General features: G+C 28.6%; 57 protein-coding genes, 2 tRNA genes and 1 riboswitch (2 of these 60 only partly in view). Of the genes, 41 read left to right on the top strand and 18 right to left on the bottom strand.

Translation table 11 applies throughout. From position 1 onward, the window contains the following. Together BINT_RS08045 and BINT_RS08040 are read left to right on the top strand one after the other, a co-directional pair. Positions 1 to 389 carry the end of an ABC transporter ATP-binding protein gene (locus tag BINT_RS08045; protein ID WP_014488074.1) on the top strand. It extends 496 nt beyond the left edge of the window, so the window shows 389 of its 885 coding nt (coding positions 497-885); the start codon falls outside the window, past its left edge; its stop codon occupies positions 387 to 389. A 44-nt stretch (positions 390 to 433) separates the two neighbouring features. Further along, positions 434 to 1234, top strand: a complete 801-nt coding sequence (locus tag BINT_RS08040; RefSeq protein ID WP_014488073.1) for a hypothetical protein — start codon at positions 434 to 436, stop codon at positions 1232 to 1234. Positions 1235 to 1298: 64 nt separating this feature from the next. Here the strand turns inward: BINT_RS08040 and BINT_RS08035 are convergent, their stop codons facing one another. The 4 genes from BINT_RS08035 to argC form a co-directional block, all read right to left on the bottom strand. Next, a complete protein-coding gene (locus tag BINT_RS08035) occupies positions 1299 to 2531 on the bottom strand; it encodes an aspartate aminotransferase family protein (RefSeq protein WP_014488072.1) in 1233 nt (410 codons plus the stop codon). Between the two features lie 42 nt (positions 2532 to 2573). Next, entirely contained in the window at positions 2574 to 3440 is an 867-nt protein-coding gene (gene argB / locus BINT_RS08030) for an acetylglutamate kinase (RefSeq protein WP_014488071.1), read from the bottom strand. 35 nt (positions 3441 to 3475) lie between these two features. Beyond that, positions 3476 to 4705, bottom strand: a complete 1230-nt coding sequence (argJ, locus tag BINT_RS08025; protein ID WP_014488070.1) for a bifunctional glutamate N-acetyltransferase/amino-acid acetyltransferase ArgJ — start codon at positions 4703 to 4705, stop codon at positions 3476 to 3478. Between the two features lie 129 nt (positions 4706 to 4834). Continuing rightward, entirely contained in the window at positions 4835 to 5893 is a 1059-nt protein-coding gene (argC, locus tag BINT_RS08020; protein WP_014488069.1) for an N-acetyl-gamma-glutamyl-phosphate reductase, read from the bottom strand. 424 nt (positions 5894 to 6317) lie between these two features. On the opposite strand from argC, the gene BINT_RS08015 reads away from it, so the two are divergent. The 26 genes from BINT_RS08015 to BINT_RS07890 all read left to right on the top strand — a co-directional run bounded on the left by BINT_RS08015 (position 6318) and on the right by BINT_RS07890 (position 27815). Beyond that, positions 6318 to 8045 carry a hypothetical protein gene (locus BINT_RS08015; protein WP_014488068.1) on the top strand — a complete coding sequence of 576 codons (1728 nt, stop codon included), beginning with the start codon at positions 6318 to 6320 and terminating at the stop codon, positions 8043 to 8045. 120 nt (positions 8046 to 8165) lie between these two features. After that, positions 8166 to 8798, top strand: a complete 633-nt coding sequence (locus BINT_RS08010; RefSeq protein WP_014488067.1) for a MotA/TolQ/ExbB proton channel family protein — start codon at positions 8166 to 8168, stop codon at positions 8796 to 8798. A 72-nt stretch (positions 8799 to 8870) separates the two neighbouring features. After that, positions 8871 to 9809 (top strand): ABC transporter substrate-binding protein, encoded by a 939-nt coding sequence (locus tag BINT_RS08005; protein ID WP_014488066.1) that lies wholly within the window; start codon positions 8871 to 8873, stop codon positions 9807 to 9809. Between the two features lie 5 nt (positions 9810 to 9814). Then, a complete protein-coding gene (locus BINT_RS08000; protein ID WP_014488065.1) occupies positions 9815 to 10822 on the top strand; it encodes a FecCD family ABC transporter permease in 1008 nt (335 codons plus the stop codon). Positions 10823 to 10828: 6 nt separating this feature from the next. Further along, positions 10829 to 11614, top strand: a complete 786-nt coding sequence (locus BINT_RS07995; protein ID WP_014488064.1) for an ABC transporter ATP-binding protein — start codon at positions 10829 to 10831, stop codon at positions 11612 to 11614. Between the two features lie 63 nt (positions 11615 to 11677). After that, positions 11678 to 11858: riboswitch (cobalamin riboswitch) on the top strand. Positions 11859 to 12193: 335 nt separating this feature from the next. Next, positions 12194 to 12886 carry a propanediol utilization microcompartment protein PduB gene (pduB, locus tag BINT_RS07990; RefSeq protein ID WP_014488063.1) on the top strand — a complete coding sequence of 231 codons (693 nt, stop codon included), beginning with the start codon at positions 12194 to 12196 and terminating at the stop codon, positions 12884 to 12886. A 21-nt stretch (positions 12887 to 12907) separates the two neighbouring features. After that, positions 12908 to 14569 (top strand): propanediol/glycerol family dehydratase large subunit, encoded by a 1662-nt coding sequence (locus BINT_RS07985; protein ID WP_014488062.1) that lies wholly within the window; start codon positions 12908 to 12910, stop codon positions 14567 to 14569. A gap of 10 nt (positions 14570 to 14579) precedes the next feature. Continuing rightward, positions 14580 to 15266 carry a propanediol/glycerol family dehydratase medium subunit gene (locus BINT_RS07980; RefSeq protein WP_014488061.1) on the top strand — a complete coding sequence of 229 codons (687 nt, stop codon included), beginning with the start codon at positions 14580 to 14582 and terminating at the stop codon, positions 15264 to 15266. Between the two features lie 21 nt (positions 15267 to 15287). Beyond that, complete coding sequence (locus BINT_RS07975) at positions 15288 to 15791, top strand: diol dehydratase small subunit (protein WP_041177344.1); 504 nt, start codon at positions 15288 to 15290, stop codon at positions 15789 to 15791. A 247-nt stretch (positions 15792 to 16038) separates the two neighbouring features. Further along, on the top strand, positions 16039 to 17868 hold the full coding sequence (locus BINT_RS07970; protein ID WP_041177609.1) for a diol dehydratase reactivase subunit alpha: 1830 nt from the start codon (positions 16039 to 16041) through the stop codon (positions 17866 to 17868). Between the two features lies 1 nt (position 17869). Next, entirely contained in the window at positions 17870 to 18220 is a 351-nt protein-coding gene (locus BINT_RS07965) for a glycerol dehydratase reactivase beta/small subunit family protein (RefSeq protein WP_014488058.1), read from the top strand. A 15-nt stretch (positions 18221 to 18235) separates the two neighbouring features. Next, entirely contained in the window at positions 18236 to 18634 is a 399-nt protein-coding gene (locus BINT_RS07960; protein WP_014488057.1) for a GlcG/HbpS family heme-binding protein, read from the top strand. Between the two features lie 18 nt (positions 18635 to 18652). Next, positions 18653 to 20044, top strand: coding sequence for an aldehyde dehydrogenase family protein (locus tag BINT_RS07955; RefSeq protein ID WP_014488056.1), 1392 nt, complete (start codon positions 18653 to 18655; stop codon positions 20042 to 20044). A 46-nt stretch (positions 20045 to 20090) separates the two neighbouring features. Beyond that, entirely contained in the window at positions 20091 to 20672 is a 582-nt protein-coding gene (locus tag BINT_RS07950; protein ID WP_014488055.1) for a BMC domain-containing protein, read from the top strand. Between the two features lie 29 nt (positions 20673 to 20701). Continuing rightward, positions 20702 to 20974, top strand: coding sequence for a BMC domain-containing protein (locus tag BINT_RS07945; protein WP_014488054.1), 273 nt, complete (start codon positions 20702 to 20704; stop codon positions 20972 to 20974). A 24-nt stretch (positions 20975 to 20998) separates the two neighbouring features. After that, the gene (locus tag BINT_RS07940) at positions 20999 to 21271 is read left to right on the top strand and encodes a BMC domain-containing protein (RefSeq protein WP_014488053.1); all 273 of its coding nucleotides are present in this window, start codon (positions 20999 to 21001) and stop codon (positions 21269 to 21271) included. A gap of 25 nt (positions 21272 to 21296) precedes the next feature. Continuing rightward, positions 21297 to 21605 carry a BMC domain-containing protein gene (locus tag BINT_RS07935; RefSeq protein ID WP_014488052.1) on the top strand — a complete coding sequence of 103 codons (309 nt, stop codon included), beginning with the start codon at positions 21297 to 21299 and terminating at the stop codon, positions 21603 to 21605. 28 nt (positions 21606 to 21633) lie between these two features. Continuing rightward, on the top strand, positions 21634 to 22395 hold the full coding sequence (locus BINT_RS07930; RefSeq protein WP_014488051.1) for an ethanolamine utilization protein: 762 nt from the start codon (positions 21634 to 21636) through the stop codon (positions 22393 to 22395). Further along, positions 22392 to 23027, top strand: coding sequence for a phosphate propanoyltransferase (gene pduL / locus BINT_RS07925; RefSeq protein ID WP_014488050.1), 636 nt, complete (start codon positions 22392 to 22394; stop codon positions 23025 to 23027). Before BINT_RS07930 ends, pduL begins: the two co-directional genes overlap by 4 nt. Beyond that, positions 23024 to 23869 (top strand): ethanolamine utilization protein EutJ, encoded by an 846-nt coding sequence (gene eutJ / locus BINT_RS07920; RefSeq protein WP_014488049.1) that lies wholly within the window; start codon positions 23024 to 23026, stop codon positions 23867 to 23869. The genes pduL and eutJ overlap by 4 nt, the downstream gene beginning before the upstream one ends. 2 nt (positions 23870 to 23871) lie before the next feature. Continuing rightward, positions 23872 to 24516 carry a hypothetical protein gene (locus tag BINT_RS07915; protein WP_014488048.1) on the top strand — a complete coding sequence of 215 codons (645 nt, stop codon included), beginning with the start codon at positions 23872 to 23874 and terminating at the stop codon, positions 24514 to 24516. 23 nt (positions 24517 to 24539) lie between these two features. After that, a complete protein-coding gene (locus tag BINT_RS07910; protein ID WP_014488047.1) occupies positions 24540 to 26201 on the top strand; it encodes a EutN/CcmL family microcompartment protein in 1662 nt (553 codons plus the stop codon). Then, positions 26198 to 26743, top strand: coding sequence for a BMC domain-containing protein (locus BINT_RS07905; RefSeq protein WP_014488046.1), 546 nt, complete (start codon positions 26198 to 26200; stop codon positions 26741 to 26743). The genes BINT_RS07910 and BINT_RS07905 overlap by 4 nt, the downstream gene beginning before the upstream one ends. Before the next feature lie 18 nt (positions 26744 to 26761). Then, on the top strand, positions 26762 to 27046 hold the full coding sequence (locus BINT_RS07900; protein ID WP_014488045.1) for a hypothetical protein: 285 nt from the start codon (positions 26762 to 26764) through the stop codon (positions 27044 to 27046). A 38-nt stretch (positions 27047 to 27084) separates the two neighbouring features. Further along, positions 27085 to 27360, top strand: a complete 276-nt coding sequence (locus tag BINT_RS07895) for a BMC domain-containing protein (protein WP_014488044.1) — start codon at positions 27085 to 27087, stop codon at positions 27358 to 27360. A 23-nt stretch (positions 27361 to 27383) separates the two neighbouring features. Beyond that, positions 27384 to 27815 carry a cupin domain-containing protein gene (locus BINT_RS07890; RefSeq protein ID WP_014488043.1) on the top strand — a complete coding sequence of 144 codons (432 nt, stop codon included), beginning with the start codon at positions 27384 to 27386 and terminating at the stop codon, positions 27813 to 27815. A gap of 111 nt (positions 27816 to 27926) precedes the next feature. Here the strand turns inward: BINT_RS07890 and BINT_RS07885 are convergent, their stop codons facing one another. Beyond that, positions 27927 to 28451, bottom strand: coding sequence for an SRPBCC family protein (locus tag BINT_RS07885; RefSeq protein ID WP_041177343.1), 525 nt, complete (start codon positions 28449 to 28451; stop codon positions 27927 to 27929). Further along, on the bottom strand, positions 28452 to 29633 hold the full coding sequence (locus BINT_RS07880) for an AI-2E family transporter (protein ID WP_014488041.1): 1182 nt from the start codon (positions 29631 to 29633) through the stop codon (positions 28452 to 28454). 279 nt (positions 29634 to 29912) lie between these two features. Between BINT_RS07880 and BINT_RS07875 the strand changes: the two genes are divergently transcribed. The 3 genes from BINT_RS07875 (at position 29913) to BINT_RS07865 (ending at position 30535) form a co-directional block, all read left to right on the top strand. Beyond that, a tRNA-Ile gene (locus BINT_RS07875) sits at positions 29913 to 29986 on the top strand. Positions 29987 to 30016: 30 nt separating this feature from the next. Further along, positions 30017 to 30090, top strand: a tRNA-Ala gene (locus tag BINT_RS07870). 100 nt (positions 30091 to 30190) lie between these two features. Continuing rightward, a complete protein-coding gene (locus BINT_RS07865) occupies positions 30191 to 30535 on the top strand; it encodes an ankyrin repeat domain-containing protein (protein WP_014488040.1) in 345 nt (114 codons plus the stop codon). A gap of 20 nt (positions 30536 to 30555) precedes the next feature. On the opposite strand, the gene BINT_RS07860 is transcribed toward BINT_RS07865, so the two are convergent. The 6 genes from BINT_RS07860 to BINT_RS14805 form a co-directional block, all read right to left on the bottom strand. Beyond that, a complete protein-coding gene (locus BINT_RS07860; protein ID WP_014488039.1) occupies positions 30556 to 32325 on the bottom strand; it encodes a CASTOR/POLLUX-related putative ion channel in 1770 nt (589 codons plus the stop codon). A gap of 138 nt (positions 32326 to 32463) precedes the next feature. Continuing rightward, positions 32464 to 33597 (bottom strand): 1-propanol dehydrogenase PduQ, encoded by a 1134-nt coding sequence (locus tag BINT_RS07855; RefSeq protein WP_014488038.1) that lies wholly within the window; start codon positions 33595 to 33597, stop codon positions 32464 to 32466. A gap of 208 nt (positions 33598 to 33805) precedes the next feature. After that, complete coding sequence (locus BINT_RS07850) at positions 33806 to 35788, bottom strand: TonB-dependent receptor plug domain-containing protein (RefSeq protein ID WP_014488037.1); 1983 nt, start codon at positions 35786 to 35788, stop codon at positions 33806 to 33808. A gap of 82 nt (positions 35789 to 35870) precedes the next feature. After that, positions 35871 to 36428, bottom strand: coding sequence for a hypothetical protein (locus BINT_RS07845; protein WP_014488036.1), 558 nt, complete (start codon positions 36426 to 36428; stop codon positions 35871 to 35873). A 23-nt stretch (positions 36429 to 36451) separates the two neighbouring features. Further along, the gene (locus tag BINT_RS07840; RefSeq protein ID WP_041177341.1) at positions 36452 to 36967 is read right to left on the bottom strand and encodes a hypothetical protein; all 516 of its coding nucleotides are present in this window, start codon (positions 36965 to 36967) and stop codon (positions 36452 to 36454) included. A 407-nt stretch (positions 36968 to 37374) separates the two neighbouring features. Next, positions 37375 to 37521, bottom strand: coding sequence for a hypothetical protein (locus BINT_RS14805; RefSeq protein WP_014488034.1), 147 nt, complete (start codon positions 37519 to 37521; stop codon positions 37375 to 37377). A 379-nt stretch (positions 37522 to 37900) separates the two neighbouring features. Between BINT_RS14805 and BINT_RS07830 the strand changes: the two genes are divergently transcribed. The 3 genes from BINT_RS07830 (at position 37901) to BINT_RS07820 (ending at position 40710) form a co-directional block, all read left to right on the top strand. Continuing rightward, positions 37901 to 38872 carry an ABC transporter substrate-binding protein gene (locus BINT_RS07830; protein ID WP_014488033.1) on the top strand — a complete coding sequence of 324 codons (972 nt, stop codon included), beginning with the start codon at positions 37901 to 37903 and terminating at the stop codon, positions 38870 to 38872. A gap of 128 nt (positions 38873 to 39000) precedes the next feature. Next, the gene (locus tag BINT_RS07825) at positions 39001 to 39906 is read left to right on the top strand and encodes an ABC transporter permease (RefSeq protein ID WP_014488032.1); all 906 of its coding nucleotides are present in this window, start codon (positions 39001 to 39003) and stop codon (positions 39904 to 39906) included. Between the two features lie 15 nt (positions 39907 to 39921). Further along, entirely contained in the window at positions 39922 to 40710 is a 789-nt protein-coding gene (locus BINT_RS07820; RefSeq protein WP_014488031.1) for an ABC transporter ATP-binding protein, read from the top strand. An 81-nt stretch (positions 40711 to 40791) separates the two neighbouring features. On the opposite strand, the gene phoU is transcribed toward BINT_RS07820, so the two are convergent. From phoU to BINT_RS07790, 6 genes are all read right to left on the bottom strand, one after another. Continuing rightward, positions 40792 to 41436 (bottom strand): phosphate signaling complex protein PhoU, encoded by a 645-nt coding sequence (gene phoU, locus BINT_RS07815; RefSeq protein ID WP_041177340.1) that lies wholly within the window; start codon positions 41434 to 41436, stop codon positions 40792 to 40794. Positions 41437 to 41519: 83 nt separating this feature from the next. Then, positions 41520 to 42317, bottom strand: coding sequence for a phosphate ABC transporter ATP-binding protein PstB (pstB, locus tag BINT_RS07810; RefSeq protein ID WP_014488029.1), 798 nt, complete (start codon positions 42315 to 42317; stop codon positions 41520 to 41522). A gap of 13 nt (positions 42318 to 42330) precedes the next feature. After that, complete coding sequence (gene pstC / locus BINT_RS07805) at positions 42331 to 44136, bottom strand: phosphate ABC transporter permease subunit PstC (RefSeq protein WP_014488028.1); 1806 nt, start codon at positions 44134 to 44136, stop codon at positions 42331 to 42333. Positions 44137 to 44313: 177 nt separating this feature from the next. Further along, on the bottom strand, positions 44314 to 45057 hold the full coding sequence (locus BINT_RS07800) for a substrate-binding domain-containing protein (protein WP_234944306.1): 744 nt from the start codon (positions 45055 to 45057) through the stop codon (positions 44314 to 44316). Between the two features lie 219 nt (positions 45058 to 45276). Continuing rightward, positions 45277 to 47598 carry a ribonucleoside-diphosphate reductase subunit alpha gene (locus tag BINT_RS07795; protein ID WP_014488026.1) on the bottom strand — a complete coding sequence of 774 codons (2322 nt, stop codon included), beginning with the start codon at positions 47596 to 47598 and terminating at the stop codon, positions 45277 to 45279. Between the two features lie 46 nt (positions 47599 to 47644). Continuing rightward, complete coding sequence (locus BINT_RS07790; protein ID WP_014488025.1) at positions 47645 to 48715, bottom strand: ribonucleotide-diphosphate reductase subunit beta; 1071 nt, start codon at positions 48713 to 48715, stop codon at positions 47645 to 47647. A 283-nt stretch (positions 48716 to 48998) separates the two neighbouring features. Here BINT_RS07790 and BINT_RS07785 point away from each other — a divergent pair, with 283 nt between their 5' ends. The 7 genes from BINT_RS07785 to BINT_RS07755 all read left to right on the top strand — a co-directional run. Next, positions 48999 to 51605, top strand: a complete 2607-nt coding sequence (locus tag BINT_RS07785) for an ABC transporter substrate-binding protein (RefSeq protein ID WP_014488024.1) — start codon at positions 48999 to 49001, stop codon at positions 51603 to 51605. Positions 51606 to 51697: 92 nt separating this feature from the next. Next, positions 51698 to 53635: an ankyrin repeat domain-containing protein gene (locus tag BINT_RS07780; protein ID WP_014488023.1), complete on the top strand. Its 1938-nt coding sequence runs from the start codon at positions 51698 to 51700 to the stop codon at positions 53633 to 53635. A gap of 65 nt (positions 53636 to 53700) precedes the next feature. Next, positions 53701 to 54315 carry a hypothetical protein gene (locus BINT_RS07775; protein WP_014488022.1) on the top strand — a complete coding sequence of 205 codons (615 nt, stop codon included), beginning with the start codon at positions 53701 to 53703 and terminating at the stop codon, positions 54313 to 54315. A 36-nt stretch (positions 54316 to 54351) separates the two neighbouring features. Beyond that, a complete protein-coding gene (locus BINT_RS07770) occupies positions 54352 to 55800 on the top strand; it encodes a hypothetical protein (protein WP_049783501.1) in 1449 nt (482 codons plus the stop codon). Between the two features lie 63 nt (positions 55801 to 55863). Then, positions 55864 to 56802, top strand: coding sequence for a methionyl-tRNA formyltransferase (gene fmt / locus BINT_RS07765; RefSeq protein ID WP_049783500.1), 939 nt, complete (start codon positions 55864 to 55866; stop codon positions 56800 to 56802). Between the two features lie 22 nt (positions 56803 to 56824). Further along, on the top strand, positions 56825 to 57451 hold the full coding sequence (locus BINT_RS07760) for a PASTA domain-containing protein (protein WP_014488019.1): 627 nt from the start codon (positions 56825 to 56827) through the stop codon (positions 57449 to 57451). Between the two features lie 78 nt (positions 57452 to 57529). Beyond that, positions 57530 to 57671 carry the start of a class I SAM-dependent methyltransferase gene (locus tag BINT_RS07755; RefSeq protein WP_014488018.1) on the top strand. It continues 662 nt past the right edge of the window, so 142 of the gene's 804 nt are visible here — the first part of the coding sequence; the start codon lies at positions 57530 to 57532; the stop codon falls past the right edge of the window.

The raw sequence follows: 57671 nt of genomic DNA, 5'->3' as shown, positions 1-57671 counted from the left end.
AAAAGTTTATTGATTTAATTTTAGAAGAAAAGAAAAAAGGCACTACAATTTTCATGTCATCGCATATATTTGAAGAGATAGAAAAAACATGCGATAGAACTGCTATATTAAAAGATGGCAGGCTAATTGCTATAGAAAATATGGATGAATTAAAATCTAAAAAGAATAAGAATTTTGAAGTAGTATTTAAAAATGAAAAAGATGCTGAAAATTTTAAAAATAAAATTAGTTTTAAATCTGAATTGAATAATAATAATATTGTAAAAATTGTTATTGCTAATAATGAAGTTAATAGTTTTATAAAAGAACTTAGCAATTATGATATATTAGATATTAATTCTTCAAGTCAGACTTTGGAGGAGTTATTTTTGCATTTTTATAATAAATAAAAATTGTAAAGATATAATTTTTATTTTGAATAATGGAGATAAACATGATAAATTTCATTTTACTTAAAAAAGAATTCAAATCAAATTTAAAAATATTATTAATATTTGCTGCTGTATTAACTATGTATGGAGCAATTATAGTTTCTATGTTTGACCCTAAACTTGTTGATAGTTTAAATTCTATGGTTGAGAGTATGCCTCAAATGTTTGCATTGTTTGGAATGAATAATTTTTCAAATAATTTAACTGACTTTTTAATTGATTATTTATATTCATTTTTGCTTATTATTTTTCCATTAGTTTTCATTGTGTTATTGGTTAATAGACTAGTAATAAGATATATTGATAAAGGAAGCATCGCATATTTATTTGCTACACCAAATTCAAGAATAAAAATAATATCTACACAAATATTAAATGCTGTCATAGAAATATTTATATTAAATTTATATATAACTATGCTCATTATATTTACAAGCGAGATCATGTTTAAAAGCGAACTTGATATATCAAAACTTATAATTATTAATGTAGGTCTTTATGGTTTATGGCTTTCTTTTTTAGGGATATGTTTTTTGAGTTCTATTAGTTTTTCTTCTTCAGCGATTTCTCTTTGGGCTGGTGCCGGAGTATGTATATTATTTATGTTATTTCAGATGATATCAAGAGTAGGAGAGAAGGCAGAATTTTTTAAATATTTAAGTATTATAACTTTGTTTGAACCATCTAAATATAGTACAGATTTTAATATATTTTTAATTGGCACTATATGCTTATTTATTATTGGAATAGTAACTAATATACTTACTGTGATCATTTTTAATAAAAGAGATATATCAGCATAATATTTAATTTATATAAACCTGCTTTATAATACAAAAACACCATTATAAAGCAGGTCTATTATCTTTATCCTAAACACTCACAAAGTATCGAAACGGCTTTTTCTAATTCTTTATCACTTATTGTAAGAGGAGGTAATAGTCTTATTTTGTTTTTAGCAGTTAATGGAATAGCTCCTTTTGATATACATTTTTCTACTATTTCTCTTGCATTTAATCCTTCTTTCAAACCTATTCCAAGCATTAAACCTATTCCGTCTACACTTACAACATTATCAAGTTTCATTAATTTACTTTTTATATATTTGGATTTCTTTTCAACTTCTTTTAATAAGTTTTTATCTATTATATTTAATACTTCCAAAGCACCGGCAGCAACAACAGGATTAGCACCAAATGTAGAAGCATGATCTCCTGGAACAAATACATCAGAACATTTTTTACTCATAAGCATTGCCCCTATAGGAAGTCCTCCTCCTAAGCCTTTAGCCAATGTAGTTATATCAGGCTTAATTCCAAAATGCTCAGAACATAAGAATTTTCCTGTTCTTCCTGCACCAGTTTGTACTTCATCAACTATAAAAAGTATATCATTTTCTTCGCAGTATTTTTGCACTTTCTGTACATATTCTTTATCAAGAGGTATAACTCCGCCTTCACCTTGTATAAGCTCCATCATCATAGCACAGGCATTGTCTTTTAACTTTTCTATAGTGTCTTCATAATTGTTAGCCTCTGCAAATGAGAAACCTTCCAAAAATGGGAAAAAGTAATTATGAAAAACTTCCTGACCTGTAGCTGAAATTGTAGCCATAGTTCTGCCATGAAAAGAGTTTTTTAGAGTTACTATTTTATATCTTTTATAATCTTTATTATTATTAGCATATTTATTGAAAGAATATTTTCTTGCACATTTAATAGCCGCTTCATTTGCTTCAGCACCGGAGTTGCAGAAAAATACTTTATCATATTTAGTAATAGAGCATAATTTTTTTGCTAAATCTATATAAGGTTTTGTATAGTAAAGGTTTGATGTATGCTGAAGAGTTTTTAATTGACTAGTTACAGCATTTATATAATTTTTATTACCATACCCAATGCTATTAACTCCGATACCGCTTCCTAAATCAATATATTCTTTTCCTTCTATATCTTTTAATTTACAATCTTTTCCAGACTCTAAAACTATATCGAATCTAGCATAAGTATTTGCAACATATTTTTTACCATTATTTATATATTCTTTTTTTAATTTTGATTTTTCATTATCTTGATTATTATTTGTTTTCTTACAAGGCATTTTTTACTCCCAATCATAATTTTTTATTTTTATAAATTTTTATTAATCTTTATAAAACATAGTTCCTATACCTTCATCGGTGAACATTTCTATTAATAATGAATGGCATAATCTTCCATCTATTATAAATACTTTTGATACACCATTATCAACTGCATCTATACAATGCTTAACTTTAGGTATCATTCCTCCTGATATAGTGCCGTCTTTTATAAGGTTGTCTATATCTTTAATATTAATTTGACTTATTAAAGTATTTTCATCATCTTTATCTTTTAAAAGTCCCGGAGTATCAGTCATATATATTAAAGTTTCAGCTTTTAGGCTCTCTGCTATTTTTGCAGCAGCAGTATCAGCATTAATATTATAAACATTTCCTTCATCATCGCATCCTACAGTTGCAACTATTGGAATATATTTATTTGATATAATTGTATTAAGCAAATCTGTATCAACATCATCAACATCGCCTACAAATCCCAAATCATAATCACCTTTATATTTGCTTACTTTAAACATTTTTCCGTCAATACCGCATATACCAAGACATTTGCCTCCGCAGTTTTCAAGAGATGCTACCAACTCTTTATTAACTTTACCTGCAAGAACCATTTTTACTATTTCAGCAGTTTCGCTATCAGTGTATCTTAAACCATTTATAAATTTTGATTCTTTTCCTATTTTATTAAGCATAGCAGTAATATCTTTTCCTCCGCCATGCACAACTATGACTTTTATTCCCACAGTAGAAAGCAAAGCAACATCGCTCATGACTTTCTTTTTTAATTCAGGATTTTCCATAGCACTTCCGCCGTATTTTATTACAACGGTTTTTCCTGTGTATTTCTGTATATAAGGCAATGCCTGATTAAGTATAAATGCTTTATCTCTATTTGAAATATTATCCATTTTTATTTCCTTTTTTAATGTTATAAAATATAATTTTAACTTCTATAAGAGCCATTAATTTTTACATAATCATAAGTTAAATCACAACCCCAAGCTGTTGCTTTATAATTTCCACAGTTCATATCTATTGTAATTTTTATTTCATCTTCTTTTAATATTTTCAAAGCTTCATCTTCATCGAACTCTACACCGTATCCGTCTTTATAAACATTCATCTCACCATATTTTGAACCAACATTTATAGAAACTTTATTTATATCAAAATCAGCATCAGTATAGCCTATAGCACATGAAATTCTTCCCCAATTCATATCGCATCCATACATAGCAGCCTTTACCAAATTTGAAGTTATTACAGACTTAGCTATCTTTCTTGCCAATTTTAAACTTTCAGCATTAATAACTTCGCATTCAATTAATTTTGTAGCACCTTCTCCGTCTTTAGCCATTTGCTTTGATAAATAAGTATTAGTCATATTCAATGCTTTGCAAAATATTTTATAATTATCATCTTCTTTATCTATTAAAGTATTTTTTGCTTCTCCATTTGCAAGTACAACACACATATCATTTGTAGAAGTATCTCCGTCAACGCTAATCATATTGTATGTGTATTTAACATCTTCGCTTAAAGCCTTTTGAAGCATTTCGCTTGATATATTGCAGTCAGTAGTTACAAAAGCAAGCATTGTAGCCATATTAGGGTGAATCATACCGCTTCCTTTTGACATTCCGCCTATATGGATTTTCTTTCCGTCAATTTCAAATTCATAGGCTATTTCTTTCATAAATGTGTCAGTTGTCATTATTGCATTTGCTGCATTTTTAGCATGTTCTGCAGAATGATTTGCATTCTCTATAAGTGTCTTTATATTTTTTTGTATAGGCTCTATTGGTAATGGTACGCCTATAACACCAGTAGATGCAACAGCCACATCTTTTTCATCAATACCTAATACATCAGCAGTAAGTTTGCACATTTCTTTTGCTTTATCCACACCGTCTTTATTACAAGTATTAGCATTACCTGAATTGCATATAACAGCTTTTGCTTTTCCGTCTTTTAAATGTTCTTTGCTTACTGTTATATTTGCTCCGCATGCTTTGTTTTGAGTATATACTGCAGCAGCAGAACATAGACTTTTACTATAAATTATTGCTAAATCTTTTTTTTCGCTATTTTTCTTTATACCAGCATGTACTCCGTTTGCTAAAAAACCTTCAGATGCACATATTCCGCCTTCAATTTGTTTAATATCTGTCATTATAATCTCCTGTTTATTTATAAAATCAATTGTTGTTTAGTAAATCAATTTCTTATATTCTTTTTTAATTATTTTTAATAAAAATTGTTGACATTAAGTGTCTGCCAAACGTTCACAATTTTTATATTTTTAGAAAGCTGGAGGAATAAAATTCAATCCCTCATCTTCTTTAAAGCCTAAAGCTATATTCATATTTTGTATTGCCTGTCCTGCCGCTCCTTTTACCATATTATCTATTGTTGATACTATTATTAATTTATTAGTTCTTGCATCCATATGCAAAGATATATCACAATAGTTTGAGTATTTAACATATTTTAAATTTGCTATCTCTCCAATATTTAATACTCTTACAAATGCTGAATCTTTATAAAACTCTTTATAAGTATTATGTATATCTTCTAATTTAATATTTTTATTTTCTAATTTGCCATATATTGTTGAAACTATTCCTCTATTTAATGGAAGCAAATGAGGAACAAAAGTAACTTTTATATCTTCGCCGTATATATTTGATAATGTCTGTTCTATTTCAGGCGTATGTCTATGCTCTGCAATTTTATAAGGAGCAAAAGCTTCATTACATTCAGTATAATGAGTATTTAATTTCAATTCTCTTCCTGCACCTGTAGCTCCCGATTTAGAATCGATTATAATATCATCTTTGATTATCAATTTATTTACAAATGCCGGAGCTAATGCCAAACCTATAGAAGTAGGGTAGCAGCCGGGATTACCTATAATTTTTGCATTCTTTAATTCTTTTTTATTATATACATTATCATATTTGATTATTTCAGGTATTGAGTATATTGCCTCTTTATGAAGATTTTTGTATTTATATTCTTTACCGTACCAATTTTTATAATCTTCTTCATCGTCCAATCTAAAATCAGCACCTAAATCTATAAACAAAATATTTTTTTCAAAACATTTATTTGCAATATCATCGCTTAAACCAGCAGGCAATGATGCAAATACAACATCAGTATCTTCAAATATTTCATTTTCATCTAATAATAATTTATCTAAGTTTTTATTTAAATTAGGATATATCTCATTTATATTTTTTCCTACAAAACTTTTTGAAGAAAGATTTTTTAATTCTACTTTACTATGAGATAATAATAATCTTATTAATTCTGCACCTGCATATCCTGTTGCACCTATAACGGATACTTTTATCATATAAAACACTCCTGTAATAATTTAAAATAATATTAATAAAGACTAATATTTAATTGTTTTTATTTTTGAGAAATTTATTTTGAAATAAAATGGAGGCTTAACGCCTTGAAGAATTGTTGAAAAATAAATTGTAATTATTTAATTTGTACATTTTTATTTTTTCCTAAAAACATTTACTATTGACAATAATATTATTATAAATAATAAAAAATGTCAAGGATTTTAATAATATTTTCTTAATAAAAATTCTAAAAGTAAAGTTGAAAAATTTATATTAAGTATTATCATAAATATGAAATTTTAATTTTTTTAAAATATTTTGAATTTTACGTATTAATATATAAGTATAAATTTATTTTATAATTAAAAATAATGATTTAGTATAAATTATGCCTTAACTATTAATAGATAGTAGGATTATTGTATGATAAAGAACTTAATTAATAAAAACAAAAAATTATATTTTATACTTCTTTTATTGATTCTTATTATATTTTTGATGATATCTTGTAAGAAAATAAATATACTAGGTCCAAACAATATACCGCCTCCAACTGATTTTAGATTGCCTGAAGACACTATACCCGGACATATAGATGTAAACCCAGTTCCTGCTAAAGACGGCGAAGTATTTGGAAGTTTTCAGAGGAAGTTTAAATATCAAGGCAAATGGTATGTATTGGCTGACTATATGTATGACTATGACCCTAAAACCAAAACATTAAATAGAAAAGCTGAAGATATAATACTTCAAATAGATAATAATGGAAATATAGTAGTTTATGATAAAGACAGTAAGGGCTATCGTGATTTATTAAGAATGAATGTAATAGAAGAAAACAGAGTTTTATATGAAGATTCTTATTATGGAACTTATTCATATTCTTCAAGTTCTTATACTACTATAAACTGTAAAGGCACAGAACATTATCATCCATTTCGCACAGGCATAACTTTTAATAATGTTATATATACATCATCAGATTTAATAAATTGGACAACGGATGGATCTAGTGATAATGTTTATAAAACTTTTCCTTCAGTAAGTCCTAATCCAAATGAAAGTTTTCAGGGAACTTTTGGAGTTAGCAGTTATAAAATTGTAGAGTTTAAAGATTATATATATTTAATAGGTTTAGAAGAAGATTTTGATGAGCAAAATCCAAGCGGATGTCGAAATGAAAATGCAGGATCATTTACTGTAAGTAAGGACATTTATTACAGAATAGATAAAAATAAAGATACTTCTACAGGTGCTAATTGGGAAAAAATAACTACTCCTTGGGGACAAAGAAGCAGTCTTAGTATTCGCTATGATGAAAATAAAATATATGTTACAAAAGGTGAAAGAGGATATTATGAATTGGGTAATCCTTACTGGGATTATAAAACTCAGTCTTTTGAAAATGATAATACTATATGGTCAAGTACTGATGGCGTAAATTGGCAAGTAGAACCTAATTCCTCAGCTTATGATAATGCAAATGAAATATATTCTTATAGTTCGTCTGTTGGAGGAGATTTACCATATATTCAAAATAAGATAAAAACTCCTGAAGAACCTAATTGGATAAAACTTGATAATGGGAGATATTATAAATCTGATAACTCGCCTTATGCAACTTATACAATAAATAACAAAACTTATTATGTTCCAATACCTCCTTATGAAGAAATAAGAAAAGCTTATGACAGCGGGCAGGAATATTTTACTATTACAGAGGCTCATATAAAAAGTGCTGGGCTTAATCAATTTTTAACCAAAGATAAAGAGCCTAATAAAGATGAAGATTGGACAGTAATAACTCCTATAGACTATACAGATAAATTAATGGTATGGCAGAGCGGAGGCGAAAAAGTTATGCTTAATATTAATAATAAGGCAGTGCAGCTTGTGGACTATCAGCAAATAGAATATATGTATAATACTATTAAAGATTATTCTATTGTAATAAATGATTTAAGAAAAACAGCAAAAGAATTGAGAGATGGAACTTATTTTGATCCTTTTGTAGGAACATATGTAAAAAATGTACGTGTTGGTATGGAGTATGATGCTAGGGCTGATATGCTTGAGCTTTTGAAAAGCAACAGAGAATATATTATGCCTGATGAGGCTGTTACGCATTATACTGTGGAGTTTAAATATTAAAAATGGCTTATTATTAATATAAATTTAATTTTATATACAGAATATTTCTATTGATTTTTTATATTCTTACAATTATAATGTTTTAACAAATAATGACATTTAAATGAGGCATTTATATATATGAATAGTATATTCGGTTCTGAAAGTCTTTTAAACTCGGCTATGATTATTTGCTGGATAGGGCTTTTAATATCTTCAATATTGGGATTAACTATAATCGTTGATAGATTTATTTATTTTACTAGAATAAAATCTCAGGATAATTCATTAGCTCCTAAACTTATTTCTTTAATAAAAGATAAAGAATTAAAAGCTGCTATTGCATTATGCGAAACAGCAAAATCACCTTTGGCAAATATAGTAATGTCAGGACTTAAAAATTCAGATATGCCTAAAGAATCTATGCAAAGTGCTTCCAATAAAGAGCTTCCAAGACTTGAAAGATTTATTTCGGCTCTTTCCACAATATCAACAGTTGCCCCATTGCTTGGACTTTTAGGTACTATTCTTGGTATGATACAATCTTTTGCTGTAATATCAGTTGCAGGTAGCGGAAACCCATCTGCTTTAGCTTCAGGTATTGCTAATGCTCTTCTTACTACTGCAGCAGGACTTATTATTGCTATACCTACAGTTGTATTTTATAACTATTTTGTAAATACTCTTAATGAAAGAATTTTATTTATAGAAAATTTATCAAATGAAGTTTCAGATTATATAATAAATGACAGCAATACTAAAACAGAAAATTAATAATTGACAATAACAATTCTTTGATTTATACTTCTACAGTTAAAATATTTTTCTTAAATAAAGAATTTTTTTATGAAAACTGTTAGAGTATTTTTATTTATTTTTCTTAGTATATTTTTATTTTCATGCAGTAATGCAGGTACTAATAATAAAAACTTATCTATAAAAGATAGGGCAGGAAATGATATTGTTCTGCCTGAAAAAATAGAAAATATAGCATGTTTATCTCCTGCTGTTACAGATGTTATATTAGCATTAGGACTTGCAGATAAAATAATAGCTTTCGATTCTACTTCAAAAGAAATTTTACAGACTAATAATATTGATGTATCTAATATTGCAGTTTTTGATATGCTTAATCCTGATTCAGAAAAAATGATAGCTATGAAGCCGGATATTGTTTTTGTTAATACTTTCAGTGTATTTTCCGGAAAAAATTCATTGGATTCTATAAAGGCTTCAGATATATGTATTGTTGTAATACCAAACAGTGACACTATAAAATCTATAGAAGATGATATAACTTTTTTGGGTAATGTTTTGAATAAAAGTGGTGAATCTTCTAATATTATAAATGTTATGGATAAAAATATAGAAAATATTAGAGCTATAGGAGAAAGCATACAAAATAAAAAGAAAGTTTATTTTGAAATAGCCGCTTTACCAAATTTATATTCATTCGGAACTAATGTTTATTTAGATGATATGATAAATATTATAGGGGCATCTAATATATTTTCTGATAAAAATTCTTGGATAACTACCACAGAAGAAAATGTATTATTTGCTAATCCTGATATAATATTTACAAGCGTTCATTATATAGATAATCCTACTGAAGAAATATTGAGTCGTGCATCTTGGCAGAATGTAAATGCTTTAAAGAATAAAAATGTATATTATATCACTTCAGGTTCATTGCCTACGCATAATATTGTAAATGCTTTAATTATGATGGCTAAATATGCCTATCCTGATGAATACAAAGATATTGAAATAATTAGGAATTAATTATAATGATTAAAAAAGTTATAATAATTTTATTGTTGGTTATTATTTCTACTGTATTGTCAATATGTATAGGAAGCGTATTTATACATCCGAAAGAAGTATTTGCAATTTTATTATATAAGTTTTTTAATTTTGAGATTATGAATATAGATAAAATAAATGCTGATATTATAGGAATTAGACTTCAGCATTCTATATTATCATTATTTGTAGGTGCTTCATTATCTATAACAGGCGTTGTTATACAATCAATACTAAGAAATCCATTAGCTTCTGCATATAATTTGGGTATATCATCAGGTGCAGGACTTGGTGCCGCTTTGCTTATAATTATGCATATATCTTTTAATCAGTATTTCTTTATAGGCGTATCAATGCTGTTTGCTTCTATTACTATACTGTTTATATTATTCATATCAAATAGGATAGATAAGTATATGAGCAATAATTCTATAATACTTGCTGGTATAGTTATATCATTATTTCTAAGTTCTGTAATGAGTTTTTTGTCGTATATGTTTCCTAAATATTCAAATCAAATAATACTTTGGCAGCTTGGAAGTTTGTTTGTGAGAAATAAATTGGATATTTTTATAATTATATTGATGATTTTAATATCATTGTTATTGCTAATGAAATATTCAAGCGTATTAGATATAATGACATTTGGAGATGAAACTAGCTTATCTCTTGGTATAAATGTTAAGAATATGAGAATATTTTTTATATTGATTTCATCTTTTATAACAGCGGTTTTAGTGGCATTTACTGGCATCATTGGTTTTATAGATTTAGTATCTCCTCATGTAACAAGAAAAATATTCGGAGCTAAACATATAGTTGTACTTCCTATGTCTGCCTTGATGGGGGCATTAATATTAAATGTTTCTGATATATTTTCAAGAATCATAGTTCAAGGGGCTAATATTCCAATAGGTATTGTTACTGCAGTAATAGGTGCTCCTTTCTTTTTGTATGTATTTATATCAAGCAATAACATGAAAGGAATGTAATTTATTATGAATGATATAAATAAAGCAAACAAAATAAATAAAATGGTTGAAGTTAAAAATATATCTTTAAGCTATCCAAATAAAAAAGAAGTTTTAAAAAATATTTCTTTTGATGTTAATTCAAATGAAAGTTTATGTATTATTGGTCCTAATGGCTGCGGAAAAAGTACTTTGCTTAAATCTTTATGTAAGATAATAAATTTTGATGAAGGCGAAATACTTATTAATAATGAAAATATAAAAAAAGTAGATACATATAAAACTATAGCAATGATGAGTCAAATGTCTGCTATATATTTCGGATATACCGCATATGATACTATAATGATGGGAAGATATTCAAGTTATAAAGACAAATTATTATCAATACCAAGCAAAGAAGATAAAGAGTTTGTAATTTATTATATGGAAAAGTTGAAGATAGTTCATTTGAAGGATAAATTAATAACAGAACTTTCAGGTGGTGAATTGCAGAGGATATTTTTAGCTAGAACTTTGGTGCAAAATCCTAGTATAATACTTATGGACGAGCCTACTAATCATTTGGATTTGAATAGTCAAATAGAATTAATTTATAATTTAAAAGAGTGGGTTGGAAATGGTTTAAGATGTATTGTAGCTGTATTACATGATATAAATGCAGCTTTGAATTTTGCCAATAAATTATTAGTTTTGAAAAATGGCAGTTCTAAATATTTCGGAAGTATTGATGATTTTGATATGAGATTATTAAATGATATTTATGATATAAATGTAATTGAATATATGAAAAATTCTTTAAAAAGATGGTGATTTTGTTTCAAATTTTTTGTTTATATTAAGAACAAGTATAATTTGTTTCAATAAAAAACTTGATTTATTATAATTTTTTATTATAATATATATGTATATTGAAGGAAATAGGTCAGAATCCTATACTAGCCCGTAGCCGTATTCAGTAGCGAACCCTAGTTAACCATTGTTGCCTATAGAGGTGATGAGAAGGTAGGATGTAGAAAGCTGTAAGTCGGAATATTTCAATATATAGTTTATTTTCTGTCGAGGAGCATGGAATGGAATTCTTATTATAGCATTTTTCTTATATCTTAATTAATTCAAATATTATTCTGATTTTTGTTTAATTAAATAAATCAAATTATACATTGTTTCAAATTATTGAAATTTTTTCATTTTTTAAAAAAATGATATCTTTTTATTGACAACGGTATTTCATTGTTTTATACTATATGTATAGCAATGGTTTATTGTATATTTTTTGACGATTTTCTATTTTTATTTCAAATTTCCACTTAAATATAATAATTCATTGCCTTATTTTAAATAAAAATAAAACTATTAATTATATTTTATTAATTTTAAGGAGGAATTTTTATGAGTAGAGCAATAGAGTTTGTAGGAACTGCTATAGGAGATACTATAGGTCTTGTTATTGCTAATGTAGATAAAAGTGTATTGGAGAAGATGAATTTTGAAACAAAATACCGTTCTATTGGTATCATAGGCTGTAGAACAGGAGCAGGACCTCATATAATGGCTGCCGATGAAGCTGTAAAAGCTACTAACACTGAAATTGTTTCTATACAATTGGCTCGTGATACGAAAGGCGGAGCTGGTCATGGTAGTTTAATTATTTTCGGTTCAGACGATGTTTCTGATTCAAGACGCGCAGTTGAAGTTGTTTTAAAAGATTTGGATAGAACATTTGGAGATGTTTATGGAAATGAAGCTGGACATATAGAACTCCAGTATACAGCTAGAGCTAGCTATGCTTGTAATAAAGCTTTTGGTGCTCCTATAGGAAAGGCTTTCGGTATTTGTGTAGGTGCTCCTGCAGCTATAGGAGTAGTTATGGCAGATACAGCAGTAAAATCTGCTAATGTTGAAGTTGTTGGATATGCTTCACCAGCAAATGGTACTAGTTTTTCAAATGAGGTTATATTACAAATATGTGGTGATTCAGGTGCTGTTAGACAGGCTATAATAGCTGCTAGAGAAATAGGCTGTGAATTATTGGGTACTTTGGGTGCTACACCTAAAAATGACAGACCTTCATATATAATTTAATTTAACTATTAGGAGAAGTTCATGAAATCTAAAAGATTTGAAATATTAAGAAACAGACCTGTAAATCAGGACGGATTTGTAGGCGAATGGCCTGAAGTTGGTCTTGTAGCTATGGATGGACCTAATGATCCTAAACCTAGTATAAAAATAGTAAATGGCAAAATAGTTGAGCTTGACGGCAAAAAAGCTGAAGATTTTGACTTTATAGATACATTTATTGCTAATTACTCTATCAATATAGAAAATGCTGAAAAAGCTATGGCTATTGATTCTAAAAAAATAGCTCTTATGTTATGTGATCCTAATGTAACAAGAAGCGAAATCATTCCTATAACAACTTCCATAACTCCTGCTAAAATATCAGAAGTTATGAGCTGTATGAATGTTGTTGAAATGATGATGGCTTTACAAAAAATGAGAGCTAGAAAAACTCCTTCAAATCAATGTCACGTTACTAATGTTAAAGATAATCCTATACAAATAGCAGCAGATGCGGCAGAAGCAGCTGTTAGAGGTTTCGATGAAGAAGAAACTACAGTAGGTATTGTACGTTATGCTCCTTTCAATGCTTTAGGCTTATTGGTAGGTGCTCAGGTTGGAAGACCTGGTATACTTACTCAATGTTCATTAGAAGAAGCTACTGAATTGTTATTAGGTATGAGAGGATTAACTTGTTATGCTGAAACAATTTCTGTATATGGTACTGAAAGAGTATTCACAGACGGAGACGATACTCCATATTCTAAAGCTTTCTTAGCATCATCTTATGCTTCACGCGGTTTGAAAATGCGTTTTACTTCTGGTACAGGAAGTGAAGTACAAATGGGATATGCTGAAGGTAAATCTATGTTGTACTTGGAAGCTAGATGTGTATTCATCACAAAAGGTGCGGGAGTACAAGGTTTACAGAATGGTTCTATAAGCTGTATAGGTGTTCCTGGCGGAGTTCCTAGTGGTATTAGAGCAGTTTTGGCAGAAAACTTAATTACTGAATGTTTAGACTTAGAGGTTGCTTCTGGTAATGACCAAACTTTCTCTCATTCAGATATAAGAAGAACAGCAAGAATGTTAATGCAGTTCCTACCTGGTACTGACTTTATATTCTCTGGTTATAGTTCTACTCCTAACTATGATAACATGTTTGCAGGTTCTAACTTCGATGCTGAAGACTTTGATGATATCAATGTATTACAAAGAGACTTAAAAGTTGATGGCGGATTAAGACCTGTAAAAGAAGAAGAAATAATAGCTGTTAGAAATAAAGCTGCAAGAGCTATGCAGGCTATATTTGCTGATTTAGGATTCCCTGAAATCACAGATGAAGAAGTAGAAGCTGCAACTTATGCTCATGGTAGTAAAGATATGCCTGACAGAAATGTTGTAGAAGATTTAAAAGCAGCACAAAGTATCTTAACTAATGGAATAACAGGTTTAGACGTAGTTAAAGCTTTATATAGAAAAGGCTTTGAAGATGTTGCTCAAAGCGTTTTGAATATGTTAAAACAGCGTGTTGCTGGAGACTATTTGCATACTTCTGCTATCATTGATAGAAACGGTTATGTTATTAGTGCTGTTAATGATGTTAATGATTATCATGGTCCTAGTACTGGTTATCAAATAAGCAAAGAACGTTGGGAAGAAATTAAAAATATTCCTAATGCTATTAGCCCAGATTCTATTTAAGGAGTAAGTAATGAATATAGATGAAAAAACTCTAAAATTGATAGTTAGTGAAGTTATAAAAAATATTAATAGTCAAAATAATAATACAAACGGCAGTACTTCTGTAAGTTCTAATCCTAATCCAAATGTAAGTACTGATCATCAAGCTCCTCCTCCTCTTAATTTCAAAGAGTTAGGTAAAGCTGAAGTTGGTAAAAATAAATCTGAAGTTGTAATAGGTATAGCTCCTTCTTTCGGACTTCATCAAACTGAAACTATAGTTCATATACCACATTCTCAAGTGTTAAGAGAATTAATTGCTGGTATAGAAGAGGAAGGATTGAAAGCTCGTATATTACGTTTCTTGCATACATCCGATGTTTCTTTCATAGCTAATGCTGCTGCAAAATACAGCGGTTCCGGAATAGGTATAGGAATACAATCAAAAGGTACTACAGTTATACACCAAAAAGATTTGCTTCCTTTGAGTAATGTTGAATTATTCCCTCAAGCTCCTCTTTTGGATTTGCCTACTTTCAGAGCTATAGGTAAGAATGCTGCTAAATATGCTAAAGGTGAATCTCCAACTCCTGTTCCTGTTCGTAATGATCAGATGGCTCGTCCTAAATATCAGGCTATAGCTGCTTTACTTCATATAAAAGAAACAGAGCATGTTATAGATAATGCAGATCCTATAGAACTATCAATTTCATTATAATAATTTATAAGGAGATAAAATATGGATGAACAACTTTTAGAGAAAATGATAAAAGAAATAGTTAGTAATATTAATAATACAAGCAACTCAAGAAGCATTTCTAATAGCAGTGTTGAAATTAGTGCTAAAGATTATCCTTTAGGTTATAATAGAAAAGATTTGATAAAAACTTCTACAGGAAAAAGTTTAGATGATATTACATTAGATGCAGTAATGAATGACAGAGTTGGTCCTAATGATGTTCGTATTACAGCAGAAACTTTGGAATATCAAGCTAAAATTGCAGAATCTGTTGGCAGAAAAATATTTGCTATGAATTTGAGAAGAGCTGCTGAATTAACAAGAATAAGCGATGACAGAATATTAGAGATATATAATGCTTTAAGACCTTTTAGATCAACTAAAGCAGAATTAATTGCTATAGCTGATGAATTAGAAAGTAAATATTCAGCTAAAATATCTGCTTCTTTAGTTAGAGAGGCTGCTGAAGTTTATGAGAAGAGAGATCGTTTAAGAAGAAAATAATTATAAAGCTAAATAGCGAGCCGAAGCCATATAGGCTGACCAATTAGGCATCTTTAATGGTGGGCGAGCATAGCAATAATAAAGAAAATAATTAAAATGCTATGAAGTTAAATAGTGAGCCGAAACCAGCCCCAAAGGGGTACAGTCGTACAAATAAATTTATTTATTTGCTGATTATAGGCTGACCAAGTAGGAACCTTTAAAGGTGGGTGAGCATAGCAATAATAATAATTTTATGGAAGTGCCAATGAAATATATTGCAGGAATAGACATAGGCAATTCTACTACTGAAATTGCAGTTGCTAAGATTAGTGATAATAATGATGTAGAATTTATCTCTAGTGATTTAGTATTTACTACAGGTATAAAAGGTACTTTTTCCAATAAGCATGGTATTTTCGGAGTTTTGAAAAAGAGCTTGGATAAAGTTAATCTTACAATAGAAGATATATCTTTGATAAGAATAAATGAAGCTACACCTGTAATAGGGGATGTTGCAATGGAAACTATAACAGAAACCGTTGTAACAGAATCAACTATGATAGGACATAACCCAAAAACACCAGGCGGATCTGGAATAGGTATAGGAAAAAGCGTACTTTATGATGATATTTCTAATATAAATAAAGGCGAAGATGTAATAATAGTTGTTCCTAATAGCATAGATTTCAAAGATGTGGCTAATTCTGTTAATAATGCTGTATCTAAAGGTATTAATGTTAATGGACTTATTTTACAAAAAGATGATGGTGTGCTTGTACAAAATAGGATTAATAAAAATATTCCTATAGTTGATGAAGTACTTCTTATAGATAAAGTTCCTATAGGAATGCTTTGTGCACTTGAGGTAGCTTTGCCTGGTAAAGTAATTGAAACATTATCAAATCCTTATGGTATAGCAACAGTATTTAATTTATCACCGGAGGAAACACAATCCGTTGTACCTATAGCTAGAGCTTTAATAGGAAACCGTTCTGCAGTTGTAATAAAAACTCCTGAAGGAAATGTTAAAGAGAGAAGAATACCAGCTGGTAAATTAAAAATAATTGATGCCAAAAAAAGTTTAGAAGTGGATATAGAGGCAGGTGCTGAAAAAATAATGTCTACTATAAACAAGGCAACAGATATAGAAGATATTATTGGTGAGCCTGGTACTAATATAGGCGGTATGATAGAAAAAGTTAGGCAGACTATGGCTAAACTTACGAATAAAGATAAAGATGATATTAAGATTCGTGATTTGCTAGCTGTTGATACTTTTGTTCCTAGAAGTGTAAAAGGCGGACTTGCTAATGAATTTTCTATGGAAAGTGCTGTTGGTATTGCTAGTATGGTAAAATCTGATAGGCTTCAAATGGAAATAATTGCAAATGAGCTTAAGAAAGATTTGAATATCAATGTTGAAATAGGCGGAGTTGAAGCTGATATGGCTATATTGGGTGCTTTGACTACTCCCGGTTCATCTTCTCCTTTGGCTATAATAGACATGGGGGCAGGAAGTACAGATGCTTCTCTAATAGATAAAGACGGTAAAATATCATATACGCATTTAGCTGGTGCCGGAAATATGGTTACTCTTTTGATAAATTCTGAATTAGGATTAGATGATCTTGAAATGGCTGAAAGAATAAAAAAATATCCTTTGGCTAAAGTTGAAAGTGTATTTCATATAAGACATGAAGATGGTACAGTACAGTTTTTCAAAGAGCCTTTAGATCCTAAATTATTTGCTAGAGTTATAGTGGTAGAAGAAAATAATTTTGTTCCTATAGATTCTGATATACCATTAGAGAAAATAAGAATTGTGAGAAGAACAGCAAAAGAAAAAGTATTTGTATTTAATTCTATAAGAGCATTGGAAACAGTAAGTTCTACAGGTAATATAAGAGATATACCTTTCGTAGTATTGGTTGGAGGTTCATCATTAGATTTTGAAATACCTCAAATGGTTATGGATGCTTTATCACATTATAAAATAGTTGCTGGTAGAGGTAACATAAGAGGTAAAGAAGGACCTAGAAATGCGGTTGCTACAGGTCTTATATTAGATTATGTTAGAGCAATGAGGAATAGCTAATATGGATATACCATCTATTATTATATATGACTTAGGAAATACAGATTCAAAATTAATGGATCAGGTTTTATATGGAATAGAGGAGGAAGGAATTCCTTATATATTTGAAAAGAAAGAGATTGGTGAGTATAGAGATGTAAAAGAAGCATCTTATAAGGCGGCTGTTGCTTCTCAGTTATCTGTTGGTGTAGCTGCTGACAATGAATATATAGCGGTGCATTATGCTAATTTAGATGAAAATACTCCTTTGTTTTTCTATCCTGTTAAATCAATGAATATTCAGAATATGAGAAGCGTTGGAGCTAATTCAGCTAGACTTGTTAAGGGAATTTATTTCATACTTAATGATTAATTTAAGGAAAATTTTATGGAACTTGGTTTAAATGATGCTTTTAGTATGGCTTTGGAGGCATTGAAGAAAGCAGGAAGTATACATGTTGATGTTTGTATTTCCATTGTGAATAGTCATGGAGAAGAGATTTTCTTCTGCAAAATGGATAATGCTCTTAAAATAAGTGAGAAATTAGCTTTTAAAAAGGCTTACAGCAGTGTATCATTGAAAGTTCCTACTTCTGAAATAAAGAAACTTATTGATGATAGTTTATGCGGACTTGATACTGCTATGTCTGGTGAACTTGTTATGTTCGGCGGAGGAATTCCTATATTCAAAGATGGTAAATTATTAGGAGCTATCGGAGTAAGCGGAGGTGCTGTAGAAGAAGATATTCTTATAGCTAAGTCTGCTTTAGAGGTATTTAATAAATAATTTTTATGGAGATGATATATGGATGAAAAATTGATTGAATCTATAGTAAGAGAAGTTGCTAAGAATATAAACATATTGGAATCCAATAACAATACAAATACACTTGGTATATTTGATACTATGAAAGAAGCTATTGAATATGCAAGTATAGCACAGAAAAAGTTTTTATGCTCTACTTTATCAGAGAGAAAAAGAATAACTGATTCTATAAGAAATAAATTAAGACCTCTAGTTAAAGAGATGTCTGTTATGGCTGTAGAAGAAAGTAAAATGGGAAGAGTAGAGGATAAAATAAATAAAAATACATTGGCTATAGAAAGATGTACCGGAGTTGAGGATTTACATACTGGTGCTTTGACAGGAGATGACGGATTAAGTTTATTAGAATTTTCTCCATTCGGTGTTATTGGTGCTATAACTCCTGTTACAAATCCTACAGAAACAATAATATGTAATAGTATCAATATGCTTTCAGCTGGAAATAGTGTTGTTTTCAGTCCGCATCCTAGTGCTGTTAAAGTTTCTAATTGGCTTGTTACAAAAATTAATGAAGCTATAATAGAGGCAGGCGGAGAAAGAAATTTGGTAGTTACAGTTTCAAAAGCTTCAGTTGAAGAAGTTGATTATATGATGGAAAGCCCTAAAATTAATGCTTTATGTATTACAGGCGGTATGCCTATAGTTATTAAAGGATTAAAAAGCGGTAAGAAAACTATAGGAGCAGGTGCAGGAAATCCTCCTGTTATAGTTGATGAAACTGCTGATATAGAACAGGCTGCTGCTGATATAGTTGCTGGTGCTTCTCTTGATAATAATATGCCTTGTATAGCTGAAAAAGAAGTTTTGGCTGTTGATTCTATATTTGATTATTTGATGTTCAATATGGAAAAAAATAATGCTTTTAAGATTTCTAAAAAAGAAGATATGATGAAATTAGAAAAAGCTCTTATAAATCCTGATGGAACTGTAAATAAAAAATTTGTGGGTAAAGATGCTAAATATATATTAGACACTTTGGGCATAGAATGTTCTTATGATCCTAGACTTATAATAATGGAAACTCATAAAGAACATCCTTTTGCTGTTGAAGAGCTTATGATGCCTGTGCTTCCTTTGATAAGATGTAAAGATTTTGATGAGGCTTTAGACTTGGCTGTTAAATTAGAAAATGGATGCAGACATACAGCTGCTATGCATTCTAAGCATATTGACAGATTGACTATAGCTCCTAGAAGATTGCAGACAACAATATTTGTTAAGAATGCTCCTTCTTATGCTGGTATAGGTTTAGGAGGAGAGGGATATACTAGCTTTACATTGGCAAGTAGTACAGGAGATGGTATTACTAGTACAATAACATTTACTAGAAAAAGAAGATGCGTATTAAAAAATGGATTATTTGTTAGATAAATAATTATATTTTTATATACTTAAATATAAGAGGAAATTAATTATTATGGAATATGCTTTAGGTATGATAGAAACTCATGGTCATACAGCTGCTATTGAGGCTTTAGATGCAGCAAATAAGGCTAGTAATATAATTTTGCCTTCTATGGTGCATGTTGGAAGCGGTAGAATTGCTATCTCATTTTTTGGAGATGTTTCCGCTGTTAAAGTTGCTGTTGACTGCGGAGTTGCCGCTGCTGAGAAAGTTGGAAAGGTTTTAGGCAGTAATGTTATAGCCAGATTGGATAAACAAGTTCTTGATACTCTTTTTGCTTATGCATCTTCTGACAATAATAATACAGTTGAAGATGGCAATAAAGAAATAAAAGAGAACGAAGAAAATAATACTGAATATAAAGAATCAGAAGAAAAACAAACTGAAGAAAAAGAAATAGAAGAAAATAAGCAATCAGAAAGCAATACAGAAATAATTAATGAAAATGTAGATAACACTTCATCAGACAGCAATGCTGAAGATGCATCACTTTTTGATGAAGATGTTAATAAAAAAACAGATAATGAAGCAGATTCTAATGAAAATGTTTCAAAGAAAAAAACAAGAAAAAAGAAAAAGAACGATAATCAATAAAATAATAAAAATTATTGGAGGTAATAAATATGGCAAGTTCTATGGCTTTAGGTATGATAGAAACTAAAGGTTTGGTATCAGCAATAGAGGCAGCAGACGCTATGGTAAAAGCAGCTAATGTTAATCTAGTAGGAAAAACATTAATCGGAGGCGGACTAGTAACTGTTATGGTAAGAGGCGATGTAGGGGCAGTAAAAGCCGCAACAGATGCCGGAGCAGCAGCAGCCGCTAAAGTAGGAGAATTAATAAGCGTTCATGTAATACCAAGACCTCATGAAGAAGTTGAAGGTATTATAAAATAAATAATTAAATAGGAGGTAATAAATATGGCAAGTTCTATGGCTTTAGGTATGATAGAAACTAAAGGTTTGGTATCAGCAATAGAGGCAGCAGACGCTATGGTAAAAGCAGCTAATGTTAATCTAGTAGGAAAAACATTAGTAGGCGGCGGACTAGTAACAATTATGGTAAGAGGAGATGTAGGAGCAGTAAAAGCCGCAACAGATGCCGGAGCAGCCGCCGCCGCTAAAGTAGGAGAGTTAATAAGTGTTCATGTAATACCAAGACCTCATGAAGAAGTTGAAGGTATTATAAAATAAATAATTATATTAGGAGGCAATAATTATGGCAAGTTCTATGGCTTTAGGTATGATAGAAACTAAAGGTTTAGTATCAGCAGTAGAGGCAGCCGATGCTATGGTAAAAGCAGCTAATGTTAATCTAGTAGGAAAAACATTAGTAGGCGGCGGATTAGTAACAATTATGGTAAGAGGAGATGTAGGAGCAGTAAAAGCCGCAACAGATGCCGGAGCAGCAGCCGCCGCTAAAGTAGGAGAATTAATAAGCGTTCATGTAATACCAAGACCTCATGAAGAAGTTGAATCTTTGCTTCCTAATAATCCTCCTGCTAATAATAGTGATAAACAAGAATAATATAAACAAATAATGTATAGGTTTATTTATGAAAGTTTTGACAGAACAAATGCTGAGAAGTGAAATACTCAATAAAGATGTATCAGAATATTTTATAGAGGAAGGAGTTTTTGTTACGCCTTCTGCTAAAGAATATTTGGCTTCCCGCAAAATAGAACTAAAAATAGTATCTAAGAATCATAATCTTAATATTGGAAGTTCTACATCAAGTCCTAAATCTTATGGTATAAGAGAAATAGAAAATATGGGCTACTATGTAGATTATGAAACAAATAAGAGATTAGATACTAAACCTGAGAATTATACTCATTTGTATAATAATGTATTAGTAGAAAAGAATCACCCTAGAATAATGTTTAGGGGAAAATTAGACAGCATGCTTGCTTTAATAGTAGATATACAATACGAGTTTAAAGAAAGGCATGAAGATAAGTTATTAGAGTATTTGAAAAAATATCAGAAACTTATTCATACAATATTATACTCTGAGGTTTCAAATAAAGGTTTGGAATTTGATACTATATTTGGATTGACAGAGGAAGAGATTAGAAAAATATCTCATCATCCTAAAGAGTATTTTGGTTGTGATCATATATTTGTTAATTATAATATGCCGTACACTGTTATAAAACTTAATTTAATAAGAACGGCTGTTAGAGAAGCAGAATTAATAGCCTATAATGCTTTGAAAAATGAAAGAGAAGATCTCATTAAATTATTAAATCGTATGAGCAGTGCTATTTATATATTGATGTTAATGGCATATACTGGTAAGGATGTGACTAAATGAATGAACAATCGCTTTTAATTAACAATATATCTGATTCAATTAAATATGAAATAAATAAGAGAAAGATTATAAAAGTAGAGATATCAGCAAGACATGTTCATTTGTCTCAAAAGGATTTAGAAACATTATTTGGAGTTGATTATTCTTTGACGCCTAAAAGAGAGCTTTCTCAGCCTGGACAGTATTTAAGTGGTGAGAGAGTTAAACTTGTAGGGCCAAAGTCTGAAATGCGTAATGTTGCTATATTGGGACCTACTAGAAAAAATACTCAAGTTGAATTGTCTTTGTCTGATGCTAGGGCTTTAGGTGTTAAAGATATTACTATTAATGAATCCGGATATCTTCAAGGTGCAGGAAGTATAGTTATTGTTGGTGAGAAGGGACGCATAGAAGCTAAAAATTCTGTTATAATTGCTAAGAGACATATTCATTTAAGAACGAAAGATGCTGAAGAGTGGAATATAGAAAATGGTCAGATAGTTAAAGTGAAAGTTTATGGTATTAGATCTTTAATATTTGATGAGGTTGTTGCAAGAGTAAATGATCAATTTATGCCTGCTATGCATATAGATTTTGATGAGGCTAATGCATGCGGATTGCTTAGTCAGGGTTATGGAGAAATCATTTTATGAGTTTTTCATTTGAACATGTTAATTCACTTATAGATGAAACTACTGAGTGTATAGAAAAAGTAAATGATTTTAACATAAATGATAAATTATATGTAGGTGTAGATTTAGGTACAGCATATATTGTATTGGTAGTTGTTGATTCTAGCGGAAAGCCTATAGCTACTGAATTGCAATATGCTGAAGTTGTAAGGGATGGGCTTGTTGTAGATTATTCAAAAGCTTGTTCTATTGTTAGAGAATTAAAAGGAAAATTGGAAAAAAGGCTTGGGGTTGAGCTTGTAAATGCTGCTATTGCTATGCCTCCCGGTGTTCATGATAAATCGGTTGCTACGCATAGATATGTGGCTGAGAGTGCAGGTTTTGAGGTTTTGAATGTTATAGAAGAGCCTGAAGCTGCTAATTATATATTAAATATAAAAAATGGTGCTGTTGTTGATGTTGGCGGAGGAACTACCGGTATTGCTATATTTAATGACGGAAAGATGATATATACTGCTGACGAACCTACAGGGGGAACACATTTTACTCTTACTATAGCTGGTAACTATGGAATTCCTTTTAATGAGGCTGAAAATAAAAAGAAAGATAAAAACAATTCAAAAGAGATATTTAGAATAGTTATGCCTGTTATACAGAAAGTGGGAAGTATAATAAACAGACATATAAAAGATTATAATGTTGATTTAATATGTTTGGTAGGCGGTACAGTTTGTTTAGATGGATTTGAAGGTATTATAGAAAAAGAAACTAATGTTCAGACTATAAAGCCAAAAAATCCGTTTTTAGTTACGCCTTTAGGTATAGCTATGAGCTTAGTAAATAATAACAAGGACTCAGAGTAAGTATGGACGATTTGACATTAAAAAAGATTGTATTAGAAGTAATAAATCAGTTAAATAAAACATGTGTAGATTCTATATTTGTTCTATCTAATGGTTTTTGTTTTCAAAATGAATTGGAAAGTATAGGATATAATTTGAATATTGCTTCTTCTGCAAATGATATTAATATTGATGATTATTCTGCTATCATAATAGATGATTTATCTGCAGAAATTTTATCATGTATATCCAATCTCATATACAAAAATGAAAATACTTCTTTTATAATTAATGCTTTATTGTCCGGTAAGAAAGTTATAGCATTAAAAAATAATGAACAATTTGATAATTATAAAAATACTGCTTCTAGTCAATTATTCTCTAAGTTATTAGAATTAGAAAATATAGCTAAATCTTACGGACTTATTGTATTGGAAAAAAACAATTTTTTGTCATATTTTAAAAAAGATGTTAAAGAAAATGATGATAAAAATATTGTTAGTTCAGGAAATTGTTGTGACTTTACAGATAAAAGAGTCATTACTAAAAGCGACATAATTGATATTGTTAATGATTATTCAAGCATCAAAGTAGGAAACAATGCAATTATTACACCGCTTGTTATGGACTATATTAAAGAAAATAAAATAAATATTCTATATGAATAAAAAATAATAAAGAGGAATTATTAATGGTATTAGCAAAAGTAATAGGAAGTGTATGGGCTACTAAAAAAGAGGAAGCTTTATCCGGAAGCAAACTTTTAATAACAAGAGTTTTTGAACCTGATACTAATAAGGAATTAAATATTCTTGTAGCTTGCGATTATATAGGTGCTGGTATTGATGATATAGTTATTATCACTTCTGGAAGCGGTGCTAGAAATGCTCAGGGTGATAAGAACATGCTGCCTATAGATGCAGTTATAGTTGGTATAGTTGATCAGGTAGATTTAAATAAATTAAAAAATGAAGGTTTATATATGAGCTTAAAAGAAAAAATATATAATGCCGGTATTGTAGGTGCTGGCGGAGCTGGTTTCCCATCACATATAAAACTACCGGAAAAAGTAGAATATTTGATAGCTAATGCAGCTGAATGCGAACCGCTTTTAAAAACGGATCAATTTCTTATGCTTAAATATGCTGAAAAGATAGTTAAAGCTCTTGCTATCATAGGTAAAGAAGTATCTGCAGAGCATATAATCATAGGCACAAAGAAAAAGTATGTAAAACAGATAGAGGCTTTAGAGGAAGCTATTAAAAAAGAAAATGCTCATATAGAAATAAAGGCTTTTAAAAGTTTCTATCCTTTAGGTGATGAACAAACTTTGGTATATAATATCACTAAAAGAGTTATTAAAGCAGGCGGTATACCTTTAGAGGTTGGATGCGTTGTATTTAATGTTGCTACTTTATGTAATATTTATGACAGCTTAAACGATAAACCTGTAACTTCAAAATATATGTCAATATTAGGCGAGGTTGAAAATCCTTGTATTGTTAAAGTACCTATAGGAGCAAATTTAAGAGAGATACTTTATCAGGCAAATGTAAAAGATGATAATAAATATGTGATAGTAGGCGGTCCTATGATGGGAAGATATTATCATATAACTGAAACAAGTAATCTTTCTGTCAAAAAAACAACAGGTGCTTTGATAGTTATTGATGAAGATCATTATTTAGTGAAAAAGAAAAAAGTAAATTATTCTAAAATTGTGGCTATGGCAAAATGTTCTTGTATACAATGCAGTGCATGTTCTGAATTATGTCCTAGAAATTTAATAGGTCATAAAATTCATCCTCATTTAGTTATGCGTTCTGTTGCTTTTGCCGATTTGGAGAATATAGAAAATAATAGTGAGCAGACTTTAGATAAACTTAAAGAAGCAAATTTCTGCTGCGAATGTGGAATATGTGAGCTTTATTCTTGTCCTATGGGTATAAATCCTTCAAATATGAATATATATGTTAAATCTCTTTTGAGAAAAGCTAATATTAAACCTGATAGGAATGTAAAAGATTATGGAGTTCATCCTTCTATAGAATATAGGAGAGTATCAACAAATAGATTGACTACTATCTTGGGATTGGATAAATATTCTCATGTCGAAGTAGATATGGATAATCCTAAAGAAATAAATGTTTCAAAGGTATCTATAGAATTAAGACAGCATATAGGAATGCCTGCCGAGGCTGTTGTAAAGGTGGGTGATTCAGTTAGTGAGGGACAAATTATAGCTGCAGTACCAATTGATAAAGTTGGGGCTAATATACATTCTAGTATAAATGGTATTGTAGAGTCAGTTGATACTGAAAAAATAGTTATAAATGGGGAGAATGTTAAATGAAGTCTATAGGAATGATAGAATTAAATAGCATAGCTAGAGGTATATTAGTTACGGATCATATAGGTAAAGCTGCCAATGTTAAAATTTTAAGATCACACTCTGTATGTCCTGGAAAATATATTGTTATATTCAGCGGAGATGTGGGAGCTGTAGAATCATCTAAAAGAGCTGGTGTTGAAATAGGCGGCGTTTCAGTTATTAATTCTTTTGTTATAGCTAATATTCATGAAACTGTAATAGAGGCTATTAATGGTACTTTATCTGATTTTCCTAGAGAGGCTATTGGTGTTATAGAATATTTTTCTATAGCTTCAGCCATACAGGGTGCTGATGATGCTGCTAAGGCTAGTGATGTTTCTCTTGTTAATGTAAGGCTTGGTTTTGCTATAGGAGGAAAATCTTATATTACTTTGACAGGTAAGGTAAGTGCTGTTGAAGAAGCTGTTAAAGCTGGAATGAGAAAAGCTGAAGATGAAGGTCTCATAGTTGATTATTGTATATTGCCTTCGCCTATAGATGAATTATATAATTCTATTTTATAATTTTTGGGAGTGATTATTATGAATAAAAATAAAATAGTTTACAATACTCAGAATGTTTATGAACTTATAAATTGCAATTCTGATACTATATATGTACCTTCTAATGTTATTTTTACTCCTAGTGCTATGGATATTATAAGATCAAAAAGAATAAAAATAGTATATGGTGATGAAAATTGTGCTTGCAGTTGCGGCAGTGAAGTTTCTAACAATAATGATACTACTGAAATAGTTAAGCAGACAATAAAAATTTTGGTGAATAAATGTAATATAACAGATGAGAAGATTATAAAAATGTTATAGTTGAAGTATTAAAGAGGATTAATTCATAAAAATTTTTAATGGAAAATTTAAATTTATCTATTGGAATAATAGAGACTACAGGATATATTGCCACAATTAGTGCTTTGGATACTTTGTTAAATGCATCTAATGTGATAGTTATAGATAAAGAGCTTATAGGTGCTGGAATAGTTGTTATCATTATAGCAGGCAGTATATCTAACATTAAAGAGGCTATAAAAAGTGCTGAAATGGCTGTAGAAAAGTTAAATGCTAAATGCAGACATACTATCATTGCTAGGCCTCATAATGATATATGGAGTATCATACCTTAATTATTAAAGGAGTTTTTACTATTATGGAAGATATGAAAAATATTGAATCTATTGTAAATAAAGTTGTTTGCGATTTGTTGAATACAGGTACTGCTTCAGGATATAAATTGGATGATTCAAATACACATAAAAAAACATTAGTGAAAAAATCAATCTCTGATATAGATTCTAATAAAAAGAAATACGAAGATAATTCTTATGTAACTGATGTTTTTAATGAGTATGAGAGATGTCATTTAAAATGCTTGTTAATGGAATTGGATAATACAGATATGCAATGTGTTCTTGGATATGATGAAATTTATTTTGTTTTGGAAGGAACTCTTATTATTAATTATGAAGGAAGAAAAATTGAGGCTAAAAGCGGTGAGATTGTATCTGTGTTTAAGGGAGATGCTATAACTTTCTCTACTCCTTTTTATACTAAATTTTTAAGAATTATTAATCCAAAATAATAATTTTTTATTATTATTGCCCATCTAATATAAAATAAGCTAGTGATTAAACTCACTAGCTAGCTACGACTCGCTTTTTATATTTTAATTACAGTATTTAAAAATTATTATTTATTTTTTGTTTATAAAACTTCTTACTCTTCTGAAAAAGTCATTTTTACCATTTTCATCTATAAGTACATATTTAAGCATGAATCTCAAATATGGATGATATACATACATAGTTTCTTTTATTGTGAGTCTTGTTCTGTCATTTTCTGCATCTTCTAATATATATGTCCATAAAGCCGTAAATTCATTTTCTGTTTTTACCATAGATATTTCGCTGTTCTCTATTCTTCTTACTTCTATTAATTCCTGATATGTTCTTCTATTTGAATATGTCTGCATTATTTTTATTTTATCGTTATCTAGTTTTTCAGTGCGAACTATTGATATATATTTTAACCAAACAGGGTAGTTTTCATAATCTATAAGCAAATTATATAATTCATTTCTTTTAATATTAAATATTTGAGTTTTTTCTTTTGAGAATGCAGGAGGTATTCTCTTTCCTATAAAAGTTGGTAAAAATATCATAATAGCCATTAGAAATAATGGAAGTATTATAAATATAGGTACTAAGTAAACTAACATTTATTCGCCTCTTTTCGTTAAAGTATAAAATTTTGAATGATAATATTTATTAAAAAAGTTTTTTATAGTTATAATAATAATTCCGCAGAAAGGAACAGCAAATAATACACCCAAGAAGCCAAAAAGCACTCCTCCTATAATAGTACTGAACATAACAGCTATAGGGTGTATCTTTACTGATTTTCCTAATATCTTAGGAGCCATTATTCCTGAATCCAATATTTGTATAATACCATATATTATACACATTTTTAAAGCACCATGCCACCATACAGGTTCTGTAATTATACCTATAAATAATGCTGATAGAAATGCAGCAAATGGTCCTATAAATGGTATGTAATTTAATAATCCTCTTAGTAAAGCTAATATAAAAGCATATTTAGTATTTGTTACAGATAGCATTATATAACTTATTATAAAAAATGATACTGCTAATATAGTCATTCCAACAACATAACTATTTATAATATAATTTGAATTTTTTATTATATTACTTACAGAGCTTTGCCATCTCATAGGAATTATTTTAATGATTCTTTCTTTAATATTTTGAAAGTCCAGCATTAAATAAAAAGTAACAAATGGAAGTATTACAAAATATGAAAATATTATACTAAATATTGTTGTTATGCTGTTAATATTTTGAAATCTAAAATCTATAATTTTTCTGTACATTAATGTTATAACACCGCTATTTCCAAATAAAAAATCATTTATAGCTTTTGAATCTATTTCTAAATTGATATCAAAACTTTTTCCTACAGTTCTATTTAATTTTTCTGATAATGTTATAAGCATATCAGATATGGAACTGTATATTTTGTCTACATATTGCGGTAATGTTTTGAATATTATCTCAACTTGTTCTATAGTTCTAGGAAGTATAAATATAACGAATATTATAGCTAATATTAATAATGGTATATATATTAACAATACGCCTACTATTCTAGGAATTTTTTTCTGCATCTTTGTTATTAAAGGATCAAACATATATGCAATGAATATACCCCAAATGAATGGTGCAACCAAATATCCAGCCTCTTTAATGACCCATAATGTAAATAGGGCTAATATTAATACTATTGAGGTTTTAGCCCATATATATTTCCAAAAAGGTATTAGGGCTGCTATAAGTATAAGAAATAATATAATAGGGTTTATTATATCTCTAATCAAATAGCAAAAATAAAAAAAGGCAGTAAATACTATGGTAATTAATAGGATTTCTCCGCCAATAACGAAAATTTTATTATGTGTTAAAGAATTATTATCTCTAGAAAAAAAATTATTTTTATTAGTCATATATTTATAGTATAATATAAAGCGTTTTTTTACAATATATTTTATAAAGTTTTATTAATTTATATAAAAATTATATAAAAAATTAAAAAAAGCACTTGCTATTTTTTTAAAGTGTGCTATAATCTAATACATATCGTTGATAAATAAATTAAAGGGCCTGTAGCTCAGATGGCTAGAGCGTTCGACTGATAATCGAAAGGTCGGTGGTTCAATTCCTCCCAGGCCCACACGCTCAGGTTCTTTGTTATTATATAATCGGGGGTTTAGCTCAGTTTGGGAGAGCGACTGCCTTGCACGCAGTAGGTCGTGGGTTCGATCCCCATAACCTCCACATCGGTCATAAAGCCATTCTTAAATATTATTTGAGAATGGTTTTATTATTTTAACTATAAATAATTTTTCTCCGATAATAAAAGAGGAGGATATTCATAATGAAAAATATTATACTCATACCATTAATGATTATTGCTTTGACTTTTATATCATTTAATAAACTTTATCCATTGAATCAAGATGAAGAAACATTTTTAGATGCCGCAATATTCGGAGATGAAGATGTTATAGAAAAAATAATTGCTAAAAATATTAATGTTAATATACAAGATGATGTAGGAAATACTGCTCTTATATTAGCATGTATGGAAGGGCATGTAAAAGTTGTAGAACTGTTAATAAAAGCAAATGCAGATAAATCTATAGTAAATAAACATGGAAATGATGCACTATATTATGCTAAGATGAACAATTATAATAATATAATAAAACTTTTAGAATAATGTTATTATAGTAAAATATATTAAAAAATTAATTCTTCATTTTCTTCTTCTAATATATAGTTTGTTATAATTACAATTTCATCTTTATTATCAAGCATACATTCGGAATTAGGATTTAAAATAATATCATTGTATCTTTTAATACCTATTAAGATTATCTTTTTCTTTAATAGAGTAAAATATACATCTTTAAAAGTTCTTGATTCATTGAAATAATCAGAATATGGAGACATTATGATATCTTTTCCATTTCTGCTTAGAAGACCATAGAAAATATATAGTATATTTGAACTTATAGAAGCCTGAGCCATAAGCATACCTATAAGTTTACCGCTTACTATAAAGTCTCTTACATCATCTGAATATATTAAATTTCTCTTTTGTATAGAATTTAATAATGATAATATTGCTATATTTAATTTTTCTTTTTTTATTATTTCTCTTATTATTAAAAGTATATTAATACTTTTTACATCTGTGATATTATCCTCTGATATTAATACTATTTTTGTTGTATTTTCTTTTTTTAGTTTTTCTAGCATGAATTTATATTTGTTCTTTTGAGATTTTATCAAATCATAACTTAACATAGTGATATTATTATTTTCTATATATTCTGAAATTTCTTTTATTATTTCATTATATTTTTTTTCTTCACATATTAATAGAATATTGTTTTTATATTTAATAATATTAGGTTTTATATCAGGATATTCTTTTATAGTATTATCATAATTGTTTTTTGATAATATTATTAGTCTGTTTTCTTTTTTTATTATATAATCATAATTAGGTATTAAAATTTGACTTTTATCTTCCTTTGTTATTCCAAGTAATATCATGCCCTTATCAAAATATTTTGAAGCAGCATCTTCAAATTTCCAATTATCAAAATCATGATCATTTTCTATATAAAAGACATTTCCGTCATTAGAAAATAAATCCTCATAAACATTGCTTAGTCCTGTATAAATTATGCTTTGTGCTATAAGTTTATAAAGAATTTCATATTTATAAATTACATGAATAACAAAGTTTTTATTTTCAATAGATTTTATTATTTCAATAGTATCCTCTTCATGAACTAATACACATATATTAATTTTGTTTTCAATTTTATTTTCTTCAATTTCTTCTATAATCTTTTTTAGAGCTAATAATATATTTAGTGATTCTGTATCATCATTATTAATTATTGATATGCTTGATGATTTTGATATATTTAATAGTTTTATATTTTCTATTCTGCTTGTAGTTCCTTCTCTTATTATTATATTAGTTTTTTTATATCCTTTTATAAATGAAACTCTTTTTCTTATTACATCAACATTATGTTCAGATAATATTACAATAGTTTTTACTTTGGCTTTAATGAATTCTTCTATTATAGTGAGAGCTTCTTCACCGTATCCTAAAATAATGGCATGATTTTTTTCCATTATAAATGCATTGCCTTTGCTTAGATTATTTATTCTATCTTGCAAAGCCTTATTAATCATAGCTATAAGAGAACCCCAACCACATACCCCTACAAAAGTTACCATTAAAAAAGTTATAACAATACCGGTATTTCCTTCAACAGATGATATATTTCCAGTATCTATAAACTGCATCAAACTATCCCAAAATGCATCTTTAGGCGGATACTGAAAAAATACTATTATAAATATTGATACTATTAAAAGCAGAATTATAATTGCGAATACTAAAAGCATTAATTGATAGAAAAGCCCTTTATTAAGCATTCTGTCAATTCTATATTTTATATAATTAGATATATCTTTTAACATAAGAAACTCATTATATTTTTTATATATAAAAGATTATACTAAAGTAAATTAAAATTGCAAAATATTTTTTATTAAAATTAAAATAAATAATTTTTATATATAGAAAATACCATAAAATCAATAAATTATAATTATTTTTTAAATAAGATTTCTATATAGATTTTTTACATCTTCCAAACTAGGCTTAACAGGATTAGTTAATATACATACATCTTTAAGAGCATGTGAAGCCATTTCATCTATTGCATTTTCAAATTCTGTTTTATCTACGCCATAGTCTGTTATTTTTTCATTTATTCCTATTGTTTTATTTAATTCTAAAATAAGAGCTTTTAATATTTTACTTGCAGTGATATCATCATCTATATTTTTAACATTTAATAGGCTTATAATTTTTGCATATTTAGCAGCAGATTTTTTACAGTGCTTAGCATTATATTCTATAACATAAGGCATTAATATAGCATTGGCTCTTCCATGAGGCTGCCTGAATCTTCCTCCTAAAGCATGAGCCATAGCATGTATTAAACCTAAGCCTGCATTATTAAAAGCTATTCCTGCAGTACAAGATAGTTCATGCATAGCTATTCTAGCTTTAACATCTTTTCCATCATGAACGGCTTTTGAAATATTATTAAAAACACCTATTATAGCATATTCACTATAAGGCATAGTAAATGGGCTTGAATTAACAGATACATAAGACTCAAAGGCATGAGTCATAACATCCATTCCTGTTTCAGCGGTTATTCTAGGAGGTACAGTCAAAGTAAATTGAGAATCTAATAAAGCTATATCAGGAAGCATTTTATTTGAAAGCAGAGGAACTTTCTGATGATTTTCTTTATCAGTGATTACAGCATATGAAGTAACTTCAGAACCTGTACCGCTTGTAGTTGGAACTGCTATGAAAAAAGGCTTTTTTAAACCGCTTGGCATTCTTTTATTTATTTCCAAAGCAAAATATATAACAGATTTAGCAGTGTCTATTACAGAACCGCCTCCTATGGCTATTATAGTATCAGATTCAAATGTTAAAATTTTACTCAAGCATTTTATAACTATTTCAAAGCTAGGATCAGGTTCTATATCCGAAAAAATTTCATAATCAATATTATTTTTTTTCATTAATTCTATAGTTGAATCACAAGCTCCAATTTTAAGCATATTATTATCTGTAAAAATAGAAACTCTTTTAAATTTTGAAAAGTCTAATTCTAATAAAGCGTTATGACCAGATATTATTTTTGTATTTAATATGAATTCTATCATTGATAACTCCTATTACAGCATATAGGCAGAACATTTATTGGAGCTCTACTAATATTAAGTATATAGGTATGTACATAAAAGTCAATAGAATATTATTAAAATACTAAATTTGTTTCATATTTTTGAGCAATATGTTTGATATAAAACAAAAAATTATGAATGTTTCATTTTATTAAGAATAAATATTTTATTCATTCTTTTATTTTTACTAAAAATTATATCCAATCTCAAATTCCCAAGTAAATGGCTTAGCAATGGAGTATGTAGATAGAATAGGAGTTCTATTTAAAATATTTTTAAAATGCATAGAAAATATCAAATGCTCAAACCATATAGAATAGAATGATATATTGAAATCATGAAAAACTTCTGAATAATATATAGGCTTATATTCAGATAAAGGTCTTGGAGTAGAGTAGGTATAGTAAATATTTAACGATAATGAACTTAATACTTTATTTTTTGGTACAAAGTCATAACCTAATAATGCAGTAACTACATGCTCCGGCAAACCTATTTTTGGCAGTTTATCTTTACCCATATATGCAAGCTGATAAGAATAACCTATTTTTGTTTTTATTTTATGATACTGGGCAAAAGGTATACTATATTCTATACTTGGCGTAACTATATGAGAGATAGCTGAGTCTACATTTTGAGGAATTGTTGAATACCAAACTATTTTATTTGTATATACTGTGTAGGCATAAGATGTTTCTATTTTTAAATTAGTTATCGGTTCTAAAGTAAGTTTAGTATATATTTGATTGTACTCTTCAGGTTTTAAATTTGGGTTTCCAAAATTATTATAAAATAAATCATTGAATGTAGGTACAGAATAATCATGAGAATATGAAAAATATAAACTGTATCCTTTATAAAAGTTTAAGTTAAATCCAACAGTATATGCTAAATAATTATTATTCCTGTTATTTTCAAAATCTTCATGCTGAAATTCATATTTAATACTTGGAAGTAATGAAAATATCGGTGTATTATTATCCCAATAACCAAATGATAATTGAGGTTCATATAATAATGATAAAGAATGTCTTTGAGGTATGAAATTATAATTTGTTTCTACTGCGTTTTTATCTTCCATTAAAAAATCATATCTATATTCAGGCGTTAATTTATTATATAATGTTATTGTATTTGGTAAAAGCTCGTCCATTCTTGAAATATTAGCATTTAAAGATATGCCATGTGATTGATAGTCTGAAATAGGTTTTCCATATTGATAATATGGTCTGTCTACAAAAGAATCAAATACATAAGATAAATTTACATTGTAATCAAGTATATCAGAAAATCCATTATATGATATAGATGATGTTAATGTGGTAAATTTAAACCATGAATCGGTTGTATTGTCCGGAGGTAATTTATATTTTGATACTGCATCCGAATATGATATATTAACAAAAGCCCTTAAATAATCTTTATTTTCAAAATTATATCTATAATCTAATGATGAGTTTATAATAAGTTGTTTATTATCATTAAGATATCCTATTATAGGTTTTCCTGCTTGGTTTGAGAAATCATAATAATAATCTCCGTCAGTATAATAAGAATCTGCTGTAAAAGTTACAATATGTTTGTTGTCAAAATTTTTAGAGAAGAGTATTGATGGCGTAATAGTATTATATGCACCATAACCCAATGATATTAATAAAATATCTTCTACTGGTGTTTTAGTAGTTATATAAATAGAGTTTCCTATAATTTCAATTTTTTCTATCAAGTTTGAAGGTATTCTTCTTAAATCAACACCTGCATCAGCATTTCCTTTAGCTGTATTCATAAGCACGCCATTAACATATATTTTCATGTTGTCGGCACTTCCGCCTGCAGGTTCAACTGTTTCATTACCCATATAAGAACCTTTATTGACGAATCCGGGCTGATTGGCTAATACTTCCTGAGCATTTTTATATCCTCTTCTTTCAATTTCTTCAGATGTTATTACATTATTATTAATTTTTATAGGAGTTTTAGGAATATTTGGAGCAGCTGCATTATTGGTTTGATTAGTCTGAACTGCATTAGTAATTTCAACTTGAGAAGTAACCCAAATACCGCCTTTAAGTTCTCTTATAAGGTAAGTTTGTGCATTGATGTTTTGATGATTAAAAAATATTGCTGTTATAATAAATAATGCTGTGAAGTAAATATTTAGTTTTTTCATTTTTTATATAGAAGTATTTGTATTATTTTATATGAAAAGGAACGGCTTTTGACCGCTCCTTTATTTATAAAGTTTTAATAAATTAATAATTTTTTATATATCCGAAAACAAAACCATATTTAACCCATTGAGTATTTTCATCTGGTTTAACATTCTCATCACTTCCGCCGCCATACCAAGCCTGTTCAGCACCGTTTTCATCTACTATGATCAGTCTGTAACGTATTTCCTTTCCTACACCTGTTTCATTATCCCAATATATAGCAGCAAGATATTTTTTACTATTATATTCATATACTCCGCACTCTATAAATTTTGTTCTGATATTTGCTTTATCAGCACTGTCATAATAATTAGCATTATTGTCGAAGTTTCCAGCTATAACTTTGTAATCATTTGCTTTATAAACAGTTTGTCCGTTTACTAAATTGAACCATAAATTTTGTAAATTAGCTTTATCAGTTACATCAATTTCAGAAGTTTTACTGCCATATTGTATGGCATATATTCCTGAAGTTACTGCTTTTACAGATGATTGAGTATTTTCATTATTATTGTTATCAGGATTAGTTGCAGGATTGGAACATGATACTATTAATGAAAATATTATGATTAATAAATATGATTTTTTTATTTTCATAAAAAACCTCTGAAAAGCTTAATTTATTTTGTTACTATGCACTTTGAATAAACACCAAAATATGGACCTTTACCGCTATTATCAACAGTAAATTTTGAAATAGCTTCTGTCAAAGTATCAGTATAATTACCATCGCCAGAAGCTCCAGAAATTTCTATAGTTGTTTCTGTTAAATTTAGAAAAGCGAATGCATAGTATTTACCTTTTACACCAGGTGCCCAATATGGTTCACTAGTATATTGTCCATATATTATACCTGCAGTATCGCTAATCCACTTAATATATTTTATGGAAACAGAATAATTAACTGCAGTTTCTGCCCAATCGTCTACTTTATCAGCTGTAATATCATATCCTCCATTATAATTATCATACTTCCATTTTTGCTGTAATTTAGTAAAATTAGGGTTATTTACCCATTCATTATCTGGAGGTGTATTTGGGTCTTCTGTTGGATTGTTTGGGTTGTTTTTAGCACATGATACTGCTAAGGCTAAAGCCATTAAAATTGTTAATAAAATTTTGATTTGTTTTTGCATAAATAATGCTCCTTTATTTAAATTTTTAATTGATAGCAATTTTAATAAAGGAGTGCAGGATTTTTTAGTAGTGCACTCGCCTATGTTAATGGTATCCGACTTCGTTAGTAATTTTATAAAACTAAGCTTTACGGTTGCGTGCCAGCGAAGGATTTTCACCCTCATTCCCATATATTTTAACTATATTATATAAAATAAGACTTTTTATATCAAGTCATTTTTATTATCTAAATATAAAAATATGATATAATTTTCAAAAAATGAATTGTTTTTATTTTTGTATATATAAAAAACGTATTGTTTAATAAAATGTAATAATTATATTTTTGTATATAAAAAAATGATTTAGTTTCAATAAAAAAGGAACAGCTTTATATACCGCTCCTTAATATATTTTCTAGTTTTTATTAATAATTTTGAATGTATCCGAAAACAAAACCATATTTAGTACAAATAGTATTTTCATCAGGTTGAACAGTTTCATCACTTCCGCCATACCAAGCCTGTTCGGTACTGTTTTCATCTATTATTACAAGTCTGTAACGGGCTGTCATTCCTATTCCTGTTTGATTATCCCAATATATAGTCGCAAGATATTTTGTACTATTATATTCATATATCTAAATTTTTAATTAAAAGCTATTTAATAAAGATTCCATTTTTATATATTTAAACTATATTATATCAAGTAACTTTATATGTAAAGATTAAAAATATTATTAATACATTTAATATAGACTAGATATTTATGTTACAAAAATTATCTTATATACTTCAATAAAATCCTATATAATAACTATATTTTATTTTTCAAAAACTATTTTGATATATTAATAATATGATAATTATTAATTGACATTATTATTATATGTAGTATAATTACTGTATATAGTTTCTTAAAAAATTTTTTCTATTAAAAATAGGAGTTTGATTATGAAAAAATATCTATATTCTTTATTTATCATAACATCAATGATATTTATTTCCTGTTCTTCAGGAGGTTCTAATTCTAATGCAGCAGGAGATAAAGTATTAAAAATCGGAATACTTCAATTAATAGAACATGATGCATTAGACGCTTCATACAGAGGTTTTGTTGATGGACTTAAAGAAGCAGGATATGAAGATGGTAAAAATATTATTATAGATTATCAAAATGCTCAAGGCGAACAGGCTAACTGTGTAACTATAGGACAAAAGTTCGTTAATGATAAAAGTGATTTGATTTTGGCAATAGCAACACCAGCAGCTCAGGCAGTTGCAAATATGACAAAAGATATACCTATACTTGTTACAGCAGTTACAGATCCGGCAGCAGCAAAGCTCGTTGCTGATAATAATGCACCCGGAGGAAATGTTTCAGGTACTTCTGATTTAACACCTGTAGAAGCTCAAATAGAATTATTAAATGAAATTACTCCTAATTTAAAAACAGTAGGACTTTTATATTGTTCAAGCGAACAGAATTCTGTATTCCAAATGGATATAGCAAAAAAGAAATTAGATTCTATGGGAATAAAATATATAGATGCAACAGTAACATCTGCTAATGAAATACAGCAGGTTGTTCAAAGTGTAGTTGGAAAAGTTGAAGCTATTTATACGCCAACTGACAATATGATTGCAGCTGGTATGGCTACAGTTGCTTTAGTTGCTGAACCTGCTAAACTTCCTGTAGTTTGCGGCGAGGGCGGTATGACTATGCTTGGAGGTACTGCTACTTATGCTATAAGCTATTATGAACTTGGAAAATTGACAGCTACTCAGGCAGTTGCTATATTAAAAGGAGAAAAAAAGCCTGCAACTATGCCTATAGAAACATTAAAAACTTTTGATTTGGTAGTTAATACTAATATGGTTAATAGCATTGGAATAACAATACCAGAATCATTATATAATAAGTAATAAATATTAAAATTAAATAAAATATAAGAATTGAGGGAGAATCTTTAATATTTAATAAGGATTCTACCCCCAATTTTTATTGTAATAATTATCACATATTGAAATCAGCAATAATAGAGGTTTGTATAATGGAAGGGATTTTTTTAGCAATAGAAGGTGCAGCATCTCAGGGGATCATTTGGGGAATAATGACTCTTGGGGTTTATATTACATTTAAGGTTTTGGATTTTCCGGATTTGACTGTTGATGGAAGTTTTGCTTTAGGCGGTGCAGTAAGTGCTATACTTATATCTAATGGTATGAATCCTTTTATAACTTTGTTTTTTGCTTTTTTGGCAGGTTCTTTGGCTGGATTTGTAACAGGCTTTTTAAATACTAAATTGCAGATACCTGGAATATTGGCTGGAATTCTTACAATGATTGCATTATATTCTATTAATATTAGAGTTATGGGCAACAGACCCAATATACCGCTTTTAGGAATGGATACTTCTTTAACTATTATTCAAAATATGCTTTCATTGAGTAAAGTATTATCAGATTTGCTTGTAGGATTTATATTCTCTGTAATAATAATAGCTTTGATGTATTGGTTTTTTGGTACAGAAATGGGTTGTGCTATAAGAGCTACAGGTAATAATGAGAGAATGATTAGGGCATTAGGCGTTGATACTAATGTTATGAAAATAATAGGACTTATGATATCAAATGCTTTGGTTGCTTTATCCGGTGCTTTGGTTACTCAAAGTCAGGGATATGCTGATGTAGGTATGGGAACTGGTACTATAGTTATAGGGCTTGCCTCTGTTATAATAGGGGAGGTTGTATTCGGTAATAGATTCTCATTTTGGTACAAATTGGCTTCTGTTGTAATGGGTTCTATAATATACAGAATAATAATAGCTATAGTTCTTCAATTGGGATTAAAGGCTACAGATTTAAAACTTCTTACTGCTATAATAGTTGCCATTGCTCTTTCAGTGCCTGTAATTAATAGAAAAGTTACAAGAGTAGTAGGCGGAAAAAGAAAATAATATTTGGGGGCGTTTATGTTAGAATTAAAAGAAGTTTATAAAACATTTAATAGAGGCACTATCACAGAGAAAAAAGCCATTAAAGGTGTTAATCTTAAATTAAATGACGGAGATTTTGTAACAGTTATAGGAGGAAACGGAGCAGGAAAATCCACTCTTCTCAATTTAATTGCCGGAGTTTATGAAGTTGATTATGGTACAATATCAGTTGACGGAGTAGATATCACAGATAAGAAAGAGTATGCAAGGGCAGGACTTTTCGGCAGAGTTTTCCAAGATCCTATGGTTGGTACCGCTTCTAATATGGGTATAGAAGAGAATTTGGCACTTGCTAAAAGAAAAGGTAAAAGAAGAACTTTAAGATGGGGTATAACAAAAGCTGAAAGAGAAGAGTATGTTGAAAAATTAAAAAGGCTTGATTTAGGACTTGAAACAAGGCTTCAATCAAAAGTAGGGCTTTTATCAGGAGGACAAAGACAGGCATTAACTTTGCTTATGGCTACTCTTAAAAAACCAAGACTTTTATTATTAGATGAACATACTGCGGCACTTGACCCAAAAACAGCTAAAAGAGTATTAGATTTAACAGAAGAAATCATTAGAGAAGATAAACTCACAGCATTTATGGTTACTCATAATATTAAAGATGCTATTCATTACGGAAACAGACTTATAATGATGAATGATGGTAACATTATATATGATGTTTCAGGTGAAGAGAAAAAATCTTTAGAGATAGCTGACTTGCTCAAGAAATTTGAAACTGCTGACGGTTCTTTAAGCGATAAATTATTATTATCATAATTAAAATATAATTAAATTAAAATATAAAAAATAACTCCTAACAACTATATGAAGTTAGGAGTTTTTTTATATAAATAATTATTATTTAAATCTTTCGCCTGTACTGTAATAGTAAACCCATTTAGCTATATTTTCTGCATGATCTCCCATCTTCTCAAAATATTTAGCTATCATCATTAAGTATATAGCCTGATCAGCATTTTCAGCACCGCTTTTAATAAGTTCTACCATAGAATCACGCATTTTATAGAATAGCTTGTCAACCTCATCATCTTTTGCTATAACATTTTTTGAAAGTTCAGCATTTTTTTCTTTGAAAGCATTTAGACAATTAGTTATCATATATTCTATTATGTTTGACATCTCTATTATAATATCAAGATTTTTTTTATATATATTTCCTTCCAATAAGAATCTAAGTAAATCGCATATATCCTTAGCCTGATCTCCGATTCTCTCTAAATCTGTAGCTATCTTTAATGCTGATGATACTATTCTTAAATCTGTAGCAACAGGGTGTTCTAATAAAAGCATTTTCAAAGATGAGCTTTCTATTTTGTATGACATTCTATTTATGTTTCTGTCATTTTCTATTACTTGATTTGCAAGTTCAATATCTCCATTAGTTAATGCTTTAGTAGAATTTCTTAAAGCCTCTAATATCATGTCACCTGCTTCAGTAACATGTTCTATCAATTTATTTAATTCTTCTTCAAATTTTTTCATTTTTATCTCCATTTTTTATTGTTGTTATAATTACCTAATTTAAAAATAAAAGCTTATATTAAGCAATGATAATAAATTATTAATTAACCGAATCTTCCTGTAATATATTTTTCAGTTCTTTCATCTTTAGGTTTAGAGAATATTTCTTCTGTATCAGTGTATTCTACAATTTCACCAAATAAGAAGAAAGCTGTTTTATCTGATACCCTCATAGCCTGTTGCATATTATGAGTTACTATTACTATAGTATATTCATTTTTTAATTCATTTATAAGGTCTTCTATTTTACCTGTACTTATAGGGTCTAATGCACTTGTAGGCTCGTCCATAAGAAGTATTTTTGGATTAACAGATAAAGCTCTTGCAATGCATAATCTTTGCTGCTGACCTCCTGAAAGTCCTAAAGCATTTTTATTTAATCTGTCTTTTATATCGTCCCAAATAGCTGCCTTTGTTAAACTGTATTCAACTATTTCATCTAATTGAGATTTCTTTTTTATGCCGAATGTTCTAGGTCCATAAGCTATATTATCATAAACGCTCATAGCAAAAAGATTTGATTTCTGAAATACCATTCCTACGTTTTTTCTTAAGTATGATACATTTATATGTTTATTGTATATATCAACTCCTGCTATTTCTATGTTTCCTTCAACTCTGCATTTTGGCACTAAGTCATTCATTCTATTGAAAGTTTTTAAAAGAGTAGATTTACCGCAGCCTGAAGGTCCTATAAAAGCTGTTACACTGTTTTTGTCTATATCTATATTAATTTTTTTCAAAGCCTGAAAAGATTCATAATATAAATCTAAATCTTTAACTTTAATAATCTTATCCGTATCAAAATCAAAGTTTAATTCATTATTTATTTCATTATTCATTTTTTATCCTTTTTTATATAGTCTTAAAATTAATAATCCTTTTTAACTTTTTATTTACAAAGAATAATAAAGCATTAAGAACTATAATCATAATAAGTAATATACTAGCTGTAGCGAAAGTTTGATTGATATATAAACCCTCACTTGAGAACATCCACATCATAACTGAAAATGAACTTCCTGAACTCAAATAACCTTTTGGCATATATCGTACTGCACCAGCTGTATATATCAAAGCGGCACTTTCTCCTACTATCCTTCCTATACTTAAAATAACAGAAGTCATAATTCCTGAAAATCCGCATGGAAGAACTATTTGAAATATAGTCCTCACTTTAGATGCTCCAAGTGCTAAACTTCCTTCTCTTAAACTTGCAGGAATTGACATCAAAGTTTCTTCTGTCTGCCTTATTATAGATGGCAGTATTATTAAAACTAATGTTAAAGAACCTGCTAATATACTTCTTCCTATACCCAATAAATTAGCAAATACAAGCATACCAAAAAGCCCGAACACTATTGAAGGAATTCCTGATAAACTGTCGGTAAATATTCTTATTAAAGATATTAGTTTGCTTTTTGCTTTTGAATATTCAGTCAAATAAATAGCGGCAAAAACACCTAATGGAATTGCTATTATTAATGACATAAAAAGCATCATAGAAGTAGAAACTATTGCAGGAAGAAGCGTCATCTGTGAATTATTACTCTTTCCAAACAAAAGATTTAATGTTATATGAGGAAGTCCTCTTACAAGTATAAATACTACTATAAATATTAAAAATAAAGTTGATACTGCAGTTGCAAATATTGAAATATATTTTAGCATATCACCCTTTATTGTCTGCATTTTCATTTCGTAATTTTTAAAAGAAAAGTTATTAATATCAGTTTTTAATTCTTTATTCTTTTTAAAAAGGCTAGTAAATGAAAATGAAAAATATAAATTATTTCTTTTCAAAAGAGATAGTATTATATTTATTATAAGTATAAATAAAAGTAATACAAAAGCAGTTCCAATCAATGCGGATCTATGTATACCTGTAGCATATCCCATTTCTAAAGCTATATTAATAGTCATAGTTCTGAAATATGAGAATAAATCCTGAGGTATAAAAGGAGCATTTCCAGCCACCATCATAACTGCCATAGTTTCTCCTATAGCTCTTCCCATACCTAGAACTATAGCCGAAAATATACCAGACTTAGCAGCTTTTACTATAACACCAAAGACAGCTTGAGAATGTGTATTTCCTAAAGCTCTAGCACCGTCATAGTAATATTTATAAACTGCTTCTAAATTATATTTTGTAATAGATGTTATTGTTGGAAGTATCATCACTGCAAGTATTATAGAACTAGCCAATACTCCTTCGCCTATATCGTTTGGAGAAATCTTTTTTAGAAATGGTACTAATACAGACATTCCAAAAAAGCCGTAAACTATTGATGGAATTCCTGCAAGCAAATCTATTACCTGAGATAATATCACTTTTAATTTATTTGGTGCAAACATTGATATATAAACTGCTGTAAAGAAACCAAATCCTCCGCCTAATAGAGTGGAGAGAATAGTTATATATACAGAGCCTACTATCATTGGAAATATACCAAAATGTTTTGATGAAGGCGACCAATCCATTCCGAAAACAAATTTCAAAAATCCTGTTTCTTTGAATATTGGAAGGCTATAGATAAATATAAAAATACATATTGAAAATACAACTATAACTGAAAATATAGAACATATAAAAAATACATATTTCATAATATTATCTATTATTTCATTTCGTATATGTTTATTAATATTGTTATTCAAAATTATATCCTAATTATTGATTTTTTGTTTTGTGTTGTTTGTTTTGTTGCAGCTGACAGAAAATAAAAAAGCCGATATACAAAAATCATTGTACATCGACTTATTAATTTTCTAATTAGCTAGCTACATAGCCATTTTCATTTATAACCGTTTTCCCTGCTTCACTATTAATGAAGTCTAAGAAAGCCTTAGTCCCTTCATCAAGTTCAATTCCTTTTTTGTAAATATATAAAAAGGACGATAAAGTTTGTATGTATCACTTTGTATATTTTCTACTGAAGCAGATACATATTCATTTTGTCCTTTTGCTTTATAAGCTAAAGGCTTTATTGTATCATCAATAGAACCCAAAGAGATATAACCTATTTTTGAAGCATCGCTCATAACTGAGGTTTTTACCTTTCCTGTTCCATCCAATATTTCAACAGTAGAAGGTAATGGATTTTCTTTTCCTACAGAAGTTAAATCAGTAAATGCACTTCTAGTACCTGATCCGTCTTCTCTTGAAATAGATTTAGTTATATTGCCTATAGCTGTATTATTCATATAAAGATTGTATAATTCTTCTTCGCTTATCTGAGTAATTTCAGAATCTTTGTTAGCGATTATTACTATACCATCTTGACATAATAAATAAGTATCTAAGCCGGTTAACTCATCTTCTTTCAAATTTCTTGAAGCCATACCTATATTGTTGTTGCCGTTTATAGTGTCTTGAACTCCAATAGTAGAATCTGATGTTTCTACTGTTACAGTATAATCAGGATTAAGCTCTTCAAATTTTGCTGCCAATTTGAACATCAATGGAGAAACTGAAGAGGAACCTGTTATAACTATATCAGTAGCACTTGAAGCACCGCCTCCGCAGGAAATAAGTATTAACATACTTATAAGGCTTAAGAAAATCAAAATTTTTTTCATAATATTGATTCACTCCGAAATAATTTTTTGTTAATTGTGAAAATTAACGCACACCTTATATACTAAAAAAAACATTATGTCAATACAAAAATTGAAATTTAATTTAAATTTTGATATTTTTTTATAAACTATACGGGGATATATATTATAGAAGAATATTATAAAAACATATTAAGTTAACATATTTTGTTGATATGTTAACTTAATTATGTTTACTTTTTATGTGCATGATTCGCAAACTTCTTCAAGTTCGAAATTAGATTTAGGAGTTTTCATATAATAAAGAGTCTTTAATCCCAAATCCATAGCATACTGAATATCGTCCCAAAGCTCTTTAGCAGAATCAGGTTTTACATAATATAAATTCAATGATTGAGACTGATCTATATATCTCTGTCTTACAGCAGCAAGCTCTATTATAGTTTTTGCAGGAATATTCCAGCATCTTTCATAGTACTCTCTATTTTTTTTGATATTAGGTACTAAGCTAGGGAGTGTTTGTATTCCTTCTTCTATAAAGAATAAATCTACTATAGGTTCTATACTTTCTGTTGCTGATACGCTTTTTCCTGATGTAGCAGTAGGGGCTATTGCTCCATGGAATGAAAATCTTACACCATTATTTTTTATATTTTCTGCAAGTTTATCCCATTTCTCTTTATCTACACTTACATTGAGATTATTCTTTTTATTGTTGTTTAATAATGATATATGAAATGGAGTTAATCCTTCTTTCCATTTGGATTCATTGAAAGTTTTATAAGGTCCTCTCTCTCTTGCTAGTATATTAGATGCTTCGTATATATGATAATATAAATCATCGAAAACTTTATTTGTAAATTCCAAAGCTTCTTTATCAGTATATTTTATTTTATTTGAAGCAAGTAAATTAGCATAATTGATAACTCCTATTCCTATAGGTCTGTTCTTTTTATTGGCAATTTCACCTTCTTTAACAGGGTAGAATTGAGTATCTATAATATTGTCGCATCCTCTTAAAAGAGTGTAGCAGAATGATTTTTTCTTTTCAGGTGAGAAATTTACCCAAGACATTAAATTTACAGAAACTAAATTACATATACCTATTTCACCGCTTTTTTTTCTCTGTATGATTTCATATTCTCCGTCTTCATTAATGACATATTTTTCTTTTATGAGTTTAGAAGGGTAGGAAGGTATTACTATTTCCTGACAGAGGTTTGAAGCTCCTACAAATTTATTAACCATATTCTGTTCATTAATGTTGTCTACAAAGGTTAAATATAAGTTTCCTGTTTCCTGCCTCACTTTTAATATTTGAAATAATAAATCTTTAGCTTTTATTTTCTTTTTTCTTATAGAAGATTTACTTTCATAATACATATAAGCAACATCAAAATTTTTTCCGTATTCTTCGTTTAAAAGAGGAGTTTCTTTAGGATCGAATAAAGTTACATATCCGTCTTTATTAACTCTTTCTCTGAATATATTACTTATCCTAATAGAATAAACTAATTTCCTAGCTCTAGTATCTTCAGTACCGCCTGCATCTTTAAGCATAATCAAATCAAGTACATCCAAATGCCACCAAGGAAAAGTAATAACGCATGCACCTTTACGAACTCCGCCCTGATTGAATGATGATATAGTTTGCTCAACTCTTTTTATAAAAGGTATAGGACCGTCAGAACGTCCTCTATTAGTTTGTATTGTTGAACCAGCTGCCCTTATATATGAAGCATCATAAGCTATACCACCTGAAAATTTTGAATATAATGCCATATTTCCGTCTGTCTGATTCAAGCTCCAAGTATCATCAGCAGGTGTGTTTAATATACAGCTAGCTAATTGTGCTTTTATTGTCATACTGTTTGCTATTCTAGGTGTGGCAAAAGTAATTTCATGTCTTGAAAGCATATCATAAGTTCTTTTTATATATTTAAGTCTTTCAGATTTGCTTATTTCTAATTTATCTTTATTTTCACCTTTATAATAATCATCATAAAATGAAAACATAGCAGCTACCATATATGTTATTTGAGGAAGCTCTAATTTTTTGTTTCCTATGTTTTTACAGTATTTTTTATAGAATATTGCAAGTCCTTTATATGTGAATAATAAATCTCTGTTAGGATCTATCATAGAATTTATTTTATCTAATTCTTTATCTGTAAAAAGCTGAATTATATCCTTATCATATATTTTATATTTTATACCTTTTTTTAAGAAATTTTTTATATGAGGATATGAACCTATTTTTTTTAATCCGCATGTTTCTTTATATATTTTCATTAAATAAAGCTTTTCTGCTATTGTATCATACATAGGGTATAAAGGACTTATCATGTTAACAGCAGTATTTATAAGCTCGTCATATAATACTTCTATTTTCATTTTATCATTAATTTTAATATTAAGCCCTTCAAGAAGCTGATTAGTGAAAGCCTCTTTACCTTCAGTAGCCCAATCTATAACTTTTCTTAATTTTTCTTCATTAAAAGGCTCTTCTCTGCCGTCCCTTTTAATGATTATATGTTTTTTATCTTTTGTAAGTTCTATCATAATTTAACCCTGATAATTATTTTTTACTTTGAAAATTAAGCATAAATTATAAATCGTTTTTCAAAGCACCTTTTTGATAAGATGTATTAGTTGTTTCCTGTAACGCAGCATTCTGCTTGTTTATATCTCTATAGCTGTTAAACCAGTCTATAATATCTGATTTTTTCTCATTATACTGAGATTCAACTCCTAAATCTCTCAATCTAACACCTGCCCAATATTTGATAAAGTGTTCGCTTACTGAAGAATTAATACCTGCTACCTCATATCCGTCAAAAAGGTATTTAGCCCATTTTATCTCTTCATTAACAGTAAATTCTGTCATAGCTTTAGCCATATCATTAAACCAACCGCTTTTAAATAAATGTGTAAAACCTTGATCATTTTCTTTTCTAAGTATATTCATTACATTTTTACCAGTAGGTACATGTGTATTTAATTCATCATGTGCTATTAATTTAATAGTCTTTGTGAATCCTGCTATTGCATTGTCATAATTATTGTTAATTGTGAAAGTTACAAGAAAAGAGAATGGAAACTTTACACTTTCAAGCAAATATATTCCCATAAGCAATTTTAATACTGCCTGCTTTTTTTCGTCTAATGTTGCAGTAGAATTTTCTAAATTACATAATTCATCAACATTTCCGAATAATTCCACCTCTTTTTCCATTCTATGTTTTACAAATTCGTCATTATATACTAAATCTAATGTATCTGTTGCCTCATGTCCGAATACTTCAGAAAGTCCGTAAGAATAACTTTCAGCATGTATATTTTCCTCTATAGCTATTCTTGCATATAAAATAGACCATATTGAGCTTGTAACTATTCTGTTTAATATTGATGAAAATCCTGATGTAACTCCGCTATCCATTAAAGTTTGATATGCTATATTGAGTTTAAATGCTCTTTGTGCATCTTCAGGCAATGAAGAGAATCTTGTTTTATCAGATTTATAATCAACTTCTTTTGAGAACCAAGTATTTCCCTCACTAGCTTCTTTCAATTTTCTAGCCACTTCATGACTTACAGAATCTATTCTTAAATAATGCCCAAAATCTCCAAAAAATATTTTTTCATTTTCAGGTTTTTTCTCTATATCTATTACTTTCATATTTTCTCCGAGATCTTTTATTTCAAAATAATTTTGAGTTTAATTAGGTATTCTAATTTTCTTTTTTATATTTGTCAAGGACATATTTTATTTATTTTATTAGATATTTATTGTACATATACTACTAGTAAAAAATATTTTAATTATAATAATATAATTTTTATCTTGTTTGCAGTTATAAAAATATTTTGAATATAATTTATAGATATTATTTTATTGACTTTTATTGTTTATACTATTATTATATATTATGTTAATCTGTATATAGTAATGAGGCTAAATAATGAAATTGAATAATAAAATTTTATATAAATTTCCTATATTAATACTATTTATAATATTATTGTCATGTTCCAACAGCCAGGAAGAAATTGAACAGAAAGAAATAGACAGAGGCGGTGCATTAATAGATAAAATAATATATGAAGTGAGAACTGACATGACAATAGCTATTAAAGATGTAGCAGATGGCAGAGCTGATTTAATGGCGAGCGGAATAGACGGAAGTACATATTTATCATTAGGTGAAACTGATTTAGAGAAACTCGATACTTATGCAGTACCTTCAGGTTCATGGTCTTTACTATTTAATCCAGTACCGAATAAAGCCCCATATACAGTTACAACAAGAGATGGTAAAACTCATTTTAATCCTTTGGCTATAAAAGAAGTAAGATTTGCTATGAATTTCTTAATTGATAGAAAAAAGCTTGTTGATGAAATTTTAAGAGGAGCAGGACAGCCTTCATTTACACAAGCTACACCAGGACAGCCGGGTACTTATAGATATAATCTTATACCTTCAAAAATGGGTATGACAGAAAACGGCAATCAGGAAAAAGCTCTTAATGATATAAATAAAGCTATGGAAAAAGCTGCTAATCTTCCAGAGAATAGAGGAAAACTAGTAAAAGAAAATGGCTGGTGGAAATATAACGGAGAAGTAGTAACTATTAAATTTGTTATAAGGGTTGATGATCCTACAGGAAGACTTCCGGCAGGTAATGCTATATCAGATTTAATAGAAAAGACAGGAATAAAAGTTGAAAAATTATTATATGACAGAAATAAATCTACACAGGTTGTATATGGATCAGACCCAAAAGATTATGAATGGAATATTATAACAGAGGCTTGGGGAGCAGGTGCTACTCGTGCTTGGTGGGATGTTACATTAAGACAGATGTATGTAAGAGAAGGCAATTATATGCCTGGTGGTAATGTTGCAGAGTTTTGGAATTATGACAATAAAGAGGCTTCAAGAATAAGCGATAAGAATTCAAATGGCTGGTTTTTAACTGCTGATGAATATTGGACTGGTAATATGCGTTTGCAGGAAATAGGACTTCAAGATGCAGTTAGAATATATTTAAACTCTCAAACTCAGTTTTTTGTGGCAAATAAAGAAAGATTTAATAGAAGAATGCTTTATGGTGTAGGAGATGGTATAAATGATTGGTCTATAAGAAGTGCTGATATAAAACCAAATAGAAATGGTGAAAAAGTATTAAGAGTTCTTCAGCATTCTGCACAAGGTTCATTATTTATAAGTCCTTGGGATCCTGTGGGAGTTGGAGGATTTTCTGATGCTTATTCTGCTATAATGATAGGACCTTGTTCTGATGCTGGTGCTTCATTTGAATCTCCTTCTACAGCAAAAACAGAATTCATACTTGGTGAGGCTGATACTAATAGTTTAGAAATAGAAGTGAGAGCAGGAAATAATGGAATACCTGTTGGTACTGTGAAAGTTCCGCAAAATGCTAAAATGTACAATCCTTATACTCAGAAATGGGAAGAGGGTTTAACTGTTAAAGTTAATGATAAAGGTGAATTGGTTTATACAAAATCAGATAATCTTACTGCTTATGTAAAATGTGATTTCAAGCCTAGAAGTTTTAAATGGCATCATGGAATAGATTCATCTTTGGTTGATTTAATGTATGGAAGTGTATTCATTGCTAATATAATAACAAAAACTAATGAAAACGATAAATATTATGATTCAGCTATGGCTGGAAGATATCTTTCTGCTATGGACGGAGCAGTTGGAAGTGTTATAAATGAGGACGGAAGTTTTACTGTTTATGGAAATTATTATTGGCCTATGGATATGAACAGACAAATAGGTATTGCCTCAGTAGGCCCCAAAATAGGTAATCCTAATAGAAATACCGTTATTCCATTCGAGATAAATGAAGCTATAATGAAAATTGTTCTTGAAGGTTCTAAATCTGGAAATGTTTATACTATTTCACAGGATCAGTCTTTAACTTCTATAGATGTAAAAAATCCTACATGCGTATCTGACATAAAAGAAAAATTGATAGAAATGCGTGATTCTCAATATATACCTGCTGGAATAGAAGATTTTATAACAAAAGAAGAAGCTGTTAAAAGATATCAGGCTGCTATTGATTTTATAGATAAATATGGACATGCTTATATATCAAATGGTCCTTTCTTTATTTCTAGAATAGATTCTAAAGCTAATTATATAGAATTGAGTGCATTTAAAGATTATGGTTACACTGCTGAATATTGGATTGAAAAATTATCTACAAAAATGAGCAGAATAGAAGATATTGACATGCCCGCTATAGCAAATAGAAATAATGACATGAATATAAATATTTATGTTTCTTCATATAATTATCCTGATAATGCTTTGGAGATGCCTGACCCTAATACAACAGTAAAAGTTTTGCTTCAATTACCTAATGGAGGTGAAAGGGAATATAATGCTGTTTTAGAAAATGATGTATTCAAACTTACCATATCAAAAGAGGAATTAGCATCACTTCCTAGAGGAAATTATATTGTTGTTATAGAATCATATATTGCAGATGAGACACCTTATATAGAAACTAGGAATTTTGTATTACAATAGGGTAGTATATATATTTTTTATATTAATCTCTTTTAATTTATTTAAAATATGTTATTATATTCAAAAAATAACTTGTGGGGAATAATTTGTTTATGGAAAATTTGGATAATAACAATAATTTAGATAATAGTAATGAAAATAATAATTTGATTAATAATAATCAAAATAATTCAAATAATAATATAAATTCTAATATTCAAAGAATAGATAAAGCTAAAGAAGCTGAAGAAAATAAAAAATATATATTTAAAGTAGCCGTAGTAGCTTGTGCTATTGTATTCGTACTTCTTGTAGGTGCTGGTATACTTGTAGGTTTATTCTTATTTGTAAAGAGCAAATCTGATATGGAGAAAATGGTTATAAACTATGAAATATACAGTGAGGAAATATATAAGAAAAAGTACGGAGATAGTATTGTAAAAGAAATGGTTAATAATAATGGTGCTGATGTTAATGAAACAGGTGATAATAATCAAAGCCCATTATTTTATGCTGTACAAAATAATAATATAAAAGCTGTAGAATTTTTAATAGAAAATAAAGCAGATGCAGAAATAGCTAATGATTCAGGAATTACTCCTTTAATACTAGCTATAAGCAATAATAATACAAAAATTGCTGAACTTCTTATAAAAGAAGGAAAAGCCAATGTGTACGGTTCTTATACAGGTAATGATATAGCAAAATATCCAATGTATTATGCTGTTGCTCAAACTAATAAAACTATGATAGAACTTTTATTAAAAAATTCATTTGATTTAAAAAGAGAACCTTCACTTTTAAGTTATGCTATTGCTAATAGTGATGAAAGTATAGTTCGTTATTTAATAGATAATGGGGCAGATATCAATTATAAAAATGCCGATGGAACTACTGTACTTTATAATGCAGTTTTATCGCTTAATCCTGCATTAGTAGATTATTTTGTATCTAAAGGTGCTAAAATAGAAGATGCTGGTGAAAGCGATATGTATGGAAATATAATAATGGCTGCAGCAGGATCTAAATTCAATAATACAAGTTCATCTCCTGTTGATTTAGTATTAGTTCAGCAGAAATCTGCAGACAGTGCCAAAGTTATGGGTAAAATAATTACAAATATCAATAAAAATACTTTAAATAGACTTATAAATGGTAAAAATGCATTAATAATAGCTGCTGGAAATTCATATATAGATACTGTAAAAGTGCTTCTTACAAATGGGGCTGATGTAAATTCGGCAGATAATGATGGATGGACTTCTTTAATGTATGCTGCTAATAATGGAGATATTGAACTTGCTAAAGTTTTAATAGAAAATAAAGCCAATGTTAATGCTAAAAGCTATGAAGAGAAAACACCTCTTTTATATGCTATGAACAGTCCTATAGAATCAAGCAGAAATGATATGATAAATCTTTTAATAGAAAATAAAGCAAACATCAATGTAGAAGATAGTAATGGGCTTAGTCCTTTAACTGTTGCTGTTATGAATAATGATGTTGAGCTTACAAAGTTATTAATAGCTAATAAAGCTAATCTTTCAGTTGTAACTAAAGACGGAGAGAGCTTAATAGAATATGCTATTAATAATGATAATGTTGATTTACTTCAAATCTTAGTAGAGGCAGGTGCTGATATAAACTATGCTGGTATATCAAGTTATACTCCTTTAATGATAGCTGCTAAAAGCGGAGCTGAAAATATAGCTAGAATATTATTAACTCAGAAAGTAGATATTAATGCTGTTGATAAATATGGTGATACAGCTTTGCATATAGCCTCTGAATATTCAAAACTTCCTATTGTAAGAATGTTATTAGAAAAGAAGCCCAATCTTAATATACAAGATCAAAATGGAGATACTCCTTTACATAAAGCTGTTAATTCTGGAAGTGTTGATATAGTAAGCGAATTAGTATTATCTGGTGCTGATGTTATGGTTAGAAATAACAGAGGAAACTATCCTATTGATATAGCTAGAGATAATAATAACAGTGCTATATTTGAGATATTAAAAGAAGCCGAAGAAAAACAGAATAATAATTAATAAAGTATTATACTATTTATACCGTTAATGAAAGCAGTGATAATTTAAATTATAAGCTGCGAATCATGAAGAAAATAATATTATTGTTTGTTTTTATATTTAGTATAAGCCTATATCCTAAAATAGGTATGAAAGAATCTACTATAGTAGAGAAAAAAGACTATGGTTATATAGTATATGCTGAGGATTATTACAGGCTTTATGCATTACCATCCTATTATGCTGAATATGATTTGCTTAGAAATGTAGATTATCTTGAAAGAGCATTAGATGCTCCTTTTGATTTTGTTAATAGAGCTTTAACTATTATAGAAACAGAGGAAGCATATACAAGATATAAAGATCTTATGCATATGCAGTTTAATTATCTTATAACTCAAAATTATATTTATCTTGCCGGACTTTATGACAAAAAAAATTATTATTTCTATAATTCTCAATTCGATGAAGATATAAAGAAAAGTTTTGAATATGCAGTATTTTTCTATAATTTGGCTAAGGAAAGATGGGCGGTTACTAAGGAATTAGCAGAAAAAGTTATGAAAAATAAAGCTAAATTAGAAATGGATAATTTGATTGATAAAGCATATAAAATAGCACTTGGAGAAATAGACTATAATAAAACAGCAGATAGGCAGCTTAAACATATAGATGAAATTTTACAAGAAATGGAAAATTGATTAATCATAAAAAAAATTAAAAATGGGAAGTAAATTATGTTTAAGTCAATGAATAAATACTATGAGATTAATCTTGATAAACTCATAGAACTAAAAGAAATGATATCTAAAGAAAATATAGAGTTAACATGTGTTAATCCTAAAGGTATAAGTATTATTGTGCCTGGTAATTGTTTAGATATTCTTTTACAAGAGAAGGATAATGTTTTATTAAAAGATTCTAAATATTACATATCATCATTTTCTAATAAATTTTTTAATCTTAATAATCCTCAAACAAATAAAAATAATGTTGTTGAAGGATCAGATGATAATAAATTCAATGAATATGAATATTTTTATCATATTTATAAAAATTGTATTTCAAAAAATGAGAAATTAAAATCAGCCAATGATACTCTTTTAACTAGAATGTTAAAAGAAAAACCAAGTAATAGACTTTATTTATTAAAGCCATATTTAGATCAATTAAAGTTAGAAGCCAAAACACCTAAAGTAACACCTGAAATAGCACCAAATATAGAGCGTTTATTGACTGGTATGGGTATTGTTGGAAGATTAGATTTTATAAGACATCTGAAATATATAAAAAGTGCTGGCAAGAATCGCAATGATACAGTTGGTACAGAAACTGAAATTATGATTTCAAGTATAATGAATGCTATAGTAACATATTTGGAAAAAGAATATTTTTATAGAGATATATTTGATAATTTAGATATGCTTGATGATTCTAATATATTGAGTCATAGTAATAGAGTTTGTATACTTATGATAGAATTCTTATATTATTATAATAATATATTTAATAAGGGATTAAGCAGTAAATTAAGACAGGATTATAAAAGTCTTTATTTTGAAAAATATAAAACTATTTTAAGCCGATTTAATCTTGTAAAAAGTATAGATAAACTAGAAAATGTGTATAGACTTGGAATAAGAAAATTTACAGGTTCTGAAATAGTAAGTTATGCTATAGGTGCTTTTTATCATGATATTGCTATGCTTAATATGATAGATTTTGTTCCTACAGATGATTTTATTAAAGATGGAGATTTTAAAGATTTCCATACTGCTAAAGCATACTATTTTCTAAAATATGTATTAAATCAAAGGGAAGAATCTTGCTTATCTGTGGGACTTCATCATGAATGTTATGGTTATGGAAGCGGAATATTGAAGAATTTTTTTGATAAAAAGATAAATGATCCTAAACATAAAGTTGATTTTCTAATGTCTTTCGAGCCTGAAGATATAATAAATGCTGAATGTTTTGCATATTTTCCTGCTAAAATGTTGGAAGTTGTAGATATATATGATACATTAACATTTATGGAAGGAAGCAGAAATAAAAATCCTGAAGAAGTAGTATTTTTTATGAAAAAGATGTTCACAGAAAATAAAATAGCTGTAGATCCTATAGTATTAGATTTATTTATACAATTTTTATCAAATGTAAAGGGTGTTGATATTATAGAGGGATAACATTATAATTTATTTCATAATTATATTTGACTTTTAACAATAAAAATATATAATCAATCTATTATGTATAATGTTATAGTAGCTGGTTCAACCGATTTTACAAGAGATTGTATCTTACAATTAATGGAATTAGATAATGTTAATCTTAATGGAGTAATAGCTCCTATAGATACTAAAAAAGATAGAAAGGGTAATATTATCAATTCTCCTGTAGTAGAAATTGCATTAGAGAAACATCTTAATCTTTTTCAGCCTGAAAGCATAAATAAAGATGATTTCTATAATATTCTGTTAGATTTATCCCCTGATTTTTTAATAGTGGTAGCTTATGGTAAAATTCTAAATAAGAGAACTTTATCATTGCCTAAGATTATGCCTCTTAATATTCATGGCTCTCTTTTGCCTGTACTTAGAGGTGCTAGTCCTGTTGAGCATGCTTTACTTTATGGATTTGAAAAAAGCGGAACTACTTTACAGAAAATGGATATGAAATTGGATGAAGGCGATATTATACTTCAGCATGAGGTTAATATAGATAAAGATTGGAAGTTTAATGATTTATATGATAAAATAAAAGAAAGCGGAGTATATTTGCTTAAAGAGTTTTTCAAAGATACTAATAAGCATATATCTAATATGATAAAGCAAGATGATGCATTGGCTACGTATTGCAGTAAAATCAAGAAAGAAGATGGTAAGCTTGATTTTTCAAAAGATGCACTTAGTTTGCATAATATGACAAGGGCTTTTGTTAGATGGCCTACAGCTTACTGTTTTTACAAAGATGTTTCTATAAAAGTTTTTAATAGTGAATATATATGTAAATTAGATAATAATACTGATTTTGGCAAGATAGTTGATATTAATAATAATGGTATTTATATAAATGCTCTTAATGGAATATATGTTATAAAGGAACTTCAAAGAGAAGGAAAAAAAAGACAGACTGTTAAAGAGTTTTTATGCGGAAATAAACTAGTTGTTGGAGAATATTTTAATTAAAAGTGGAGTATGATTGTAAATTATGGCTAAAGTAAAAGAATTTTTTAATAAAATAATATCCTTTATAAAAAAAATCATCTATAAAATTTTACCTGATGGAATAATCAGTGATCCTAAGTCATTTTTAGTATTTAGAAGATTGATACTTTTCGCTGTTTTGCTTTTTGTTTTGCAAGGTATCGTTGTAACTTTAATAGTATTTATAGTTGTTAAATCTGGAGGAGAATCTTTTGAACTTCCAGATGTTCAAGGAAAAGAAATATTTGAAGCATTTAATTTATTGGAAAAAGAGGGTATGAATCTTAATGTGCAGACACATTATTTTAATAATTACCCATTAGGTACTATTGTAAGTCAGGAGCCTAAAGGCGGAGTAAAGGTTAAAAGAGGAAGAACTGTATATTTGGTAGTTAATGTTGCTGAACAAGCTCTTGTAAAAATGCCGGATGTTACAGGTATGAAGTATGATAAAGCTCTTAGTATAATTAGTAATGATGTTTTAAATACTATGACAAATGTTAATATTCTTCCTAAAGTAACCATAACTGATGATATGTACGAAAATGATGTTGTATTATCACAAATTCCTGCTGCAGATGAAGTAGTAGGTGTTAATACTGAGATAATTTTAACAGTTAATAACAAATAATCTTAAATGCAATAATATTTTGTGTAATATGTAAAGAAACAATCTTTTTTTCCGAATATAATATTGGAGAGTTATACAGTGGAAAACAAAGAATGTGAATTTTGCGGTAGTACTAAGTCTGAAGTTTATATAAAAACAGATTTAGTAAGCTACAATAAATGTTTAAATTGTGGACTTATATATCAGTATCCTGTTTTGAGTCAGGAAGAAATAAATGATA

Source organism: Brachyspira intermedia PWS/A, from assembly GCF_000223215.1.
GTDB classification, from domain to species: domain Bacteria; phylum Spirochaetota; class Brachyspiria; order Brachyspirales; family Brachyspiraceae; genus Brachyspira; species Brachyspira intermedia.
This window is presented reverse-complemented; position numbering and strand designations above follow the sequence as displayed.

What these genes read in the sequence shown, in the direction of transcription:
- BINT_RS08040 (WP_014488073.1), top strand. Translation starts at nt 434, where the DNA reads ATGATAAATTTCATTTTACTTAAAAAAGAATTCAAATCAAATTTAAAA.
- BINT_RS08035 (WP_014488072.1), bottom strand. Translation starts at nt 2,531, where the DNA reads ATGCCTTGTAAGAAAACAAATAATAATCAAGATAATGAAAAATCAAAA.
- argB (WP_014488071.1), bottom strand. Translation starts at nt 3,440, where the DNA reads ATGGATAATATTTCAAATAGAGATAAAGCATTTATACTTAATCAGGCA.
- argJ (WP_014488070.1), bottom strand. Translation starts at nt 4,705, where the DNA reads ATGACAGATATTAAACAAATTGAAGGCGGAATATGTGCATCTGAAGGT.
- argC (WP_014488069.1), bottom strand. Translation starts at nt 5,893, where the DNA reads ATGATAAAAGTATCCGTTATAGGTGCAACAGGATATGCAGGTGCAGAA.
- BINT_RS08015 (WP_014488068.1), top strand. Translation starts at nt 6,318, where the DNA reads ATGATAAAGAACTTAATTAATAAAAACAAAAAATTATATTTTATACTT.
- BINT_RS08010 (WP_014488067.1), top strand. Translation starts at nt 8,166, where the DNA reads ATGAATAGTATATTCGGTTCTGAAAGTCTTTTAAACTCGGCTATGATT.
- BINT_RS08005 (WP_014488066.1), top strand. Translation starts at nt 8,871, where the DNA reads ATGAAAACTGTTAGAGTATTTTTATTTATTTTTCTTAGTATATTTTTA.
- BINT_RS08000 (WP_014488065.1), top strand. Translation starts at nt 9,815, where the DNA reads ATGATTAAAAAAGTTATAATAATTTTATTGTTGGTTATTATTTCTACT.
- BINT_RS07995 (WP_014488064.1), top strand. Translation starts at nt 10,829, where the DNA reads ATGAATGATATAAATAAAGCAAACAAAATAAATAAAATGGTTGAAGTT.
- pduB (WP_014488063.1), top strand. Translation starts at nt 12,194, where the DNA reads ATGAGTAGAGCAATAGAGTTTGTAGGAACTGCTATAGGAGATACTATA.
- BINT_RS07985 (WP_014488062.1), top strand. Translation starts at nt 12,908, where the DNA reads ATGAAATCTAAAAGATTTGAAATATTAAGAAACAGACCTGTAAATCAG.
- BINT_RS07980 (WP_014488061.1), top strand. Translation starts at nt 14,580, where the DNA reads ATGAATATAGATGAAAAAACTCTAAAATTGATAGTTAGTGAAGTTATA.
- BINT_RS07975 (WP_041177344.1), top strand. Translation starts at nt 15,288, where the DNA reads ATGGATGAACAACTTTTAGAGAAAATGATAAAAGAAATAGTTAGTAAT.
- BINT_RS07970 (WP_041177609.1), top strand. Translation starts at nt 16,039, where the DNA reads ATGAAATATATTGCAGGAATAGACATAGGCAATTCTACTACTGAAATT.
- BINT_RS07965 (WP_014488058.1), top strand. Translation starts at nt 17,870, where the DNA reads ATGGATATACCATCTATTATTATATATGACTTAGGAAATACAGATTCA.
- BINT_RS07960 (WP_014488057.1), top strand. Translation starts at nt 18,236, where the DNA reads ATGGAACTTGGTTTAAATGATGCTTTTAGTATGGCTTTGGAGGCATTG.
- BINT_RS07955 (WP_014488056.1), top strand. Translation starts at nt 18,653, where the DNA reads ATGGATGAAAAATTGATTGAATCTATAGTAAGAGAAGTTGCTAAGAAT.
- BINT_RS07950 (WP_014488055.1), top strand. Translation starts at nt 20,091, where the DNA reads ATGGAATATGCTTTAGGTATGATAGAAACTCATGGTCATACAGCTGCT.
- BINT_RS07945 (WP_014488054.1), top strand. Translation starts at nt 20,702, where the DNA reads ATGGCAAGTTCTATGGCTTTAGGTATGATAGAAACTAAAGGTTTGGTA.
- BINT_RS07940 (WP_014488053.1), top strand. Translation starts at nt 20,999, where the DNA reads ATGGCAAGTTCTATGGCTTTAGGTATGATAGAAACTAAAGGTTTGGTA.
- BINT_RS07935 (WP_014488052.1), top strand. Translation starts at nt 21,297, where the DNA reads ATGGCAAGTTCTATGGCTTTAGGTATGATAGAAACTAAAGGTTTAGTA.
- BINT_RS07930 (WP_014488051.1), top strand. Translation starts at nt 21,634, where the DNA reads ATGAAAGTTTTGACAGAACAAATGCTGAGAAGTGAAATACTCAATAAA.
- pduL (WP_014488050.1), top strand. Translation starts at nt 22,392, where the DNA reads ATGAATGAACAATCGCTTTTAATTAACAATATATCTGATTCAATTAAA.
- eutJ (WP_014488049.1), top strand. Translation starts at nt 23,024, where the DNA reads ATGAGTTTTTCATTTGAACATGTTAATTCACTTATAGATGAAACTACT.
- BINT_RS07915 (WP_014488048.1), top strand. Translation starts at nt 23,872, where the DNA reads ATGGACGATTTGACATTAAAAAAGATTGTATTAGAAGTAATAAATCAG.
- BINT_RS07910 (WP_014488047.1), top strand. Translation starts at nt 24,540, where the DNA reads ATGGTATTAGCAAAAGTAATAGGAAGTGTATGGGCTACTAAAAAAGAG.
- BINT_RS07905 (WP_014488046.1), top strand. Translation starts at nt 26,198, where the DNA reads ATGAAGTCTATAGGAATGATAGAATTAAATAGCATAGCTAGAGGTATA.
- BINT_RS07900 (WP_014488045.1), top strand. Translation starts at nt 26,762, where the DNA reads ATGAATAAAAATAAAATAGTTTACAATACTCAGAATGTTTATGAACTT.
- BINT_RS07895 (WP_014488044.1), top strand. Translation starts at nt 27,085, where the DNA reads ATGGAAAATTTAAATTTATCTATTGGAATAATAGAGACTACAGGATAT.
- BINT_RS07890 (WP_014488043.1), top strand. Translation starts at nt 27,384, where the DNA reads ATGGAAGATATGAAAAATATTGAATCTATTGTAAATAAAGTTGTTTGC.
- BINT_RS07885 (WP_041177343.1), bottom strand. Translation starts at nt 28,451, where the DNA reads ATGTTAGTTTACTTAGTACCTATATTTATAATACTTCCATTATTTCTA.
- BINT_RS07865 (WP_014488040.1), top strand. Translation starts at nt 30,191, where the DNA reads ATGAAAAATATTATACTCATACCATTAATGATTATTGCTTTGACTTTT.
- BINT_RS07860 (WP_014488039.1), bottom strand. Translation starts at nt 32,325, where the DNA reads ATGTTAAAAGATATATCTAATTATATAAAATATAGAATTGACAGAATG.
- BINT_RS07855 (WP_014488038.1), bottom strand. Translation starts at nt 33,597, where the DNA reads ATGATAGAATTCATATTAAATACAAAAATAATATCTGGTCATAACGCT.
- BINT_RS07850 (WP_014488037.1), bottom strand. Translation starts at nt 35,788, where the DNA reads ATGAAAAAACTAAATATTTACTTCACAGCATTATTTATTATAACAGCA.
- BINT_RS07845 (WP_014488036.1), bottom strand. Translation starts at nt 36,428, where the DNA reads ATGAAAATAAAAAAATCATATTTATTAATCATAATATTTTCATTAATA.
- BINT_RS07840 (WP_041177341.1), bottom strand. Translation starts at nt 36,967, where the DNA reads ATGCAAAAACAAATCAAAATTTTATTAACAATTTTAATGGCTTTAGCC.
- BINT_RS14805 (WP_014488034.1), bottom strand. Translation starts at nt 37,521, where the DNA reads ATGACAGCCCGTTACAGACTTGTAATAATAGATGAAAACAGTACCGAA.
- BINT_RS07830 (WP_014488033.1), top strand. Translation starts at nt 37,901, where the DNA reads ATGAAAAAATATCTATATTCTTTATTTATCATAACATCAATGATATTT.
- BINT_RS07825 (WP_014488032.1), top strand. Translation starts at nt 39,001, where the DNA reads ATGGAAGGGATTTTTTTAGCAATAGAAGGTGCAGCATCTCAGGGGATC.
- BINT_RS07820 (WP_014488031.1), top strand. Translation starts at nt 39,922, where the DNA reads ATGTTAGAATTAAAAGAAGTTTATAAAACATTTAATAGAGGCACTATC.
- phoU (WP_041177340.1), bottom strand. Translation starts at nt 41,436, where the DNA reads ATGAAAAAATTTGAAGAAGAATTAAATAAATTGATAGAACATGTTACT.
- pstB (WP_014488029.1), bottom strand. Translation starts at nt 42,317, where the DNA reads ATGAATAATGAAATAAATAATGAATTAAACTTTGATTTTGATACGGAT.
- BINT_RS07800 (WP_234944306.1), bottom strand. Translation starts at nt 45,057, where the DNA reads ATGAAAAAAATTTTGATTTTCTTAAGCCTTATAAGTATGTTAATACTT.
- BINT_RS07795 (WP_014488026.1), bottom strand. Translation starts at nt 47,598, where the DNA reads ATGATAGAACTTACAAAAGATAAAAAACATATAATCATTAAAAGGGAC.
- BINT_RS07790 (WP_014488025.1), bottom strand. Translation starts at nt 48,715, where the DNA reads ATGAAAGTAATAGATATAGAGAAAAAACCTGAAAATGAAAAAATATTT.
- BINT_RS07785 (WP_014488024.1), top strand. Translation starts at nt 48,999, where the DNA reads ATGAAATTGAATAATAAAATTTTATATAAATTTCCTATATTAATACTA.
- BINT_RS07780 (WP_014488023.1), top strand. Translation starts at nt 51,698, where the DNA reads ATGGAAAATTTGGATAATAACAATAATTTAGATAATAGTAATGAAAAT.
- BINT_RS07775 (WP_014488022.1), top strand. Translation starts at nt 53,701, where the DNA reads ATGAAGAAAATAATATTATTGTTTGTTTTTATATTTAGTATAAGCCTA.
- BINT_RS07770 (WP_049783501.1), top strand. Translation starts at nt 54,352, where the DNA reads ATGTTTAAGTCAATGAATAAATACTATGAGATTAATCTTGATAAACTC.
- fmt (WP_049783500.1), top strand. Translation starts at nt 55,864, where the DNA reads ATGTATAATGTTATAGTAGCTGGTTCAACCGATTTTACAAGAGATTGT.
- BINT_RS07760 (WP_014488019.1), top strand. Translation starts at nt 56,825, where the DNA reads ATGGCTAAAGTAAAAGAATTTTTTAATAAAATAATATCCTTTATAAAA.